At 40.8% G+C, this 57,671-nt stretch carries 46 protein-coding genes (1 of these 46 running past the window's edge); 32 read left to right on the top strand and 14 right to left on the bottom strand.

Features of this window, described 5'->3' with window-relative positions; translation table 11 throughout:
- Together PaeCFBP13512_RS14250 and PaeCFBP13512_RS14245 are read left to right on the top strand one after the other, a co-directional pair.
- On the top strand, window positions 1–1,268 hold the end of the coding sequence (locus tag PaeCFBP13512_RS14250) for an InlB B-repeat-containing protein (protein ID WP_137223912.1). It extends 2,377 nt beyond the left edge of the window; only the last 1,268 of its 3,645 coding nucleotides appear in the window; its start codon lies off the left edge, out of view; its stop codon occupies window positions 1,266–1,268.
- 142 nt (window positions 1,269–1,410) lie between these two features.
- Window positions 1,411–2,013 carry a nitroreductase family protein gene (locus PaeCFBP13512_RS14245; protein WP_069325739.1) on the top strand — a complete coding sequence of 201 codons (603 nt, stop codon included), beginning with the start codon at window positions 1,411–1,413 and terminating at the stop codon, window positions 2,011–2,013.
- 158 nt (window positions 2,014–2,171) lie between these two features.
- Here the strand turns inward: PaeCFBP13512_RS14245 and PaeCFBP13512_RS14240 are convergent, their stop codons facing one another.
- Complete coding sequence (locus PaeCFBP13512_RS14240; RefSeq protein WP_137223910.1) at window positions 2,172–3,251, bottom strand: DNA alkylation repair protein; 1,080 nt, start codon at window positions 3,249–3,251, stop codon at window positions 2,172–2,174.
- 102 nt (window positions 3,252–3,353) lie between these two features.
- Here PaeCFBP13512_RS14240 and PaeCFBP13512_RS14235 point away from each other — a divergent pair, with 102 nt between their 5' ends.
- Window positions 3,354–3,986 carry a nitroreductase family protein gene (locus PaeCFBP13512_RS14235; protein WP_137223908.1) on the top strand — a complete coding sequence of 211 codons (633 nt, stop codon included), beginning with the start codon at window positions 3,354–3,356 and terminating at the stop codon, window positions 3,984–3,986.
- A gap of 111 nt (window positions 3,987–4,097) precedes the next feature.
- On the opposite strand, the gene PaeCFBP13512_RS14230 is transcribed toward PaeCFBP13512_RS14235, so the two are convergent.
- The 3 genes from PaeCFBP13512_RS14230 to PaeCFBP13512_RS14220 all read right to left on the bottom strand — a co-directional run bounded on the left by PaeCFBP13512_RS14230 (window position 4,098) and on the right by PaeCFBP13512_RS14220 (window position 7,112).
- On the bottom strand, window positions 4,098–5,687 hold the full coding sequence (locus PaeCFBP13512_RS14230) for an alpha-amylase (RefSeq protein WP_137223906.1): 1,590 nt from the start codon (window positions 5,685–5,687) through the stop codon (window positions 4,098–4,100).
- A 449-nt stretch (window positions 5,688–6,136) separates the two neighbouring features.
- Entirely contained in the window at window positions 6,137–6,532 is a 396-nt protein-coding gene (locus PaeCFBP13512_RS14225; RefSeq protein WP_137223904.1) for a rhodanese-like domain-containing protein, read from the bottom strand.
- Between the two features lie 85 nt (window positions 6,533–6,617).
- A complete protein-coding gene (locus tag PaeCFBP13512_RS14220; RefSeq protein WP_137223902.1) occupies window positions 6,618–7,112 on the bottom strand; it encodes a glutathione peroxidase in 495 nt (164 codons plus the stop codon).
- A 197-nt stretch (window positions 7,113–7,309) separates the two neighbouring features.
- Between PaeCFBP13512_RS14220 and PaeCFBP13512_RS14215 the strand changes: the two genes are divergently transcribed.
- The gene (locus PaeCFBP13512_RS14215) at window positions 7,310–7,948 is read left to right on the top strand and encodes a pyroglutamyl-peptidase I (protein ID WP_069325735.1); all 639 of its coding nucleotides are present in this window, start codon (window positions 7,310–7,312) and stop codon (window positions 7,946–7,948) included.
- 93 nt (window positions 7,949–8,041) lie between these two features.
- Here the strand turns inward: PaeCFBP13512_RS14215 and PaeCFBP13512_RS14210 are convergent, their stop codons facing one another.
- Complete coding sequence (locus PaeCFBP13512_RS14210; protein WP_137223900.1) at window positions 8,042–8,374, bottom strand: hypothetical protein; 333 nt, start codon at window positions 8,372–8,374, stop codon at window positions 8,042–8,044.
- 20 nt (window positions 8,375–8,394) lie between these two features.
- The gene (locus PaeCFBP13512_RS14205) at window positions 8,395–9,333 is read right to left on the bottom strand and encodes an NADP-dependent oxidoreductase (RefSeq protein ID WP_137223898.1); all 939 of its coding nucleotides are present in this window, start codon (window positions 9,331–9,333) and stop codon (window positions 8,395–8,397) included.
- Window positions 9,334–9,547: 214 nt separating this feature from the next.
- On the opposite strand from PaeCFBP13512_RS14205, the gene PaeCFBP13512_RS14200 reads away from it, so the two are divergent.
- The 3 genes from PaeCFBP13512_RS14200 to PaeCFBP13512_RS14190 are packed head-to-tail and all read left to right on the top strand — an operon-like array spanning window position 9,548 to window position 15,626.
- A complete protein-coding gene (locus PaeCFBP13512_RS14200) occupies window positions 9,548–12,682 on the top strand; it encodes a hybrid sensor histidine kinase/response regulator (protein ID WP_137223896.1) in 3,135 nt (1,044 codons plus the stop codon).
- A complete protein-coding gene (locus PaeCFBP13512_RS14195) occupies window positions 12,679–13,803 on the top strand; it encodes a response regulator (RefSeq protein ID WP_137223894.1) in 1,125 nt (374 codons plus the stop codon). The genes PaeCFBP13512_RS14200 and PaeCFBP13512_RS14195 overlap by 4 nt, the downstream gene beginning before the upstream one ends.
- A 47-nt stretch (window positions 13,804–13,850) precedes the next feature.
- Entirely contained in the window at window positions 13,851–15,626 is a 1,776-nt protein-coding gene (locus PaeCFBP13512_RS14190) for an S-layer homology domain-containing protein (RefSeq protein WP_137223892.1), read from the top strand.
- A 79-nt stretch (window positions 15,627–15,705) separates the two neighbouring features.
- On the opposite strand, the gene PaeCFBP13512_RS14185 is transcribed toward PaeCFBP13512_RS14190, so the two are convergent.
- The 4 genes from PaeCFBP13512_RS14185 to PaeCFBP13512_RS14170 all read right to left on the bottom strand — a co-directional run bounded on the left by PaeCFBP13512_RS14185 (window position 15,706) and on the right by PaeCFBP13512_RS14170 (window position 19,840).
- Entirely contained in the window at window positions 15,706–16,569 is an 864-nt protein-coding gene (locus PaeCFBP13512_RS14185) for an AraC family transcriptional regulator (RefSeq protein WP_137223890.1), read from the bottom strand.
- 64 nt (window positions 16,570–16,633) lie between these two features.
- A complete protein-coding gene (locus PaeCFBP13512_RS14180; RefSeq protein WP_137223888.1) occupies window positions 16,634–17,767 on the bottom strand; it encodes a Gfo/Idh/MocA family protein in 1,134 nt (377 codons plus the stop codon).
- A gap of 34 nt (window positions 17,768–17,801) precedes the next feature.
- The gene (locus PaeCFBP13512_RS14175) at window positions 17,802–18,986 is read right to left on the bottom strand and encodes a Gfo/Idh/MocA family protein (protein WP_137223886.1); all 1,185 of its coding nucleotides are present in this window, start codon (window positions 18,984–18,986) and stop codon (window positions 17,802–17,804) included.
- Window positions 18,986–19,840: a sugar phosphate isomerase/epimerase family protein gene (locus tag PaeCFBP13512_RS14170; RefSeq protein ID WP_069325726.1), complete on the bottom strand. Its 855-nt coding sequence runs from the start codon at window positions 19,838–19,840 to the stop codon at window positions 18,986–18,988. The genes PaeCFBP13512_RS14175 and PaeCFBP13512_RS14170 overlap by 1 nt, the downstream gene beginning before the upstream one ends.
- A gap of 195 nt (window positions 19,841–20,035) precedes the next feature.
- On the opposite strand from PaeCFBP13512_RS14170, the gene PaeCFBP13512_RS14165 reads away from it, so the two are divergent.
- Genes PaeCFBP13512_RS14165 through PaeCFBP13512_RS14155 form a run of 3 tightly spaced genes read left to right on the top strand, consistent with a single transcriptional unit; the run spans window position 20,036 to window position 23,056 of the window.
- Window positions 20,036–21,067: a zinc-binding alcohol dehydrogenase family protein gene (locus PaeCFBP13512_RS14165; RefSeq protein WP_137223884.1), complete on the top strand. Its 1,032-nt coding sequence runs from the start codon at window positions 20,036–20,038 to the stop codon at window positions 21,065–21,067.
- A gap of 31 nt (window positions 21,068–21,098) precedes the next feature.
- On the top strand, window positions 21,099–22,151 hold the full coding sequence (locus PaeCFBP13512_RS14160; RefSeq protein ID WP_137223882.1) for a YcjF family protein: 1,053 nt from the start codon (window positions 21,099–21,101) through the stop codon (window positions 22,149–22,151).
- 29 nt (window positions 22,152–22,180) lie between these two features.
- On the top strand, window positions 22,181–23,056 hold the full coding sequence (locus PaeCFBP13512_RS14155; RefSeq protein WP_137223880.1) for a serine/threonine protein kinase: 876 nt from the start codon (window positions 22,181–22,183) through the stop codon (window positions 23,054–23,056).
- Between the two features lie 104 nt (window positions 23,057–23,160).
- On the opposite strand, the gene PaeCFBP13512_RS23235 is transcribed toward PaeCFBP13512_RS14155, so the two are convergent.
- Entirely contained in the window at window positions 23,161–23,325 is a 165-nt protein-coding gene (locus PaeCFBP13512_RS23235) for a hypothetical protein (RefSeq protein ID WP_161594272.1), read from the bottom strand.
- Between the two features lie 556 nt (window positions 23,326–23,881).
- Between PaeCFBP13512_RS23235 and PaeCFBP13512_RS14150 the strand changes: the two genes are divergently transcribed.
- A complete protein-coding gene (locus tag PaeCFBP13512_RS14150; protein ID WP_241669383.1) occupies window positions 23,882–25,933 on the top strand; it encodes a methyl-accepting chemotaxis protein in 2,052 nt (683 codons plus the stop codon).
- Here PaeCFBP13512_RS14150 and PaeCFBP13512_RS14145 read toward each other — a convergent pair whose 3' ends face one another.
- Entirely contained in the window at window positions 25,934–26,446 is a 513-nt protein-coding gene (locus PaeCFBP13512_RS14145; protein ID WP_137223878.1) for a cupin domain-containing protein, read from the bottom strand.
- A 134-nt stretch (window positions 26,447–26,580) separates the two neighbouring features.
- Between PaeCFBP13512_RS14145 and PaeCFBP13512_RS14140 the strand changes: the two genes are divergently transcribed.
- The 3 genes from PaeCFBP13512_RS14140 to hmpA all read left to right on the top strand — a co-directional run bounded on the left by PaeCFBP13512_RS14140 (window position 26,581) and on the right by hmpA (window position 29,573).
- A complete protein-coding gene (locus PaeCFBP13512_RS14140; RefSeq protein WP_137223876.1) occupies window positions 26,581–26,991 on the top strand; it encodes a FlxA-like family protein in 411 nt (136 codons plus the stop codon).
- Window positions 26,992–27,205: 214 nt separating this feature from the next.
- On the top strand, window positions 27,206–28,222 hold the full coding sequence (locus tag PaeCFBP13512_RS14135; RefSeq protein WP_069327994.1) for a PTS transporter subunit IIC: 1,017 nt from the start codon (window positions 27,206–27,208) through the stop codon (window positions 28,220–28,222).
- A 121-nt stretch (window positions 28,223–28,343) separates the two neighbouring features.
- On the top strand, window positions 28,344–29,573 hold the full coding sequence (hmpA, locus tag PaeCFBP13512_RS14130) for an NO-inducible flavohemoprotein (RefSeq protein ID WP_137223874.1): 1,230 nt from the start codon (window positions 28,344–28,346) through the stop codon (window positions 29,571–29,573).
- Window positions 29,574–29,595: 22 nt separating this feature from the next.
- On the opposite strand, the gene PaeCFBP13512_RS14125 is transcribed toward hmpA, so the two are convergent.
- Entirely contained in the window at window positions 29,596–30,102 is a 507-nt protein-coding gene (locus tag PaeCFBP13512_RS14125; protein ID WP_137223872.1) for a Crp/Fnr family transcriptional regulator, read from the bottom strand.
- A gap of 189 nt (window positions 30,103–30,291) precedes the next feature.
- On the opposite strand from PaeCFBP13512_RS14125, the gene PaeCFBP13512_RS14120 reads away from it, so the two are divergent.
- The 16 genes from PaeCFBP13512_RS14120 to PaeCFBP13512_RS14045 all read left to right on the top strand — a co-directional run bounded on the left by PaeCFBP13512_RS14120 (window position 30,292) and on the right by PaeCFBP13512_RS14045 (window position 53,475).
- Window positions 30,292–31,524 carry an ROK family transcriptional regulator gene (locus tag PaeCFBP13512_RS14120; RefSeq protein ID WP_137223870.1) on the top strand — a complete coding sequence of 411 codons (1,233 nt, stop codon included), beginning with the start codon at window positions 30,292–30,294 and terminating at the stop codon, window positions 31,522–31,524.
- Window positions 31,521–32,516: an ROK family protein gene (locus PaeCFBP13512_RS14115; protein ID WP_137223868.1), complete on the top strand. Its 996-nt coding sequence runs from the start codon at window positions 31,521–31,523 to the stop codon at window positions 32,514–32,516. The genes PaeCFBP13512_RS14120 and PaeCFBP13512_RS14115 overlap by 4 nt, the downstream gene beginning before the upstream one ends.
- A 20-nt stretch (window positions 32,517–32,536) precedes the next feature.
- Window positions 32,537–33,787: an MFS transporter gene (locus PaeCFBP13512_RS14110; RefSeq protein WP_137223866.1), complete on the top strand. Its 1,251-nt coding sequence runs from the start codon at window positions 32,537–32,539 to the stop codon at window positions 33,785–33,787.
- A 188-nt stretch (window positions 33,788–33,975) separates the two neighbouring features.
- Window positions 33,976–36,246, top strand: a complete 2,271-nt coding sequence (locus tag PaeCFBP13512_RS14105; protein ID WP_137223864.1) for a helix-turn-helix domain-containing protein — start codon at window positions 33,976–33,978, stop codon at window positions 36,244–36,246.
- Between the two features lie 169 nt (window positions 36,247–36,415).
- Window positions 36,416–37,498: a Gfo/Idh/MocA family protein gene (locus PaeCFBP13512_RS14100; protein ID WP_069328000.1), complete on the top strand. Its 1,083-nt coding sequence runs from the start codon at window positions 36,416–36,418 to the stop codon at window positions 37,496–37,498.
- A gap of 219 nt (window positions 37,499–37,717) precedes the next feature.
- A complete protein-coding gene (locus PaeCFBP13512_RS14095) occupies window positions 37,718–38,689 on the top strand; it encodes a Gfo/Idh/MocA family protein (RefSeq protein ID WP_137223862.1) in 972 nt (323 codons plus the stop codon).
- A gap of 52 nt (window positions 38,690–38,741) precedes the next feature.
- Window positions 38,742–39,737, top strand: a complete 996-nt coding sequence (locus PaeCFBP13512_RS14090; RefSeq protein ID WP_069328002.1) for an AraC family transcriptional regulator — start codon at window positions 38,742–38,744, stop codon at window positions 39,735–39,737.
- 37 nt (window positions 39,738–39,774) lie between these two features.
- The gene (locus PaeCFBP13512_RS14085) at window positions 39,775–40,854 is read left to right on the top strand and encodes a Gfo/Idh/MocA family protein (protein ID WP_137223860.1); all 1,080 of its coding nucleotides are present in this window, start codon (window positions 39,775–39,777) and stop codon (window positions 40,852–40,854) included.
- A gap of 379 nt (window positions 40,855–41,233) precedes the next feature.
- Complete coding sequence (locus PaeCFBP13512_RS14080) at window positions 41,234–42,847, top strand: extracellular solute-binding protein (protein ID WP_137223858.1); 1,614 nt, start codon at window positions 41,234–41,236, stop codon at window positions 42,845–42,847.
- A gap of 429 nt (window positions 42,848–43,276) precedes the next feature.
- Complete coding sequence (locus PaeCFBP13512_RS14075) at window positions 43,277–44,173, top strand: ABC transporter permease (protein WP_371748239.1); 897 nt, start codon at window positions 43,277–43,279, stop codon at window positions 44,171–44,173.
- Window positions 44,173–45,093 (top strand): carbohydrate ABC transporter permease, encoded by a 921-nt coding sequence (locus tag PaeCFBP13512_RS14070; RefSeq protein WP_137223856.1) that lies wholly within the window; start codon window positions 44,173–44,175, stop codon window positions 45,091–45,093. Before PaeCFBP13512_RS14075 ends, PaeCFBP13512_RS14070 begins: the two co-directional genes overlap by 1 nt.
- A gap of 39 nt (window positions 45,094–45,132) precedes the next feature.
- Window positions 45,133–46,086, top strand: coding sequence for a sugar phosphate isomerase/epimerase family protein (locus tag PaeCFBP13512_RS14065; protein WP_137223854.1), 954 nt, complete (start codon window positions 45,133–45,135; stop codon window positions 46,084–46,086).
- A 76-nt stretch (window positions 46,087–46,162) separates the two neighbouring features.
- On the top strand, window positions 46,163–47,926 hold the full coding sequence (locus PaeCFBP13512_RS14060; RefSeq protein ID WP_137223852.1) for a hypothetical protein: 1,764 nt from the start codon (window positions 46,163–46,165) through the stop codon (window positions 47,924–47,926).
- A gap of 24 nt (window positions 47,927–47,950) precedes the next feature.
- Window positions 47,951–51,274 (top strand): glycoside hydrolase family 2 TIM barrel-domain containing protein, encoded by a 3,324-nt coding sequence (locus PaeCFBP13512_RS14055; RefSeq protein ID WP_137223850.1) that lies wholly within the window; start codon window positions 47,951–47,953, stop codon window positions 51,272–51,274.
- Between the two features lie 180 nt (window positions 51,275–51,454).
- A complete protein-coding gene (locus tag PaeCFBP13512_RS14050) occupies window positions 51,455–52,600 on the top strand; it encodes a DNA cytosine methyltransferase (protein ID WP_137223848.1) in 1,146 nt (381 codons plus the stop codon).
- An 83-nt stretch (window positions 52,601–52,683) separates the two neighbouring features.
- Window positions 52,684–53,475 carry a TdeIII family type II restriction endonuclease gene (locus PaeCFBP13512_RS14045; RefSeq protein ID WP_137223846.1) on the top strand — a complete coding sequence of 264 codons (792 nt, stop codon included), beginning with the start codon at window positions 52,684–52,686 and terminating at the stop codon, window positions 53,473–53,475.
- Between the two features lie 81 nt (window positions 53,476–53,556).
- Here PaeCFBP13512_RS14045 and PaeCFBP13512_RS14040 read toward each other — a convergent pair whose 3' ends face one another.
- On the bottom strand, window positions 53,557–54,219 hold the full coding sequence (locus PaeCFBP13512_RS14040; RefSeq protein ID WP_137223844.1) for an MOSC domain-containing protein: 663 nt from the start codon (window positions 54,217–54,219) through the stop codon (window positions 53,557–53,559).
- A gap of 147 nt (window positions 54,220–54,366) precedes the next feature.
- Here PaeCFBP13512_RS14040 and PaeCFBP13512_RS14035 point away from each other — a divergent pair, with 147 nt between their 5' ends.
- Window positions 54,367–56,763: a TPM domain-containing protein gene (locus tag PaeCFBP13512_RS14035; RefSeq protein WP_137223842.1), complete on the top strand. Its 2,397-nt coding sequence runs from the start codon at window positions 54,367–54,369 to the stop codon at window positions 56,761–56,763.
- A 123-nt stretch (window positions 56,764–56,886) separates the two neighbouring features.
- The gene (locus PaeCFBP13512_RS14030) at window positions 56,887–57,456 is read left to right on the top strand and encodes an acyl-CoA thioesterase (protein ID WP_069328010.1); all 570 of its coding nucleotides are present in this window, start codon (window positions 56,887–56,889) and stop codon (window positions 57,454–57,456) included.
- The last annotated feature ends 215 nt before the right edge of the window (window positions 57,457–57,671 follow it).

Below are 57,671 nucleotides of genomic sequence, written 5' to 3'. Positions count from 1 at the left end.
TCTATACAGTTAGTTTCAATACCTATGGTGGATCTACGATCGATGATATTTTTGTCAATCACGGAGGTAAAATCACAGCTCCTACATCGCCGACTCGTTCAGGATACACCTTTGTGAATTGGTATCTGGATAATGCTTTGACGATCCCGTTCGATTTTGATACAACAGCGATCAATTCCAATATCATGTTACAAGCGAAATGGAAAAAGAAAGAAGATTCGACTTCTAATAGCACAGGTTCAGGTGGAACTTCAGTACCGGACAAAGAAGTGTCTACCAATGGGCTATTACTCTTAACTAAAGATCAAGCAGGTGAAGTAAGCTTAGATAACGATATTTCTATTCGTATTCCAGTAGGCTCGATTAATCAACCATTGAATCTTTCGATTGTTCCGATTGCAGAGCCTGCTAATTTAATGACCAATCTGAATACATTAGTCAGTCGTGTTTATGAACTTAATAAAAATTTCACTCAAAATTTCAGCATACCGATTACATTAACATTCGCCTTTAATTCAGCGATGGTACAGCCTAATCAGCAAGTCGGAGTATTCTATTTTGATGAAAATCAGAAAATCTGGATATCGACAGGCAACTCTCAAGTAAATGGTAATCAAATCAGTACACAGGTGGATCATTTTACGAAATATGCAGTATTTGTTTCTAACGTATCCGAATCTGTAACGCCTGTTGTACCCCCGGTGACTGAGCCTGTGGCAGTACCTACAGCGACTGCATTAACAGATATCCAAGGTCATTGGGCAGAAATGATGATTCAACAAGCAGTCAGTGAAGGGCTTGTGAAAGGCTATACTGATGGTACATTTAAGCCGGGTGCACCGGTTACGCGTGCTGAATTTATGGTGATGATCATGAATGGATTGTCTACTAGTCAAGAAGAGGCAGTATTATCATTTAGCGATCAGAACTCTATAGGTTCGTGGGCAAAATCAGCGATTGCACGTGCGGTACAAGCTGGATTTATTCAAGGGGATGCTAAAGGCACATTCCGTCCAAATGCTCCGGTAACACGTGCAGAAATGGCTGTGATCGTATCAAAAGTATTGCAGTTGAATATCAATAGTCAGGCTACACCTTCTTTTGCTGATGGAGCGAAGATTCCGAAGTGGGCTCAAGCTGCTGTTGTAGCTATGCAACAATCTCAATTGTTATCCGGTAAAGGCAATAATACATTTGCAGCAACAGATGCAACTACAAGAGCAGAAGCTGTCAAAGTATTGCTAAGTATGCGTCAATATCAAAAATAAGCACAGATCAGAAACAGCGAGTTCTCTCGCTGTTTCTTTATTTTTGTAGGTTACTGATAGTTTTTCATCACAATGGGTAAATAACATAGGAGCACAACAATTCACATTCCGTACTCAATTTGATTGAAGGAGGATGATTGTAATGACGAATCCAGATATACTTAGTGCAATGAAGAACAGAAGAAGTATTTACGGTATCAGCAAAGAAGCGGTGACTTCAGACGAACGTATTCAAGAGATTGTAGAAGAGGTGGTATTACATACACCATCCGCGTTTAACTCTCAAAGTGCTCGCGTGATTGTTTTACTTGGTGAAAAGCATGATCAATTATGGCAGTTTACGACAGATATTCTAAAAGAAATCGTACCTGCTGATAAATTTGCACCTACACAAGAAAAAATGGATAGTTTCCAAGCAGGATATGGTACGATTCTATTTTTCGAAGATGAGTCTGTTATTCGTGGTATGCAAGAGCAGTTCCAAGCATATCAAGATAACTTCCCGGTATGGTCGCAACAATCTTCCGGTATGCATCAATACCTGATCTGGACATTGCTTGAAGCTGAAGGTTATGGCGCTTCACTACAGCATTATAATCCATTGATTGATGAGAAGATCAAAGCAGAATGGGATATTCCAGAATCATGGAAATTAGTTGCGCAAATGCCATTCGGTAAGCCAACAGCACCAGCAGGTGACAAAGAGTTCAAACCGCTTGAAGAACGCATTCGCGTTTTAAAATAATTAGCTGATCATCAGCTAACAGCATAATATAAAAAGCAGGCAACCGATGGATCAGCTCCACGGGTTGCCTGCTTTTTATGTTTACGATCTACTTTTATAATAAGAAAGAAAGTAGGGGACAGAGAGAATAGACAGCCTACTAAGCCAACTCTTTGCAGTTAAAGTTGTAGTTGAAATGAAGCTTTATCTTGCTCCACACCGTTGATATAGATCGATACATAATGAATACCTGCATAATACTTACGTGTTGTAATTTCTTTGAAGAGATGTTTTTTAGTTAGAAAATGACTACCCGGTGTAAAAGATTTGGCTGTCCATTTGAATCGTTTGGGTACATTTTTACCATTGGCTTTCATATGATGAATTTCGTAATCGATGCGTAGCAATTGATCGGTAGAAGATTCATTCATCAATAAAAAAGAAAACTCTACATAGTCGCCCATCATAACTGCTGTAGGCTGAATATGAAAATTGGCAATATGTACGTCTTCACTGGCTACATAACCGAATAACTCCAAAATAGCAGGATGATCTCGCTTGAGCAGTGTCCGGCAACCATGACGTACAATCCAATCGGTATGTGTATCGTGACCGTACCATTCTTTGGCTAGATTAGCGATTCGTTCAGGATGATCTTTAGCCATATCGTTGAGATGATTCGCTACACTTTTACGTACATAGAGCGAAGAATCGGTTTTGAGCTGTGTTAAGCGTTCAAGTGTTGGAGATGGGTCTTGAATAAACAAAGGTAACTGAGTCGCCCATGGCAAGCGTGGACGGAATCCTTCACTAGCTAGTCGGCGTAGATGTTCATTATCGCTTACGATCCAACGATCCATCTGGGCTAACATTTGCTCAGGATACCTTATAATAAATGGACGAACTGCAAATTCAGCACTAGAGTATACTGTAAATATTTCTAGCGCACGTATAGAGATATCCAGATACTCTAACCCATTCAACTCTACATAATCAGGGAAAAATAAATACTCCACTCCACGGCAACTGGGAGCGACTTGGATCAAGATATCTATCGCTTGCTCATAAGGAAGAGGGAGCGCTACAGTGATGGCTTGAGCAATATGTCGTATCCGCTGCTTAAAAGCCAGTTCTTGCCACTGATCATCATAAATCTGCTTGAAAAATACATCGGCATCAAAGGCAGCAGAATGGCTCTGTATACTCTCGACAAAATGTTGTAAAAAAGATTCACTAAAGCGATCTTTAAAGTTTTCCATGGTCTCACTCCATTATTTTTTATTTAGCTATACATATTTAAGGTAACTAACCGATAAAATAATATATACTATAATTTAGTTATAAGAAAGAAGGAGAAACCATTGGGAGAATTTTTGGATGTATACAAAGAAAGAAGATCCGCCTCTAAGTTTTTGCCAGATGTTCAAATAACCGAAAAAGAATTAGAGGAAATCTTCAACCTTGTTAAGCTTGCACCTTCTGCTTTTAATTTGCAACATGTTCATTATGTAGTGATCAATGATACTGAAGGTAAACATAAAATGTACGAAGCTTCAGGTAAACAATATAAAGTACTTACGTCATCGGCTGTGATTGTAGTCTTAGGAAATACTAAGGCCCATGAGCATACCGCTGAAATCTACGAAGGTATGTTCAATCTCGGAATACTTAGCAAACAAGAATATGATCAGACTGTAGCATCCACAATTCAATTTTATAATGATCGAGGCGATGTTTTTCAAAAAGAAGAAGCGATTCGCAATGCAAGCCTATCAGCAATGGCTTTGATGTTGATCGCCAAAGAAAAAGGCTGGGATACCTGTCCGATGATCGGCTTCGATCCTGTACAAGTAGCGACTGAACTTCATGTGCCTGATACGTATGTACCGGTTATGATGATGACAATCGGCAAAGAAGACACCGCTAGTCAACGCCCACGAGGTTACCGCAAGCCTGTAGCTGAATTTGTAAGTTATCATTCTTTTCAATCTTAATCATATAACGTATGCATAATATATAAATATATAAAAAAAGCGGAATATACTTTCTTCTGAATAAGAAGAGTATATTCCGCTTTTAGGTGATACATCATATTGTCTTAAAAATTAGTGAGTCGGTGTAGGTTCGTTATCATTGGAATCTTCAGAACCACGATCTACCACTACAGTTCCTTCTAGTTCTTCGCCTTCCGGTACAGCGACACAATGTTCTTCTTCAGCATCGTTTTCATGATCGATATCCAGTTCAGGCAATGCCCATACCGATACACTACCACCATTGACAAAGAAAGTTGCCCAACCATCTTCTTCAATCGTAATATGGTCTTCACGAGCATTGGTCATGTCTACCCAGATCTCACCAGCATGTTCTTCACCGATAAACATCCGTTTTTCGCCACCATCGCTATTAGACATCACGACTGCACAGCCGGAACGTTCGATTTCTTCGATACCTTTACGTACCCAACCGATAATATTGGCATCATCGAAATAATCATCTTGTTCACCATAGGCTTTGTTATAACGAGAATATAACAAGCAATCCAGCATATCTTTTTTACCTTCTACTGGGTGTTCGCCACCGATTCCGAAATAATCACCATAGAATACACAAGGATATCCATCTTTACGTAACAAGATTAATGAATACGCTAATGGCTTGAACCAATCTTCAATCCAAGATTCCAACGCTTCATTCGGCTGAGAATCATGATTATCGACAAAAGTTACAGCATGAGTAGGGTGAGTCTGTACTAATGTATCGTTGAAAATCGTCGAAAGATCAAAAGCCGCTCCAGATTGAGAAGCTTCATGTAATTTGTAATGTAGCGATACATCAAATAGATCAATCTGATAATCAACTGTATCCAAGAACTCCTGACAAGCGGCTAATTCAGGATTCCAGAACTCGCCTACAATATAGAAATCTTGTCCACGTTTGTTGATCATTTCACCTACAAATTCACGTAAAAATTCATAGTTAATATGTTTAATTGCATCCAGACGGAAGCCATCACAACGGGTGGTGTCGATCATCCATTTACCCCAATTGATCATTTCTTCACGTACTTCTGGAACATTATAATCTATATTGGCAAACATCAAATAATCGTAGTTACCAAACTCATTATCTACATTTTCATTCCATTGCTTGCCTTCATTGGCAATACGGAAAATACCGGTACGTTCTTCGCGAGCATCGTAATCGGTACCATTGAAATGATGGTAGTTCCATTTGAAAGCAGAGTACTCTTCGCCACGACCAGGGAATGTAAATTTCGTCCAACCTTCAATTTCAAAAGGTTCCGAAATTTCTTCTGTACGGTTATTGGGATCAACTTCAATCACATGGAATGCTTCCGTTTCGTCTGCACCTGCTTTGTGATTCATGACTAGATCCGTATATACATTGATTCCAAGACGGTGACAGGTAGCAATCGCATCCAGTAATTCTTTTTTTGTACCATATTTAGTACGTACCGATTCTTTTTGATCAAATTCGCCTAGATCGTACAGATCATAGACACCATATCCTGTATCTTGCGGTGTATGTCCTTTGGTAACCGGTGGAATCCATACTGTACCGATACCCGCTTTTTTAAGGTCTTTTGCTGTCTCTTGTAATCTTTTCCAGTGTGAACCATCAGCCTCGACATGCCATTCAAAAAATTGCATCATTGTTACATTGCGACTCATCTATTATTACCCCCTTGATCTTTTCAAGCGAACGACCTGCCACCGGAGGAAGAAGAGAGACCATAACTCTCAAAGATACCAATCTCGGCGTAGACTGCGTACGGCTGTGAAAAACATTACCCATTTAGTTACAGATGTTAAACGTAGTAAAGTGAAGGTTATCGCTATAATGTAGAAGACTCAGTTGTTATAATAGATCATTAAGGCTGTATATGCAGAAATATCGCTATATTTCGCTTTTTTTAGAAAAATAATCTTTTATAGACATCAATATATCTTTTATAAAAATCCGAAAATGATAACGATTACAATGTGGACTACTAAAGATTTACCCTTATCGTCAATCTATGATGATCTATATACAACGAATAAGATATACAAAAAGCCTTGAAATAAATCTTCAAGGCTTTCTTATTATTGCTATATTCACCAGAAATCTGTGTGATTAATTATGCTTCTTCAACTTCAAAGCCAGCTTGTTTCCATGCTGCTGTTCCGCCGTCGATATAAGCTACATCTGTGAAGCCCATTTCTTTAAGAAGATAAGCACCAAGAGCAGCTTGTCCACCTGCACCACAAGTAACTAGAATAGGACGTGAACGATCTGACAAACGACCATCGCGCATTTCTTCTGGCAATTGTAGATCAGCACGAATTGGTAACATACCCAAAGTGATATTCGCGCTACTTGGAATTAGACCACAAGCTCCAGCGTCTTTAGCATCTTGCACATCAATAATAAATGTATCCGGTTGTGCGTTAATTTTTTTGCGTGCTTCTTCAGAAGATACACCAGGTACATTATTTCTTGCTCTCGTTACCAAATCCATAAATGTTAATGCCATTGTTCATCGACCTCCAGTTAGATAGTGTGAAAACAGTGCTTCATCCTTATGTTACCACAATTTAACAATTGTATTCAGCATACAATTAGTTTAATTTTTCACCAGCAAGTACTTTTTTAATATCACTTTCAACTTCTGCTGGATCAAGACGTGATGGATATTGTTTAACCACATTTCCCTTTTGATCAACCAAAAACTTAGCAAAATTCCATTCGATCTCTCCCGTACGAGAAGGTGCAGGAGCTTCATTCACTAGATATTGGAACAATGGATGAGCTGTCTCACCGATCACATCTACTTTGGAGAACAATGGGAAGCTAACATTGTAGTTGACCTGACAAAATGATTTGATATCTTCTTCTGTTCCTGGCTCTTGTCCTTTGAATTGGTTACAAGGGAAACCAAGCACTTTGAATCCTTGTTCATTATAAGTATCGTATAATTTTTGCAGACCTTCATATTGAGGAGTTAGACCGCAACCACTTGCTGTGTTTACGATAAGGAGTACATCCCCATTGTAATCGGCAAGAGACTTTTCTTCTTTATCAATCGTTGTTGCTGAATAATCGTATACTGACATTCTATTCCATCTCCTTTAAAAATGATTTTGCAAAATTTAATTTTTAAAAATGTATACTTTAATTGTAACGGATTCATTTTAAATGTCAATGTCCAACTTGGTCATCTTCATGTAAACTGTAGAGAAACAAAAGGTCTGATATCTTCCTAATAACCATGTTTTCTACACATACCATAAGCGAAAAGGGGCTGTAAATAATGAAACTGTTATTGTCTGGATTTGAGCCGTTTGGCGGTCATACGATTAATCCTACGCAATCTTTAGTACAAGCGATGGAAGATCATTCGTTTACCGATATTTCGTTAGAACTGCATACGATATTGTTACCTGTACATTATGATGAGTGTGTAGAGTTACTGCTTGCTGAAGTGGAACGTTTTCAGCCGGATATTATTATCGCTTGCGGACTTGCAGCTGGACGTACCGCAGTCAATCTGGAGCGTATTGCTGTTAATATCAAAGATATTGAAGCTTCGAGCTATGGAGATAATCGCAATGAACGTCCACAAGATGTACCGATTCGAGCCAATGGACCGGACGGATTATTTTCAACGTTACCGATTCGTCAAATAACAGATCGATTGATTGAAAATGGCATTCCAGCTGTGATCTCCAATACCGCAGGGACGTTTATCTGCAACAACGTGATGTATGGTGTTCTCGATTATGTGAAGCAATCCAGTCCGGGTGTACTCGCAGGATTTGTGCATTTTCCCGCGTCTACCGAAATGGCACTTCACAAGCCAAGCTTACCAACACTACCTATCAATCTTATGTCACGTGCTCTTCAGTTAATTATACGTACCACTGTAGAGCAATTGCAAAAAGACAACTAAAGTCTGGTGCTTTTGGTCATGACTTTGAAAATAGAGTACACCAAAGACCTCTTACTTTGGCGAGTTGCCGATATAAGAGGTTTTTGGTTTAAATTAGGTCTGTGTAACTCGTGAACGTTGACGGATACGCCAGCGATAGATCCAAATGATGATCGCCCATAAAACACTGACCAGCATAATAGGAAACATCAGTAACAATGGAATATCGATCAATGCACCGACACGATCAGGATTTGTTAATTGATAAATGTAACCGGGGAGAAGTGCGCTTAACCCCAAGACCAACAGAATCGTTGTGCCGATCCAGCTTTTACGAGAAAAGCGTGAACCTGTCAAAATCACAAATAACAATATCAGTAATTCAATGAACCAGACCAAGCGAAATAAAGGGTCAGAAAATACGGTTGCTGGATTTAACCATCCCATAGATTATTGCACCACCGTTTCTATTCGAACGTGATTACAATTTTGCCTTTAGCATGATGAGTTGCACTTAATTCATGAGCTTCTTGTAGTCCTTTTTCAGAGAAAGGAATTTCAGTGCCTACGATTGCTTTAAGCTTGCCTTCAGCCATCAATAAACCTAGCTTTTGCAATTGCTCGCCATTAGGTTCTAACCAGATCGACTTAGCAGTCACATCGTATTGTGCTTTTAACTTCTCATCCGGTTCACCTACGATAGAAATTAAGCGTCCAGTGCCCGGTTTGAGTACTTTGAAGCTATCTGCTTGAATCTTATCGCCCATGGTATCAAATACCAAATCAATATCGGACAAGACTTCGGAAAAGTCTGTCGATTTGTAATCAATCACTTCATCTGCACCTAGAGATGTGGCGAACTCTTTGTTTTTCTCACTAGCTGTAGTGATGACATGTGCACCTGCATTTTTGGCAAGTTGAATCGCTAGACTTCCTACGCCACCTGCACCTGCATGAATCAATACTTTTTCACCAGCTTGCAATTGTCCATGATCGAACAGTGCTTGCCATGCAGTAAGTCCAGCGAGTGGAATAGAAGCGGCTTCTTGGAAAGTCACACTCACAGGCAACGCTGCTAATAAATGATCATCCACAAGCGTATATTCTGCATAGGTTCCAAAACGTGTTGTTTCCGGACGAGCAAATACTTCGTCTCCTATTTTCCACTCCGTTACCGCAGAACCGACTTCTGTAATTACACCAGCAGCATCCCATCCCAAAATAATCGGGAACTCCCAATCCATCATCTGTTTTAAATAACCTGCACGTAATTTCCAATCGATCGGGTTGATCGAAGTTGCTTTTAATTTGACGACGACTTGATGTTCTCCGGGTACAGGATCAGGAACATTCATTTCTTTCAGTTCTTCTTTTTCACCGTATTGTTCGATAACAACTGCTTTCATAAGTATTCCTCCTCGTAGGCTATGTCTCTATAGTTAACATACACCAAATCAAACATATTGAATAATTAGCAAAAATACTGAATTTTTTTGTTTCAAAACCAACATTTCTGGATCCTTTCAACCGTTATATAGAGTAGGACATGCATAAAATTTGCACAAAGATGCAATATCCGCTTTACATAGACACAAGATATTAGAAGACGAAGGAGCCGTTATGAAAAAACAATGGCTAGTGCCCTTAATCGTACTATTGCTAATCGCTGCGCCTGTATACGGATTTATCCGGCAATATCTTGTCGATAAAATAGATCATCCTGTCGCACAACATGGAGTTATAGATTTACGCCAATGGGATTATAGTACCAACGGTACTGTGTCGCTAAATGGCGAATGGGATATCTATCCCTCTGTATTTCTGAACCCTCAAGATTTTCAAAATGGAGCATCAGCGAAAATAAATATTCCCGCGCAACCGATTCAAGTCCCTCAATCGTGGAACAAAGTCATGCAAAAAAACGGTAGCTCTGCTTTTGGATATGCTACTTACCATTTACGTATTCTGGTAGGAGATCAGCAACAAGCAGAACGTTTATACGGGATTCATGTCAAAAATATTCGTACTGCTCATCGCATTTTTATTAATGGACAACGGGTAGGTTCCAGTGGAACACCTGGTACAACAGCGGCAACAACAGTCCCTAACAATGTGCCTTATAACACATGGGTTCCTATCGATGGCAATACTGTTGATCTGGTTGTACAAGTATCGAATTATAGTTATTCCTCTGGTGGTATCGCTTATCCGATTAACTTTGGCGATATGACTGCTATTACAAAAGAACGTGAAATTTCTATTATTAGCGATATCGCTGTCATGGGGGGCTTTTTACTTCCGGGTCTGTATGTATTGATTCTGTATCAGATGCGACGCAAAGATCAGACCTTACTTTATCTTGGATTTTTCTGTATTGCTGCTTTTCTACATGTATTAACTCACGGAGAAAAGTTATTCAGTATGATATCGCCAGAACTGTCGTATGAACTGGTGTTACGTGTTCAACTGGGTTGTTCGGTGATTTTCTATTATTGTTTGCTGTTTTATGTGAGTAAATCTTTGCCCAATGTAGCGCATGTGCTTGTATTACGTAGTTATCGGATCATGAGCATTGTTTTACTAGCGATGAGTGTGTTTACACCGACTTCCTTTTTCACGCAAATAGATCAAATCTGGTTCCTCTGTAATCTACTAACGATTGCGTATGTAATCTATATCGTAGTCAGAGCAGTGATCAGGAAGCAACCGCATAGTCAGTCGATGCTTCTAAGTGTGCATAGTCTGGCGGTTGTCGCTATTATCAGTATCATTAGCTTGCGCGGAATTATAGATAATACAGCTATTATTCCTATCGAAGTACTATTTTTTGTGATTACACAGTGTCTGATGATCGGTCGACAATTTGCCCTTTCTTTTCAGCAAATTGAAAATCTATCTCAGCAATTACTGACATTAGATGAATTGAAAAATGAATTTATTGCAAATACTTCGCATGCGCTTCGTACACCGCTGCATGGCATGATTAATATGACCGAATCACTGATCGAAGGAGCCGCAGGGCCTCTGGAAGATAAGCAAGTCGAGCAATTAATAGTGGTATCGTCGACAGGGCATAAGCTTGCCGCATTGATCAATGATATTTTGGATTATTCCAAGTTGAAAAATGGTGATCTTTTATTGGATCGCAAAGCAGTTAATCTACGAACTATTGCTGAATCGGTGCTGGAGATTGTTAGTTATACGGCCGCAGGACGGCAGATTGTATTTATCCAAGAATGGCCTGAATATGTGCCTCCTTTATATACCGATGAAGATCGGTTAAGTCAGATTCTTTATAATTTGCTCGGCAATGCTGTGAAATTTACAGAGCAAGGTGAGATACGTTTTATTGTTGAAGTCGGTGCAGGGTATGTTACGTTTGCTGTAGTCGATACAGGAATAGGAATTGAAGCAGATCGGTATGAAGATATTTTCAAATCGTTCGAACAAGGCTTAGGGCTATCCGAGCAAAGTTACGCAGGCACAGGGCTTGGACTTAGTATTACCAAAAAGTTAGTGGAATTAAATGATGGACAGATCACGGTAGAATCGATTCTTGGTCAAGGATCTACATTTACAGTTACATTGCCTACTGCCGATGTACCGGTGACCAAAGAAATGATAACTACTGTTCAACCGATGACCCCTCCACCTGAAGTGAAACAGTCTATTTCGAAAAGCAAACCCGTACTCCAACGTGAGAAAGAGCCATTGATCAATAAAGAGGATGAGCTATCTCATTCACACCATACTCAAGTGATCTTGATCGTAGATGATGATCCGGTGAACTTACGGGTGTTGAATAACATTTTATCGTTACAACAATATGTAGTAATCGAAGCGCAAAGTGGGAAAGCGGCACTAGATAAATTACGATATCATCCGAAGATTGATCTGATGATTACCGATTGGATGATGCCCGGGATGTCTGGATTGGAACTGTGTCGTCAAGTTCGTCAACGATACTCCTTATCCGAACTACCGATATTGATGTTAACCGCACGTAGTCGTCCTGAAGATATTCAGAATGGATTTGCCGCAGGGGTGAATGATTTTCTAGGTAAGCCTGTTCATGCGATTGAACTAAGAGCACGTGTAAATACTTTATTAGAACTGAAGTCTTCGGTGCAGACCGTATTGCGTACCGAAATGGCATTTTTGCAAGCACAGATCAAGCCACATTTCTTATATAATGCGCTGAATACGATTATTGCGATGTGTTCGATCGATCCGGATCAAGCCTCAGAGTTGTTAATTGAGCTTAGTCAATATTTACGGCGAAGTTTTGATTTTCAGAATCGAGATCAATTAACGACTTTAAATAAAGAAATTGAATTGATTCAGTCTTATCTATCGCTTGAAAAAGCACGGTTTGATGAACGTTTGCAGATTGTATGGGATGTGGATCGTGAACTGGGACAGATGATTCCACCACTTAGTATCCAACCCCTTGTTGAAAATGCAGTACGTCATGGACTGATGAACAGAGCAGTAGGAGGAATATTAACTATCTCTATTCAAGAACAACAGAATAATCTACTTGTCCGCATTCAAGATGACGGTATAGGGATGGCACCTGAGAAAATTCCTGCTTTATTAGCAGGAGAATCTACATCAGCCAATAGCGGTGTCGGGGTGATCAATATTCACAAACGACTACTAGCGATGTATGGTCAAGGGCTTCATATTGAAAGCACAGTCGGCAAAGGAACAACGATAAGCTTTACGATTCCGGGAGGTGAAGTAAGCGCATGAGAGCCATTTTGATTGATGATGAGAAGCCGGCGTTGTTACATTTGGAAAAACTATTAAACAAAGATGGAAATATTGAAGTGGTCGGCAAATACACATTTGCTCAAGCTGGTATTGATCACCTGAAGAAAGATAAAACAGATATTGTTTTTCTTGATATCGGTATGCCTGAGATTAACGGTCTAGAAGCGGCTGAATATATTCAACAGATCGATCAGGAGATCAAAATTATTTATATTACAGCGTATTCGGAATATGCTTTAGAAGCTTTTGAATTGAATGCACTGGATTATATTTTGAAGCCGATTGTACCGGTTCGTTTCCAGAAAACACTAGAACGTATTCGTCATTCTATTCCTGTACCCCAAGCACAGGAACCTCAGCAAGTTGAAGATGTTGTCAAAGTATTATGCTTTAAGCGACTTACTTTACAAGATGGACAACATGATGGCAAAAAGCTGAAATGGCGCACGATGAAAGCACAAGAACTGTTTGCATTTTTGCTACATCATAAAGGCGAATGGGTCTCCAAAGAAAAAATCATCGATGCGTTATGGCCGGAATATACAGAGGAAAAAGCGACCACTCATTTGCATACATCGGTCTATCAGATTCGCAAGTTGCTCAAAGAATGGGGCATTACGACCAAGTTAGAATATGCGCAAGAAGGGTACCGTTTGAATCAAGAAGGCATTATGAATGATGTAGATCGCTTTGAAGCAGGTATTCAAGCAGACAAAGATTATGCAGAAGATTGTTATCATCAAAATGATCACTTGTTATCGTTATATCGAGGGGATTATTTAGAAGAACATGATTATCCATGGGCAAGTATTCGCCGTCAAAATCTACTGCATGCGTATATGAATTTGCTGTTTACTACCGCTCAATATGAGATTACTCATCACCGGGAACAGCAAGCGATTCAGCGTTTATTAGGAGCGTGGCAGAAAGATCCGTACTCTGAAGAAATCTGCCGCTTATTGATGACAGCTTATGCAAGTATTGGTCATCACGCATTATTAGCGAGTTGTTATCGAGGGTTTGTGAATTTGCTTCGAGAAGACTTGGGTATTGAACCTGAAAAAGAAACTGTCCAGTTATACCAACGACTTCATCAATAGAATGATTCAAGAAATACGGATGTACAGAAAAGAGTAGGGGGTTAGCGATGGATCGGTATAAAGGACGTTATGCAGTTCGCTATTCGGTGTACGCCTGTTGTGTCAGTCTGTTGATGATCATGGCATGGGGATGGGGCGGAGTGAAATCGGCTAAAGCAGAAGATACCTTAGGATGGGATAGCTTGTTATCACCTGTTGTACTTGCAGGATCGTCTGTAGATCTACAGAGTGTTGATGTTAATGTACTTGCAGGTTGGTTAACAGGAACGACTCCTTTGATCGAATACAGTCTAGATTCTACAGATGGCATCAATGGTCACTGGATTCAAGCTGATGATACAGTGACGCCTATACGGTGGCAACCGGGCTACCTCTATATTCGAGAGCAAGCCGATCCGACAAATAACCGCTTATTGGCTGTGATTCAGTTAGGTAGAGAGGGTACGTATCTATTTGCTGATCCCACAGCAAGCTTGATGATCCCTACGACTCATCCATCCATCTCAGATAGTGTAGTCGGGTCAGCTGATCCTATAATAAATTCTAAGACCACTCCGCTTGATGATTCCGATACTGACCCAACAGCTATTCATCCGCTGACAACGATCCAATCAGACCTATCAGGTACCACTTCTATCCAAATCAATAACGATGTAGCGATTGAGCAACTCACCGCTAATAGCGAGCATACATTGACGATTCCAGTGACAAGTAATCATTCATCGATACAGATACCGATCGAAGGTTCGTTACTACAAGCATTATACGATCAAAAAGGAACGATCATGATTGTCTGTCCGCAAGTCACCTATACATTACCAATCGCTATGTTAGAACCGCAAAAGGTAATACAGTCTTTTGCAAAGCCACCTGTATCGATGACCTCAATCACGTTGACGATTCAGATAAAGACACCATCCAATAATGATATAGCATCTCTGCAATCACTATTGAATCTACAACAAATCAATATCGTCGGTTCGCCTGTAAGTGTACAATTACAAGCTTCATATGATGGACAGACCGTACCTATTTCTCCGCAAGGCACCGATCAAAGTCTAGAACTTACGATGCCAGTGCCGGTAACAACATCGACAGATTCAATATCGTCCAAACCTACTACAGCAATAGTATATCAAGCCGATCATTCCATGCATCCTGTACCTACATTGATCTCATCACCGAATGATAGTAGTGCTACAGCACATATTCATGGATGGACTAATGGCATCTATGCACTGGTATCTCATCATCCATCTTTGATAGATACTCGTTCTCATTGGAGCTCAGCAGATGTGAATGATATGGCTTCTCGACTGATAGTCACAGGTGAAAAAGGGGGAGTATTTGCGCCTGATCGACTGGTGACACGAGCAGAATTTGCGGCGATGATCGTAAGAGCACTAGGATTATCTGCGGAGCCAAGTAAGACCCCTTTCTCGGATGTACATGATTCCGATTGGTATGCAGGTGTGATTGGTAGTGCAAGTAATCATGGGCTGATTGAAGGATACAATGATACGACTTTCCGTCCGAATCAGCAGATTACCCGTGAAGAAGCCAGTGAGATCTTAAGTCATGCGATGCAATTAACAGGATTGAGCACAGCGATCACGACCCGTGAAGCGAATGCACAGATAAACCCATTTGCCGATCGGAAGCAAGTATCCAACTGGGCAGTACCTGCACTAGCGCTATCGGTTAAATATCATATTCTTGAAGGTGTTCAAGGCGCGATTCAGCCGCAAAGCGACGTATCCCGCGCACAAGCGACAGTGATGATTCGTCGGTTGTTACAGCAATCCGGTTGGATACAATCTTAAGGTCACACATGTAATAGTAAACATACAAAAAGCCTGATTACTGTAGATATAACTTACAGCGATCAGGCTTTGCTACTTATTACGAATCGACTATAGTATTGACCCACTTGGCTCGGTACACTTCAGGTGAGCAACCGACCATTTGCTTGAATAGTCGGCTAAAATGAGTTAATTGCTTGAATCCAACCAATCGACTTGCTTCTGTAATCGATAGATCGGCTTGATATTGAAATAACAATGTAGCCTGTGTAATCCGCCGATTGTATAGATATTTGAACACGGTTGTCCCTGTCGATTGCTTGAATACGCTTGCAATATAAGGCTTAGAGAGATGCAGATGATCGGCAATATGATCCAGTGTGATATCGTGCATATAATGAGCTTCGATATAATCAAGGATCGCCTGTGCATATCCTGATTTACCGATACGCTCATAGGTAATATGTTCTTGCTTGCATCGTTCGGCAAGTAAAGACAGTAGATCACACATACGCATCATAAATCGCAGCGATACTTTTTCATTTGCCTGAGGAGCGATCTGTTGAAGAGAAGCCAAAGATTGCTCCCATTCCGCTTGTTGCTCTGGATTCAATGAAAGACGACAATTACCAATTTGTTCAAAAGGATACAGCAATTCCGTGATATGTTCTGCTTGAATATAATTGTGTAACACCGCCGGATCAAAATGCAAAATTGTACGAATATAAGGCTGATCTGGAGCAGGATGAGGACGGTGTAATGTCATACCATGCATCAATAACACATCGCCTGGGCGTAGATCATAACTGCGATCTCCAATAATATACGTACATACACCTGCATGAAAATAATAAATCTCATAATGCAGATGAGAATGAAATCCATCGACGGTTGGTGGTTGAAAAGGCATTTCCGAGCGATATCCATAAGTGACAGACTGGTCTAAACGCAATGTATTTGGCATCTGCCAGTGTACCTCCTGCAATGGGTCTATAATCTCGACTCCATTGTAACACTGACAGAGAATGCTAGGACAGTCGATTCACTACAGGCGAAGAAGTAAATCCTTGCAAAGGCTCTTTTTGGTTCCACGCTTGTTGTTGTGAAAGTAGACATAATTCAGCGGCTTTGAATGCATGCTCTTGTGTCATCGCATGCTCTGTTCGTTCCAATACATCCAATATCAGTTGACCGAAAAAGGGATAACCCACTTTACCTTTCACGTCAAAATGATATTCGCCTTCGTGATTAACCAGATACACATGATCTCCTGTAGAATCCCGAGCGATATCTACATATTTACGCAGTTCGATATAACCGTCTGTGCCTAGAATAGTCGTTCGTCCATCTCCCCATGTACTAAGCCCTTCCGGTGTAAACCAATCGACACGCATATACCCTGAGGCTCCGCTATCTCCTAGCAATGAAATTTCTCCAAAGTCTTCTAATTCTGGATATTGAGGATGATGAAAGTTTGCAACACGACTGTGCTGAATCGATGCATCTGTAGAACCTGTAAAGGTTAAAAATTGTTCAATCTGATGACTTCCAATATCGCACAAAATACCGCCATACCGTTCACGCTGAAAAAACCAGTCCGGTCGCTTGGAAGCTTGTAAGCGATGAGGCCCTGTGCCGATCACCTGTATGACACGTCCGATTACACCTTGCCCAATCAATTGCTCTGCATAGACAGCACTTTCTACATGCAGACGTTCACTATAATAGACCATATATTTACGTCCGCTACGTTCTGCTTCTAGCCTAGCTTGGGTCAGTTGATCCAGTGTAGTAAATGGCGCTTTATCTGTAAAATAATCTTTGCCTGCTTGCATAATCTTTATCCCCAAAGGCCCTCGATCTGCTGGAATAGCCGCAGCAGCCACCAACACAATATCGTCATCTTGTAAAATATGCTCTAATGTCGGAGCGATAGTTACTTCAGGGAATTTCTTGCGAAATTGTTCGACTTTGAGTGGATCAGGATCATACACCCATTTGACCGAAGCTCCCGCTTGTACCAGTCCTTCGCACATTCCATAGATATGCCCGTGATCCAGTGCAGCAACAGCGATCTGAAATTGACCAGGAGCACAGACGATTTGAGATTGATATTCACTTGTTGGTGCATAGAACATGCCGTCTTTGTGGCTCTGACTCATCTCTAAACCTCCTAAATACATAGCTTATACAAAATTATTTATACGTAGCACTTAGATCTGTAGGCAGTTGGTCGGTTACCGCATTACTTTTGGAGATCGAGGAATGTTGTTTACGTTGTTCTAATTCATGTTCAAATTGTTCTTCACTGACAGGCAGTTCTACCCAATCATCGATCCATGTAGATAAATACATCGCATTCGATAGGCTCAATCCACGAATCCCTTCTTCCCCGGGAGCAATCAGAGCTGTACCATGCTGAATACTATCGATCCAATTTTGTATAATGCCTGGATGACCGGTCTCCATTCCTTCGATCGGGATCTCACATTTCCAACATTCAGGATGCCCGAACTTGCCTTCATAATGCTTATTAAATTGAGTCTCTGATTCACGTAAGCGCCAAAATGTCAGTGTGTCGTTTTCGATTACGATTTTGCCTTGATCGCCTGTTATTTCAAACCGATTGCTACCCGGATATTCACCTGTGGTAGTAATAAATACAGCGGTTGCGCCATTCTCGTATTCGGCATAAGCAGTCACATCATCTTCTACTTCAATATTGCGATACTTACCAAACTGGCAAAATGCTCGAATACGTGTAGGCATCATCCCTGTTGTCCATTGCAATAGATCCAGTTGATGCGGACATTGATTGATCAACACCCCACCGCCTTCACCACTCCACGTCGCACGCCAACCGCCGGAATCGTAATAACTTTGTGACCGATACCAGTTAGTAATAATCCAATTCAGCCGCCTAATCTCGCCCAGTTCACCGGAAGAGATCAAGTCTTTTAATTTGATATAAAGGGGATTGGTACGTTGATTGTACATGATCGAAAAGACACTACCACTTTGAGCAGCGGCTTCATTCATTTCTCGTACTTGTCTTGTGTATACGCCAGCAGGCTTTTCAACTAAGACATGAATGCCTGCGCCAAAAGCAAGTGCCGCTTGTCTTGCATGATCATAATGAGGAGTCGCTAGAATGACAGCATCCACCGTACCTGAAGACAACATCTCTTCTGCATTTGTCCAAAAAGCCAGTGTCGGTGATAACTGTTCACTCACCCAATCACGCATCATTTCTCGAATATCGCAGACAGCGACAAGTTCTGCACCCTTGATCGTCCCTGATAATAAAGTGCGGGCATGAGCACTACCCATATTGCCGACTCCAATAATACCTACACGTATGCTAGAATCTGACTGTGTCATTACTGTCCCTCCTTGATATACTGTCCGGCAAGTTCACGGAATGATCCGGCAAAATACTGCAACATCTCGAAGGAATCCATTTGTCCGCTAAAGTCTTCGACACCCAGATAACCGTCGTATCCTACACTTTGCAGATCACTAATAATCTGTTGCCACGGAACGATACCTTCAAGCATCGGAGCCCACTGACAATGCCACTGCTGATCTTGTTGTATCCATGCTGCATTTTTAACATGAACATGAGCCAGATAAGGCCCGAGTAATTGAAGTCCCATCCGATAATTCTCATATCCTTCATGCACCATATTGCCCGGATCGTAGAGAACGCCTATATGTTCTGGATCAAGATGTTCAACCAGACGTAAAGCGGCAGAAGCACTGGCAGCTATCGTCTGATGATGCGTTTCGATCAATGCTTGGATCCCGTATTGTTGAGCGAGTTCTTGCACACTGGAAAGGTACCGGGTCGCTTCTGCATCCAGATCACGATAATGACGGGTGCGATCATACATTGGCACACCAACACGCATCATCGAAGCTCCCAGTTGCTGAGCAGTGGCAAAAGCATGATGGGTGCTGTCTAGATCACCACATTTTAGATAAGGCACAAGAGCAATCGATTCCAATTGATGTTGCTGTACAGATTGCTTAATGATCGAGACGCTCGGTTCGGTATGTTCTGGATCAATCGAACAACGATTATGTCGCCAGAACGAAGGTTCTTCTGCTAAAGCTTCTTTAGGAATAGACGCAAACCGCCACTCAATCCCGTCTATCCCTGCTTGAGTTGCTGCTGTAATCAATTGTTCAGGTGTTAGATCAGGAGTACATACGGTAAACACAGAAAGTTTCATACGTAGATCGTCAGCTCCTTCGTCACATACATCCATTGATTTGCCCAATGTACCATGTATTTGTATCCAATAAGGTGATCTGAACGTAGAAGTAGAATAAGGGATAAATAAAAGAGCGAAGCGGTTAGTGTGAGATAAATGAATAACGGGTAAATATATACCAAAGAAGTACATAGATACCGGAGGGATGAAATAATGAATACAATGAAAGCTGTAGGGGTGACCCATTACTTACCTATCGATCAAGCAGACAGTCTATTAGATGTAGAAATACCGAAACCATCGGCTAGTGGACATGATCTATTGGTTCAAGTCCAAGCGATTTCTGTGAATCCTGTAGATACCAAGATTAGAGCACCCAAAGATCAAGTGGAGGAGAATCCACGTATTCTAGGCTGGGATGTAGCGGGTATTGTGGTTGAAGTAGGAAATCAAGTCACTCATTTTCAGGTAGGAGATGAAGTCTTCTATGCAGGGAGTGTTACACGAGCAGGGGGTAACAGTGAATACCATCTTGTCGATGAACGGATTGTAGGGCATAAGCCCAAGTCACTTGATTTTGCCGCTGCGGCTGCTCTGCCTTTGACTGCACTTACAGCATGGGAAGCGATTCATGAGCGTCTGGGCATTTCGGAAGATGCGGTATCCAATGCTGGGCACACGATACTGATTATTAATGCCGCAGGTGGAGTCGGTTCTATCGCTACCCAGATGGCACATCTGGCAGGATTGACGGTTATTGGTACAGCTTCACGTCCAGAAACGTCAGATTGGGCGAAAGCACACGGAGCCGATCATGTGATTAATCATCATGACGCATTTGTACCTCAGTTGAAAAAGATAGGTTTCTCTGATGTAGATTATATTTTATGCTTAAATCATACCGACCAACACTGGCAACATATGGCGGATGCGATAGCACCACAAGGTAAAATATGTTCGATTGTAGAAACCGAACAACCGATCGATCTGGAAGCGCTCAAAAACAAAAGTGCTACGTTTGTCTGGGAATTTATGTTCACCCGTTCAATGTATGAAACAGACGATATGAGCGAGCAAGGTGTAATTTTGAATCGGATTGCTAGTCAGATTGACGAAGGCAAGCTTCGCACAACAGAAACCAAGCGTCTACGTCCAATTAATGCGACTCAATTACGAGAAGCCCATCGATTGTTAGAAGCAGGCGATATGATTGGCAAATTAGTATTAGAAGATTTTGAATTGTAAACGATATTTTGATCTATATAGGGGGCATACGATGAGTACGAATAATGACCAGCTCAAAGCGACGATTCGCAAAACAGCAGATGAAGCTTTTGATAAAGAAATGGATGAGATTAATCGCCAGATGAAAGATGAAGTATTGATCGCTTTAATCGGTGATGTGAATGCAGGGAAGTCATCGACAATTAATCGGATTGTAGGCGAAGAGGTAGCTGGTGTCGGTGCAGAGCCGGGAGAGACGACCGAGATTAAGCCTTATGCTTATCGGGAAAAGATTATTTTTATCGATACACCGGGCTTGAATGATGTGAATCTTAGCAACTCAGCTGTGACACGCGAATATTATCGCAAAACGGATGTGGTTCTTTTTTTCTTAAATGCCGCAGGAACCGTATATTCAGAAGCTGAAAAAAATTCATTACAAGCGTTAGAGAAAATCAATAACAATATCATTATTGTATTGAACAAAATTGATGCAGCAGATGAGATTGATCGTCTGGTTCGTCGTATTCAACAAGAAACAGGGCATAAATATCAAGTGATTCCCGTATCTTCACGTACCGGACAAAATATTGATACATTACGTGATAGCATTTTGGATCTATTGAAAAAAAAAAGTAAGGACATTCTATTCGCCCGTACGATCAAAGAAAAGTCGTCAACCGCCAACAAATGGATTGTGGGCGCGGCTACTTCGGCGGGGGCGATAGGAGCAGCGCCTATTCCGGGAGCTGATATTATTCCGATCACCGCGATTCAGATCGGATTACTGACACGCTTAGCTGCGCTGTATAACAAGCCGATCAGTCGTGAAACCGCGAAAGAAATAGTGATTACAGCTATTATTGGTAATCTAGGCAAAAGTCTATTTGCTCAAGTGCTCAAAATCTTCCCTGGAGCAGGTTCTGTAGCTGGAGCAGGCGTGGCGGGAGCGATTACATTAGCACTAGGTTATTCAGTGAAATATGCATATGAACGTAATATCGAAGTCACTCCTGAAACCGTCGGCAAATTATACAAAAAGTTCCGTGAACGTACCAAAAAACAAGATGTATCTCAGATCACATCATTAGACGATCCTAAATAAGCATGTGAACAGAAAGGCTGGATAAATGATTGAAGGCATTACAACGGCTACAAGGTCATCTGATGCGCTGGGCTCAAGAGCGACACTTTGCAGAAGGACAGCTTATTCATGAGCGTTATCGGATTAGTAGACGCTTAGGCACAGGAAGTTATGGTGTCACTTATCTATGCGAAGATATCCAGACCTTACAGACCTGTGTATTGAAAAGAGTCTACCCTTTGCGTGGTGGTCATAGACGTGCACAATTGATCTATGAACGTGAATGTAAAGCGATGGCGGCAATAGATCATCCGCGCATTCCCGCATTGATCGATACATTTCTATATCATCATTATCATTGTCTGGTGATGACATATATGGAAGGGCATAATGTAGGAGAGCTTATTTTCGAACAAGGGATACGCTTGAATGAACGTGAAGCTCTGCAATGGATGAAGCCATTAGTAGAGATTGTGACTGCTATTCATCATCAAGGATGGGTACACAGAGATATTAGCCTTTCAAATGTAATCTATGATCACGATCAAGTCTATTTGATCGATCTAGGGCTGATGTGGCAACAAGGGGAAGGAACAAGAAGTGTAGCGCTACTTGATGAACTGGTTAGTGGTGATCAGGAAGAGAAGCGGATTAGACGAGCTTTGCATGTAACGAGCGACTTTTACGGGTTGGGGCATTTGTTGTTATTCCTTCTGTATAGTCATGAAGAGCAGAGCGAAGAAGCTTCTCTCGCTACAGAACAACCACAGGGTAGCTGGGAAGATGAATTATCTCTTCATCCACGTACACATCAGATGATTCGTCGTATGCTCCTCGTGGAGCCAACACAGCCTTACGATCAGATCGATGAGATTGCTCAAGAAATCGATCAGATTATTGCTGAGATTGAAATGATTTCAAATTAGAAGAATGATCATAAAAATATCCCGACAGAATAACATCGTATCTCTTAACGATATTCTGCACGGGATATTTGTTTTTGTGTTGATAGAAATACATCATCCTCGGATTAGCTACTGCTATACGAGCTGGATGAACGCTTTCCTCGATAATGTCCACGCCCATGTTGATTATGAAAACCTCCACGACGATAACGATCACTGCTACTATACGAACGCCTACGCTTTTTCTTCGAAGAGATCAGATGTTTGATCAGACTTTTAATCATACCCATAATAAATAGCTCCTTTTTTGTTCATTTTGAAGTACATTTGTGGTTTTATTTGAAATAATGAAGCAGAATAGGTCTTAATACATAGGAAACGGTTGACATGTGTTTGCATTTACTAAGTACATTTCCTATTCCTTTCTACTTTCTACGGGCAGGAGGGGATAAGGTTTCTAAATAAAGAATCATTTTGAATCTTATCTATGTGCATACGGATTGAGGTCAAAATAGAGATATATAACCTTTTTTTATAAAAAACCTTTTAAATCATGTTGTTCATACCGATAATAACTATAATGAATTGCGTAAAATTAAATTTTATAAATTAAATTTTTGTAAAAATATAAAGAATGGTGATTCAAATGTCGAATAAAAGTATATATTAAAATATAGGCAAAAAGAACTGATTCAAATAGATTACTAATTGTCGAAAAAAGTAATATTATAAGTCGATTATTCTAAAAAAGTATAAATTAGTATATTATTTGATGATTTAAGAACCCGTCGTTAGTCATAGCATGTCCATCACTTAGATTTTAAATAAGAGGAGTTAATTACTACTATGAAATTATTTCGAAATATGACCGGGAGCTTGTTTTCGCGGATATTATCTATTGCTGCTTTGTGTATTGTTTTGGCTATGGCTGTTTCTATTACAGCTGTTGGCGTAATGACGACTCGTTCGTATGAGTCTATGAATACGAACTCACTAACTCGTGTAGCGAATGAGAAAGTCACAGAACTTCAAATGGCAGTTGCGGCTCAACAAACATTAGCTAGTTCCATTTCTAAAGAAATCTACAATGTTGACTTTTTTCAAAATCTTATCACAACAGGCGTAACCAATACGGCTAGCTTCAATCGTATTCAAAACAACTTTAATGATAAATTACAAAACTCGAATGGATTGTATGAAAATATATTCTTCTCTTATCAAGACAAAGTATTTTTGGATGGTCTTGCAGGAAAATCGCAAGGAACAGACTTAATCTCCACATCTCCTTGGTACAAACAAGTAATGAATAGTGGTAATCCTATGGTGTCTGAAATGCAGATTTCACCTGTAACCGGCAATCCTGTTATTGTAGTCGTTGAACCTGTCAAAAACCCGACGACTAATAAAGTATTAAATGTATTTGCACTTCCTATGAATATCAATACTCTATTGGATGGCATCACTCAAAAAGAAAAAGAGCAAACGATTAACACCATTGTGACTAATGAAAAAGGTATCGTTATTGCTTCACAAGATGCGAATCAAGTGCTTAAAACTGATTTTACCCAATTGAATAACGAAGATGGACTTAAAACGATAGGTACTGCTGAAAATGGTACAGGTTATGTAACTATTGGTGGCGAACGTTATCTTGCTTCTTTTGTGAAAGATGATTCTTTGAAAATGAGCGTAGTTACATTTCTTCCTGTAAGTAGTTATATGAACGATCTATATAGTATTTTAACAACTATTGTTGTGATCACGATTATCGTTCTGATCATTGCTCTAATTATTCTTTTCCTAGTCGTACGTAGTATTGTCAAACCAATCCGTCTGGCTTCTGAGCAATTAGAAATTATGTCCAAAGGTGATTTCTCTAAACTATTGCCTACGCAATATGAAAATAGTGTGGGTGAAACGGGCGTATTGATTCGTTCGATGAACCGGATGCATGAATTTACAAGACAAGTTGTTCAATCAGTGAGTGAAGAATCCAGAAATCTTAAAGAAGCTAGCAATACAGCACACACGATGTTTATAGATATGGATAAAGAATTACAAGACGTATCGGCAACTACGCAAAATATGTCAGCAGGTATGGAAGAAACAGCCGCTTCTGCACAACAAATCAATGCTTCTACCGATGAATTTGAAAAAGCGATTGAATCTATCGCTAAAGGCGCTCAAGAAGGTGCAGAAGAAGCGAATATCATTAGTAAACGCGCTACTGATTTCAAAGTAGCTCTAGAAAAATCAGTTGCAGAAACGACTGTAGTCTATGAAGAAGTAAAAGTGGGCTTAGATGAAGCTCTTGAACAATCCAAATCAGTAGATACGATCAAAGAGTTAAGCGAATCTATTCTACAAATTACAAAACAAACCAACTTACTTGCACTAAATGCTTCTATTGAAGCGGCAAGAGCAGGTGAAGCAGGTCGAGGATTCGCTGTGGTTGCAGAAGAGATCCGCAAATTAGCAGATGCTTCCAAAGACACAGTTGGTCAGATTCAAGTGATCACAAGCAATGTTACAGATTCTGTAGGCAATCTACAGCACTTTACACAACGTCTGATCGATCTACTAACAGGTAATATTTCTAAAGATTATGCAATGATGAACAAAACGAGCGAATCGTACTTGAATGACGCTACTTATATTGACCGTATGGTTTCTGAATTTAGCGCAACCAGCGAAGAATTAAGTGCTTCAGTACAGAATCTAGCTCAAGCGATCAATGAAATCTCTATTTCTAACAATGAATCAGCTGAAGGTACAGAAGAGATTGCAGATAAAACAACGATCGTTGTAAACAAAGCGAATGAAATTGCAGAAGAAGCAAAGAAAACGAATGATAGTGCAGATCGTCTGAACCAAATGATTCAACGCTTCAAAGTATAATTAAACCGAATGCCAGTGTTGCAATAAGGGCCCATTAGGTCCATAAATAGGGTCCATTTTCGGAAGAGGAACATGCGAGATTTCAGCCAAAGCTGTCGCATGTTCTTTTTCTTTGTCTGCTGGAGTACGTGTATTGTAAGACATGCCATCAGGATAGGCGCCTACAATTCGAAAATCAGGGCTGGCGGATAACCGCTTATGCCCTGTGCCCGCAGGTAAAACGACTACATCGCCTGTCTGCAAAGTGAATATTTTTCCTTCTTCACCGCCTAGTTGTACTGTCACATGACCACTGATTACGCCTAAGACTTCATGTGCATTACTGTGATAATGATGATAATCAAATACACCATTTGTCCAACTATTCAGCCACTGGTGTTGATTGAATATAGATTCAGTCTGTGCCGGATTGTTGTGAAATGCTTGCGGATACAGCAATACAGGTAAATGAGGATTATTAGGAATGCCTTGATTAGATTGAAAGTGAAAAGCTTGAACAGTATGAGTGCTCATATGAATAAAACCTCCTTAAAGAAATGCATAAATATACAATATTGCTATACACAAAATGACATAACCTACCGATAATACAGGCAGGGAATAATGAACAAGAAAGGGGTAATCTATCGGACAAAGGGGCAATACCTATGAATATTTCTTCCGTTACATCAAGTGCATACCAAGCAGCTTCTGCTGCAACTACAACCGACACCAGTGCATTGGAAAAACAAAAAACAGCGTTACAATCTCAATTAACCAAATTACAAAGTAGCACAGACCAAAAAGATAGCGAACAACAGATCAAACAAGTGCAACAACAGATTCAACAAGTACAGCGTCAAATCGCTCAAGCTAGTGCCAAATCCAGTAATAGTGATTCTTCAGATACCAGTACAGTATCGACAGATTCGACAAGCAGTACAGGTTCTACTGCCAAAGCAGCGATTCAATCGATTAAAGATGTACAAGAAGCTGTTCGACAAACGCAGGAAGATGAAAAAGCCAAACGCAGTACAGCTGATATGGGTGTAGGCGGATTACTAGATATCACTGTTTAATACACATATCGTGGAATATTGAAAAGCTATCTTTCCTTGGAGATGGCTTTTTTTGCTATACATACGATTGAAATGAATTGCAAAATGATGATGATTTTCAAGAATAATATGTATTTCTGAAAATATATGATTTACAGTATCAAAATGATAGTGTTAGGATAACTAATAAACGTTTGGATCATTATACGCATACAGCACAAAGGAGTATACAGAAATGAAAGAATATGTAGTTAGTCGGATGTACAAAGCTTCAGCAGGAATGGCAAATGCTGTTCTAGTCACACTGGGAATAGGATTGCTTTTCGAAACATTTGGTAAATTTCTTGGATGGGATACACTGATCGCTATCGGATCGGTTGCCAAAATATTGCTTGCGCCTGCGTTAGGAGCAGGGATTGCTTTTCAGTTGGGTGGCAATACGCTTGTTCTTTTTAGTGCGATGATCGCAAGTACAATCGGTGGAGCTGCTCTTCATCTCAATGTAGAAGGCGGAATGACGCTTGTACCCGGACAGCCCATCAGTGCTGTGCTTGCAGCGATCGTAGCCACATATGTAGGAAAACGAATTACAGGGCGTACCAAGCTTGATATGATGGCGATTCCGTTAGGGGCTGTTTTTGTCGGCGGATTAGTGGGTGCAGGACTTGCCGCTGTCGTGACACCGTTATTGATTACGATTAGCGCAGGCATTACAGAATCAGTACAAGGTTCTCCCATTTTAGCTTCGATGGCGATCTCATTAGTATGGAGTATATTATTAATGTCTCCAGCATCGTCAGCGGCGATTGCGATTGCACTCAAATTAGATCCGGTATCCAGTGCAGCCGCATTGATTGGATGTACCGTTCAATTTGTAGGATTTACATTAATGTCTGCTCGACAGAACGATGCAGGCGGAATTATAGCGCAGATTCTAGTCACTCCCAAAGTACAATTTCCCAACTTGGTCAAAAATCCAAGATTGGTCTTACCTACGTTTATCGCAGCGATTATTTGTGCTCCGATTGCTACACTGGTATTCCATTTCCAAGCTTCATATGAATTAGCAGGTTTAGGATTGAACTCGATGATTGCACCGTTGAATATTTTGGCGACTCAAGGAGCAAGTGCATTTATTGTATATCTAATGATCGGTGTTCTTTTACCTGCAATCATTACATTGGTTCTCTATTATGGACTCAAAAAAATAGGCTGGGCGAAAACAGGCGATCTGCATATGGAAGTACAATAGATGTGAACAGATAATTAGAATTTAGTGTGATTGTAATCACTTGATCACTACACAGATAAAGTTATAATTTGAACTATTCAAATTGTAACTTTATTTTTGTTTAGAAATGAGGGATTATGTCATGTTGGATCAAGACACGATTGATATTATTAAGTCGACTGTACCTGTGTTGGAAACAGAAGGAGTTAAGATTACCAGCCGTTTTTACCAGACGATGTTCGAAGATCATCCCGAATTATTGAATATTTTTAATCATGCTAATCAAAAGCAAGGCAAACAGCAGGCGGCGCTTGCGAATGCCGTCTATCTCGCTGCACAACATATTGATCAATTAGAACGTATTTTGCCTATGGTCAAACAAGTGGCTCATAAACATCGCAGTCTCGGTGTATTGCCAGAGCATTATCCGATTGTTGGAAAGTATTTATTGCAAGCGATTCAAGAGGTATTAGGAACAGCAGCAACACCAGAGATACTGGAAGCATGGGGCAAAGCCTATGGAGTGATTGCAGATGCTTTTATCGGAATAGAAGAACAGATGTATCAAGAGACTGCTGAGCAGCAAGGGGGTTGGAGCGATTTTAGAGCATTTACTGTGCAGCGCAAAGAACCGGAGAGTGAGATTATCACTTCTTTTTACCTTGTTCCGCAAGATGGAGAAGCTTTAGCTTCTTTTGAGCCAGGTCAATATATTAGCGTACGTGTTCAGATTCCGGGTGAGACTTACACACAGATTCGTCAGTATAGTCTATCGGATGCTCCTTCCCAACCATACTATCGCATCTCAGTCAAACGAGAAGATGCGGTAGGGGAACGTCCTGCGGGTCAGATTTCTAATTATTTGCATCAACATATCCAAGTAGGTGATACGTTATGGGTATCGGCTCCGGCAGGAGATTTTCAGCTGACTCCTCATTCAGATCGTCCAGTTGTATTGCTCAGTGCAGGCGTAGGGCTGACACCGTTAATCAGTATGCTCGAATCGTTAGCCAAAGATTCATCGCAACGTCCAGTCACGTTTATCCATGCCACAGATAACAGTAATGTTCATGCGATGCAGTCGTATATTGATAAGGTAGTCAGCGATTATCCGCAGATCTCGGCATATTATTGTTACACATCACCGACACTCAAAGATCAGGAAAATCGCTTATATCATCATGAAGGCTATATGGATGTCGATTGGTTACAGCAGATTATTCCTTCTATAGATGCAGAATTTTATTTCTGTGGTCCGTTACCTTTTATGCAAAGTATACAAAGTATATTGGATCAGTGGCATATCCCTGTTGAGCAACGTCATTATGAGTTTTTTGGACCGGCAGAAGATTTGAAGAAAAGTCCGCTATAATTTAAGATCTACCCGTTCATCTTTATATATGCTTCATCTGTGCTCGAAGCAAGCGGTTGACCGTTTCCCGCCGTACACCGATCAATTGTCCAATCTCATCTTGCGTCAGAATATCAGTTATGGGGATATCGCTGAGATAGTTCTGGAACCAACTCTGTAAATGAGTTAATTTGTCAGCAGGAGCAATCTGGGTCAGTTGGTCGATCCGCTGTTGCATCATCCGCAATTTATCTTGTAATTGGATCGCGATATCACGGTAGCGAAGCGGTTCACGTTCCAATTGCGCATACCATTCGGTGGCAGAGATCGGTTCAACTTCACTGGTTATTAAAGCAATCGCTGTTCCATGATATGCCATCGGGCTGATGAGCGAATGATGTGGAATCGTTTCTCCAGGCACAATAATATTAAATAAAATAGGATTACCATCTTCATGCAGACGTACAATTTTAAAAAGACCACTGGTGATATGGTATAGCCCACCATGTTCTCCTTGTCGGAACAAAAATTCACCTTTATGCAAAATCATCATCTAACCTCTTTTCGCTAATTTGCTCAAGCTATTTTACTGTGTATGCAGTGAGATAGCTTTTTTTATTTCTCTATTTTATGAATGGTCATTATACACTAGACAGTATCATCAAGCCGACGTATACTATTCTCAACTACTTAGTAAAGATCATTTACTAATTACAAAAAAAGTTCAAAGGAGCATGTCATGTTAATGTCTATCGGCAATCCGCAAATGATCCGCAATCTGAATGAGTATTTGATTTTGGAAGTGATTGTGCAACACGATAGCTTATCGCGAGCAGAGATTAGCCGGCGCACTGGATTGAGTAAACCTACCGTTTCTTCAGCAGTTCAGAATTTAATCCAACATCAATTAATTGCGGAAATAGGACAAGATGATAGCAATCAGCAGGGACGCAAAGGGCAGTTGCTTTCATTTAATCCAGCAGTCTTCTATATTGTAACACTGGATATCGGAGCAGATTATATTCGTACCGCTTTAACAGATTTGTCAGGCAAGATTATTGAGACAGGGCATTTTGTTCTTGAAGCTTCACATACCGAGCAGAGCATGTTAACACATCTAAAAACACATATGGATCAGCTCATCGCACAGGCAAATGTTACATGGAATCAAGTACGCTTTTTATCAGCAGGGATTCCAGCTGTTGTCCATCCTGACAATGGAACTATTCATACGCTACTTCCTCAATTTGAACCTTACTATTCTGCATTATCCTCTTCTTCATTAGCTTCTTTATTTCCTTGTGAAATCCTTCTCGACAATGATGTCAATCTAGCAACTATCGCTGAAAAAGAATATGGAGCTGCACAATCGGTGCAACATATGGTCTATGTGTCTCTGGGTGAAGGAGTAGGCGCAGGTATTATGATTGATAGCAAATTGTATCGTGGCTTATCCGGGTCCGCAGGTGAAATGGGTCAATGTTTTTCCCGCTCTGTTCATGGAGAGCGCTTAGAAGAACAGATCGGTGGAGCAGGGCTGCGTCGTCTTATTCAACACTACAGTGCTTCTCATACGGATGCGACTGTCTCTGCTTCGATCAGTCAATGGGATATTCCAACCTTGATGAACCAAGCGCGTCAGGAGAATCCAGATGCACAAGCTATCGTGGAACAATACGGACAACAACTTTCATTATCACTAATTAATTTAGCATCCATGTTAGCACCGGAAATGATCGTTTTTGGCGGAGACATAGGAGAGCATGCAGATTTATTTATTCCGACTCTTCAGCAGCAGATGGAACAATATGCTCCAGTGTGCCCTCAATTAACGACAACTATGCTAACCGGCAAAGGTGTGATTCAAGGAGCGGCATGGTCAGGTATTCACCGAGCTTTTCAATATATAAGAGAAGATATGTTAGTAGTGGGCGGTAAAATATTATTTGCAGAGCAGGAGGACAAAGAATGAGTACAGGCTTGATGATCGGCATCGATATTGGAGGAACCAAAACGTTAATGATCGTTACCAATCGTGAAGGTTCTATATTAGCGCAGCACAAGCAACCTACGATTCAAGCAAGGCAACCTTCTGCTTTTTTTGCGGCTTTATTTGAGCAAGTACATCATCTCCTGTCTACTATCGATCGCACGATTGCACACATTGAAGGGATCGGTATAGGCTTGCCTGGAGCAGTCAATGTCGCCACCGGAGTGATTACCCATATTCCAGCACTTCCTTTAGACGGAGTATCGTTGATAAAGCAGATTGAGCCTTTTTATCAAGGAGCTCTGTATTTGGATAATGATGTGAATGTAGCCGCTCTTGGAGAACACTGGAAGGGAGCAGGCATCGGGAAAAAGCATATGATTATGCTCACTGTAGGCACAGGCATCGGTGGCGCAGTTATTTTAAATGATACTTTGTTTCGTGGTGCTGACTATACCGCAGGAGAAGTCTCTTATTTTGTCGTCGATCATCAGCCAGAGCAGAGATCGCTTGAAGTGGTTAACAGTCATGAATTTGGACGATTCGAATCCCATGCATCCGGTACAGGCATAGGCATATACGCTAGACAATGGTTAACCAGTCAACAAGCAGATGCTACTCATCCAATTGTTGTGCACGCAGGAGGAGATATTGAGCATGTACAGGCTGTAGATGTATTGATGCTAGCACAAGCAGGAAATAGTGATGCACAAGAGATTATGAATGTACCAATCGATTATATGGCGGCAGGTATTGCCAATATGATTTCGCTACTCAATCCAGAATGTGTAGTGATTGGTGGCGGTGTAGCAGATTCTAGCTATTATATTGAACAATTAAGCCAACGTATTCAGCAGTTTACTCCGATTCATGCACAACTCGTTCCTGCGGTATTAGGCAATGTGGCTGGAGCGCTTGGAGCAGTCTATGGTGTATTGAATGATCCATTAATGATGAACCCACATAGCCGTTAGGTCAAAAAGGAGTGATGATCATGATCTCCATATGGAGTGCTAAGTTAAAAGGAATACGGGACTCCTCAAAGCGGCTAGCAGATCAATGGACAGAGGAACAGTCACCCAAAGACGTGTTGCTACGTATTCGTAGCTTTTATTTGCTCGCCGGATTAGCAGGTGGAATCTTTAATCCCTATCTATCTTCGATGCTTGTAGGTGGAGGGCTTGGTAGTGGACAAGTAGGTTTGTTGTTATCCATCGGTACGTTTATTTCGATTCTGGTACAACCTGTCTGGGGATTCGTTGTGGACCGTTTTCAGCAAATGAGATTGGTGCTGTTATTGAGTGTAGCGATTCCAGGTTTGTTATCGATTCTTTATCAAAGTCCGTACTTCTTGATTCTGATAATGGTGTATACGATCTCTACCGTCTTTACAGCGACTCAAGCACCAATGGCGGATTCATATGCACTGGTGGCGGCGCAAAAAGCCAATACTACATACGGAGCAATCCGGTTTCTGGGTAGTATAGGTACAGCAATTGGAGGTTACCTCGGTGGATTGTATGTTAGTCGATACGATGTATCTCTAATTTGGATTCCTTTTATGTTGTTCAATGTATTAGCCGCTATATTGGCGTTTACGTTACCTCGCCGTTCTGATGAAAGTCGGATTCTGAATCAATCGCTTAGTGCAGGTATTAAGACGTTATTAACCAATCGCTTATTTTTATTTTTCCTCGGGGGAAGCTTACTAGTTAATCAGACCCTCACTGCGTTCAACTCGTACTTTGTGCTGTCTTTTCAAGATGCAGGCGGTACATTGCAACTGGCAGGAGTCGGTCTGTTGATTGCTTCAGCCGCTAATATTCCGTCGATGTTAATCGCCGCCAAAGTGATTCGCCGTATCGGACATGAGAAAATGTTGCTGTTAGCGGCGTTTGCTTATATTTTGCGCTGGGGCATTCAGTGGTTATTTCCGGTGCCTTCTGTCATGTTAGCGGTGCAATTGTTACATGGTTTATCCTTCGGGTTCTTCTATATTGCGGCGGTAGAATATGTATCACGTATCACATCCAAACATATGCAAGCGACCGGACAGAGTATTTTTAATATGGTGTTTGTCGGTATTGCAGGTATTATTGGTAATCTACTGAATGGCTATTTACTAGAACTGGGTGGTTCGCAAGCGATGAATCTTTCCTGTGTGATCAGTGCGATGCTAGGTTCTCTTTTATTATTATATGTGGCGCTTCAGAGTCGTCATTCTTCTTCGGCTGTTCCTCAATAATATTCGACAATTATTTTATTTTTAAAATAATCCTCAACAAATAACAGCGAAAAGCGTAAACTAATAGTAAATATACTTTCTATAATGAAGTTAATGTATCGGACATTTGGCTAACATCTATTCTTATGTGTAGATCTATACGTAAAACAAGATAGTCTGTGTCGGGAGCATTCAAGGGGGAGGACCATTTGCTATCTCAAAACTGGTATCGCCGTCTGTTGCTATCGTATTTTCCTATTTTTTTATTAACTGTATCGATATTGATCTTTTTATCTTTTCTAGTGATTAATGAGATTTCACGTCAAGAAACCGCCAAAGCCGATCGTATTTCTACAGGATATATGATGGATACGTTAGAGCGATCGGTCAGTGAAGTAGAGCTGGATATATTAAGCGATCTGGAGACTGCAAGTGTCTATCCTTTATTTCTAAATGGGAATAACGTTGACAATACAGCGGTAACTTATCAGACGATTGATCGGCTACGGCTGTTAGAAAATAATAATGAACTGATTGCTTCGATCTATATGTATCGGGATACCGATCAGCAAGTATTGACGCTACACGGGATAAAAGATTTGAACGCTTTTGCTGATCGTGATTTTGTTCAAGCGGCTTTGCAAGCGCCAGAACAACGGGGTTGGTCGAGTGTACGCTCATTTGCTGAAATGAGTAATGACCCCAAGCGTGAAGTGATTACGATGTACAAACGCTTGCCATTACCTTTCGGAGATCAGGGATTAGTTGTTATTAATATTAGTGTCTATGCGATGAAGCAAATGATCGCTTCTATGTTCAATCCGCAGGTATCTTTTCTGGAAGTTCAAGATGCTTCAGGAGTACCGATCTATCCTGCTACCACTACAGACGATGCAGAACATGGCAAAACGCTAACTACGCTTCATTCCGATCGACTGGGATGGACATTTGAAAGCGGGATTCGTGCAGGGCAACTTTTTGCATGGGTATCGGTTATCTCCTATATCTGGATCTTGATCGGTATATTTGTAGTTGGTGTGTCCATTGTCTATATTATCTATATTACACGCAAAAATTATAAACCAATTCAGGTCATGATGGAACGTATTGAGTCCCTGCAATTAGGTGGCGAATCGGCACGTAAAGATGAATTATCGTTAATTGATCATGCCCTCGAAAGCCTGATTGAGCAGACGATCGATTATGAACAACAATATCATGAGAATCTACTGATTCGTCGTCGTCGTTTATTTATGAATTGGATCGAAGGGGAACATCCTGAAAATATGCACCAAGAACTGCAAAATGTACATATTTTCAACGATTACGTTCGTTCTTCTCCTACTGAAGTTTCTACGGAATTGCCGTATTATGCTGTGATCGTTGTCGAGATCAAAGACTATGATGCTTTTCGGGAAAAAGGAAATGTGCAAGAACATAATACGCTCAAATTGGCGTTAACGAATGTTTTTCAAGAACTGGTACAGCAAGAAGGATTGCAAGGCTGGTCAGAATGGATCAGTGTACGTCGTGCCGGAATTATTATTTACGGGATACAGCAAGAAGAACGGCAATGGAATCGTCGCTTGTTTGACTTAGCCGCGAACAGCCGGGAGTGGGTAGAACATAATCTGCATCTGACTATTACGATGGGGACAGGAATCACGGTTCATGATCTACCTCAAGTACAACAATCGTATGAATCTGCGCTACAGTCGTTAGGATACAGTATGACGCTGGGTCGCGATGGGATTGTGATGTATAGTGATCTGCCTCAAGGTCGTGAACAGGAAAGTTATCGCTACTTGCAGAATATTGCTGATCTGGTCAAAGAATTCCGTCTGACTCAAGAAGTATGGCGGGATCATTTGAAGCAGATGTTAGATCGTGCTGAAAATGAACCTTTACGTGATGAAAGTATTCGCTCACTGGTATTATCGCTTTTACAAATGTTAAGTCGTGAACTGGAAGGAATGTCTGAACCACTGGATACGTTGTTAACCGGAGATGCGGCGAATAGAGCGATGGAAGCTATAGCAGAAGCAGAAACGGTGGAAGATGTACATCAAGCTTTACTCCCCTATCTGGATCAGGTCTATACTCATTATGTTGAAGCAGGTGAATCGACCAATTATCATGCGCTCATCGGTGAGATGAAATTGTATATCGAAGATCATTTTGCCAATCCAGACTTATCGTTGAATCATCTGAGTGAACGCTTTAATGTGACTCCCAAGCATGTCAGTCATTTGTTCAAAGCAGAACTCGATATCAAATTTATTGATTTTCTAGTACAGCTTCGACTTCAACGAGCAGAAGAATTACTGTATTCAACCGAAGATACGATTCAGAATATCGCGATTCAAGTAGGCTATGCGAACTCGATTACATTTGGACGGGTATTCAAGCGGATTATCGGCGTGACCCCTGGTGACTATCGTAAGCTCAAAATGAAGCCTGCTTCATATGAATCGAAATGATGTCGCTTTTAGCTAGAAGTGTATGCTCAAGTATTATTGAATAATACGATAAAAGATGTCGCTTTTTTGAAGGTAGCCTGTCGCAATCTTGTTGTATGCTTTGAATACTGACATGTTAAAATGACTTCAAGTTATACTAAACGACTAGCGTATACGGAGGGCTAAGCACATGGAGCAGATCATTAATGTAGGTATTATCGGATGTGGTGGAATCGCACAAGGGAAGCACTTGCCATCACTAGCGAATCTAGATTACGTCAATGTGGTTGCATTTTGCGATATTATTCCTGAAAAAGCACAAGCACTTGCTGAGCAATACGGTACAGCTAATGCACAAGTCTATGAAGATTATCATGAAGTGTTGAAACGTGAAGATATTCAAGTTATTCATGTCTGTACACCGAATGATGCTCACGCTGAAATTGCGATCGCTGCGATGGAAGCAGGCAAGCATGTCATGAGTGAAAAGCCGATGGCGAAAAAAGCAGCAGATGCACGCAAAATGTTAGAAACAGCTAAAGCTACAGGCAAAAAATTGACAGTAGGTTACAATAACCGTTATCGTCCGGATAGCTTAATGCTCAAGCAGTTATGCGAGCGTGGTGATCTAGGTGAAGTCTATCATGCCAAAGCACATGCTGTGCGTCGCCGTGCTGTACCGACATGGGGTGTGTTCTTAGATGGAGATAAGCAAGGCGGGGGCCCATTGATTGATATTGGAACTCATGCGCTTGATCTAACCCTCTGGATGCTAAACAACTATGAAGTCCATTCGGTTACTGGATCGGTCTATCATAAGTTATCGCAGACCCCGAACGCTGCGAATGCATGGGGACCGTGGGACCCTGAGAAATTCAAAGTGGAAGATTCCGCATTTGGATTTATTACGATGAAAAATGGTGCTACCATCTCGATCGATGCGAGTTGGGCGCTGAATGTGCGTCAACCTGATGAAGCGAAATGTACACTTTGCGGAACCAAAGCAGGTGCAGACATGAATGATGGGCTGCATATCAATGGTGAAGATTTGGGCAATTTGTATGTGAAAGAAGTTCAATTGGGTGGCAGTGGCGTTGCTTTTTACAGTTCAGATCATGACGAGAAGCCTGAATTTATGGAGATGCGTCTCTGGATGGAAGCCATTATCAATGATACGGAACCTGTAGTCACACCAGAGCAAGCGTTAGTCGTATCCGAGATTCTAGAAGCGATTTATACGTCTGCTGAGACAGGGCAAACGGTTTATTTCTAATTGGATATCATCTGGTGATGAGTCTATATGAACAAAAAGTGATTCGATTCTAAGAATCACTTTTTATTTTGCCTTTTTTTTAGAGTATTCTCTACATGTCGCTTTTTTATAGTGTGGTTGTCATCTTAATTCATTTCAAATGTTATCTAAAATATGATATTTTGTCGGTAGAGTGTCACTATTTTAAAGTACAATCATTATACAGTGGGAGTGAAGATCATGATCAAAGTAGCAATATTAAGTTATTGGCATGTACACGCACAGGACTACACTAACGATACATTAAATCATCCAGATACAGAAGTAGTAGCGGTATGGGATGAGATTCCAGAGCGAGGTCAGAAAAAAGCCGCAGAACTCGGTGTTTCTTTCTACGAAGATCTGCATGAACTATTTGCGAATCCTGATATTGATGGTGTCGTGATCACCACTCCTACTGTTATGCATCGTGATGTGATGATTCATGCAGCAGAAGCGGGCAAACATATTTTTACCGAAAAAGTAATCGCTTCCACCAATAATGAAGTAGATCAAATTGTAGAAGCAGTCAAAAAAAATAATGTGAAATTAACAGTATCTTTACCACGCTTGAATGCAGGTTATACGCTAGCGATTCAACAATTACTAGCAGATAACGTACTGGGCGACTTAACACTGGTACGTACCCGTCTTTCTCATGATGGAGCGACACAAGGCTGGTTACCGGATCACTTTTTTGGCAAACAAGAATGTGGTGGTGGAGCATTGATCGATCTAGGTTGTCATCCGGTCTATCTTGCTCGCTTATTTATGGGAATGCCTGAAAGTGTGTCTGCTAATTATGGTTATGTGACAGGGAAAGAAGTTGAAGATAATGCAGTCACCACATTCCGTTATAGCCATGGCGGTGTAGGGATTGTAGAAGCGGGATTTGTTAATCGCTTTTCACCATTTGTTATTGAAGTTCACGGTACACTTGGCAGTGTATTGTACAGTACTCATGATGAGAAATTGTGGTTACGTGCAGGGGACGATAAGGCATGGCAAGAAGTGACTATACCCGCAGATCGTGAGACTGCGTACCAGCAATGGGTTGCTCATATTCAGCAGGATACGGAAGCTACAGAAAATATCGGACTCGCAGTAGACTTAACTCGTCTGGTACAAGCTTCTAACCAATCTGCGGCAGAAGATCGTCCAGTTCGATTATAATTGTAAGATATAGATCAATCTCTTATCTCTCATAGAAGAAAGGACGAAGATCATGATCAAAAATGAACGATTCGTCCCGTTACAACCGATGCGTGAAAAGCCATTTTTGCTAGAAAAACTAGATTTGAAGTTCCGCTGGGGCAATTATGGTTTTCGGGTATTACGTTTTCATCTAAATTCGTTTGCACCTGGAGCCAAAATAGGATTTCATAAGCATTCGGAATTTGAATTTCATTTTGTCGCTTCTGGTAAAGGCAGTGTGGTATTGGACGATCAGACTTATTTTTTACAAGAAGGAATGTTTTATCTGACAGGACCTGATGTGTTACATGCGCAGGAAATGGATCAATATGACCCTTTGGAAGAATTATGTCTGCATCTAGAGATCGTTCCGTTAACAACTGATTCGTTCATAGAGCGGATGGACAATGATAAGAGTATAGCTTCTGTAGAACCTGCGGATTGGGGCAAAGAACAAGAAGTCTCTGAAGCAGAACAATGTGTACGTCAATTGTATGATTTGCCTGCACGTCCGATGATGGATCGCAGACAGACGATGTCCTATTTTTATCGTGCTTATGATGCGATTGTGAATCATGAATCTGGAGTGTATGAGACGATTCGGCAATGTATTATTCAGATTATGTTATTGACGACTCATGCATCTAATCAGGAAAAGCAGCCATGGTTAACGTTACCGCATCGGGAAGCGTCAGAAGTGCATTTTCAAATGGCATGTCAGTTTATACGGGATAACTATATGTTTCCGATTGCGCTAGAAGAAGTGGCGACCACAGTAGGTATTAGCAAACGTCAGTTACAGCGTGTTTTTCAAAAATATACATCGGCTACATTTACTGCTTATCTGGAAGAAGTTCGTTTGACGCATATTTGTACAGAACTTCGTATAGGGAACAAAACGGTAGAGCATATCGCTTTAGATAATGGTTTTGAAAATGTAAATTATCTATATCTAGTCTTCAAAAAAAGGTATGGTATGACTCCTCGTTCTTTCAAAGAACAATCTCAACAGATCATCAACGAATAATGGCGTCATAAATACTTGATCAGGAGCTGAATAGCAAATGACCTCTAAAATTCGTATAGGTATTATCGGTAGTGGCGGTATTGCACGTATGCATGTCAATGCGTATCGTCAGATGGAAAATGTAGAGATTGTAGGTGTGGCAGATATTGTGCCTGATCGAGCCAGTCAATTTATAGCGACTCATCATTTGAACCAAGCACACGCTTACGAGGATCATCTGGTATTGCTAGAGCAAGAATTAGATGGAGTCAGTATTTGTACGCCTAATGTATCGCATTATCAGACAACAATGGATGCTCTTGCCGCAGGTAAAAATGTATTGCTGGAAAAGCCGATGTCTGTGACGTTGCAAGAATCTGTTGAAATGGTAGAGATGTCCAAAAAATCTGGAAAAATGTTATCGATCGGCTTCCAACCACGTTATGATCCGAATATGCAATTTATTCGCAATTATATTCAAGATGGCAATCTAGGCAAAATCTATTATGTTGAAGTCGGTGGTGGTCGGCGTAGAGGAATGCCGAAGGGTACATTTATCCGCAAAGAATTAGCAGGTGCAGGTGCACTCGCTGATATCGGTTGTTATTCACTGGATCTAGCTCTTCATACACTGGGTCATCCGAAGCCGTTAACGGTATCTGCCACAGTATCGAACCACTTCGGAACCAATCCCAAGTACCATCCTGAAGCAGACAACTTTAATGTAGAAGATTTTGGCGCTGCATTGATCCGTTTAGAAGGCGGTATTACTCTTCAATTCAAAACAGCTTGGGCGATGCATATGGATACGCTGGGAGCGACTCGTTTCCTCGGAACAGATGCCGGTATGAAAATCACTCCTTATGGCGAAGGCCCATGGTCAGGCGTATGGGATGGTGGTGTCGGTACGATTACCAAGTATCATGATATCGGTGGTCGCTTAACCCATACTCCAATTCCTTGTGTACGTTCTGATCTGAATTTATTTGATGAAAAAGTAAAAGATTTCGTCCATGCTGTAGCGAATGGATTACCTGCTCCTATTTCGGGAGAACAGATTATTTTGAATCAAGCGATTATTGATGGGATTTTCCGTTCTTCAGAACTGGGCAAAGAAGTCGATATTGTATTACCTTAAGCATCTGGTGGTATAAGCGCGACCTAAGTTCAATGATATAAGCTAATCATTCAACAAAGAATCTTTCGATTATTCGATCAAAATCGAGTGCGAAAGGTTCTTTTTTATGCCTTTTTCTAAATTAGATAGGAAGAATAACGTTACGTTAACTCACATATACCTCAATACGGAAAATAGTTCATCATCGGAATATAGTTGATTATTAAAATGATACCGTTTTCATTGGTAAAGTTTATGTTCGGAAAATAGTTGATTGTCTGAATATCGCTGTAAATGCCATACTGAGAACATCCCAAAAGGAGCATATGACAATTATGCTAACTTTTTCGTACAAAGATAAACGTTCTAAGGGAGATAAGCTGACAAAGGGGTTGAGAAGATGAAAAAAGGTCCAAATCAAAAAATGGTTAAAGGTGTCACAAGCTCAATGTTGGCAATTGTATTAGCAGGCATTACCATTTTGACGGGATGTTCTTCCAATGAAAGTAGCAGCGGTGCCACAAGTGCAGATGGAAGTTCTATTTTAAAAGTAGAAGTCTTCGATCGTGGTAATTCTCCATCCGGTTATACCATTAGTGATAACTATATGACCAAGTTAGTTGATGAACGTTTTGGCAAACCAAATAAAATTGATGTGCAATATGTACCGGTTCCTCGTTCCGATGAATTGCAGAAGTTGAACGTCTTGATGGCAAGTGGAGGCGATGTACCTGATATCGTATTTACTTATGATCAAGGAACATTCAATCGTTATGCAGAACAAGGTGGATTGACGGATTTAACAGATCTGCTCAATCAATACGGCCCTAATCTCAAAAAATTCTTAGGTGATGACACACTGGCTTACGGGCAAATAGAAGGTAAACAATTTGCGATTCCGGGCAAGCGGTCTGTTCTTGGGAAATACGCTTCTTATATCCGTCAAGATTGGTTAGATGAACTGAAACTACCGATGCCACAAACAACCGATGAGCTGTATACGACACTCAAAGCTTTTAAAGAAAAAGATCCGGGCAAAGTCGGTAGTGGTCTAATTCCATTCGGTATGACGATTGCACCTGCTCAATATGATCCATTGTTATGGTCTTTTGTCCAACAACCATTAACAGATGAACAAAAATATACATTAACACAAAAGCTAGGTTCCAGCGATTATCCTACATTATTGCCGGGATTCAAAGAAGGTCTGCAATTTATGAACAAACTATATAACGAAAAACTGATCAGTACAGACTTTGGCTTAGATGAAGACAAAAAACAATTATGGCAAGATGTCCAAAACGGTAAAGTCGGCTTTTATACCGAAGATGCCGGTGAATTGTATTTTACCTATAACGGAACCTACAAAAATCTAAAAACCAATGTAAAAGGTGCAGAATTAACACCTACTGATGTCTTTACTAATAATGAAGGCAAACATGCCAAACCTGAATATGCTTCGAACGGTCTGTATATTATGATTCCCAAATCTAGCCCTAGAGCGGTGGAAGCGATCAAATATCTAGACTGGATGGCTTCAGACAAAAATTTATTTGATATGCAAAATGGTGTAGAAGGCGAGAATTATACACTCAAAGACGGCGTGCCTGTTGCCAAAGAAGATGCGACAGAAGAAGCAACCAATCGCTTGTACAATTACGGAGATATGGCGATTATCGCTAACGGTAAAATCGTAGGCACAGAAGAACAAAACAACGACGCTTATATCATGCAGACACCGGAAGAATATCAAGCCGCAATGCGTAAATCTGTGGAAATTTCCAATACAGATACCATCCCACCCGTTAACTTCAGCGTTCCTATCAAAGCCGAAGCTAAATATGGTAGCGGACTACAAGACAAATACAATCAACTGATCGTTAAAGCAACAATGGCTCCAACTGCTCAATTCGATACCGTCTACGATTCACTACTCAAAGACTATATGAGTAGCGGCGGCCAAGCCATCCTAGACGAACGCACCAAAGTATTCCAAGAACAAGGTGCGAAGTAAAAAGATTAGATAACCAAGGTTTTTAAAATTTCTCTACATTAAATCAACCCAATTCACTGCTTCAAAACCAATCATTTAACCAATCGAATCTATACATCAAATCAGCCATACAACCATTTAAAGTAACTCCCTAATCAAAAGCCAAAACCTGCTATACCGCACCCAATGTGTAAAAAACCGCAACGCCATCTTTAAAAGAAAAATGTGCTCCTACCACTAAGCGTAGTGAACAGATTCTTTCTAAAAGTCGCCTTTAAGACTCGGATATCGACCGCTCAGCGGTCAAATCAAGATATCCGATCTTACCAGCGACGCCAAGAAAGAATCCGTTCACGAAGCGCTTTCCCACCAAGAGCACATCACCACTCACAATACCGAGTGAAGGTTTTTCCACAACCATTTTAATGAAAGGGGAGTACCAACGTGAGAATGTCTACTTATCTTCGCAGATACTGGCAGTTGTATTTCCTGCTCATTTTACCGATTGCTTACTTTCTGACTTTCAAATACGGGCCGATGTACGGTATTCAGATTGCTTTTAAAGACTTTAACTTTTTTCAAGGGATCAATGATAGTGAATGGATCGGTTGGGATGCATTTCGTGAAGTTTTTCAAAATCAGGATTTCTACAAAACATTACGCAACACATTAATGCTGAATTTTCTAGATCTGTTGGTTTCTTTTCCAGCGCCTTTACTACTAGCGATCATGCTGTATGAAGTCAAAGCCGTCTGGTTCAAAAAGTTATCACAGACTATTCTGTATATTCCGCATTTTATCTCATGGGTCATTATTGGAGGCATTGTGTATCAAGTATTCGGTACGCAATCAGGATTCGTTAATAATATGTGGATGGCTCTTGGATTTCAGCCGATTCCTTTTCTAACTGATCCGAATTATTGGTTGGTGACATATCTGCTGACCGGTGTATGGCAAAGTGCAGGTTGGGGAACGATTCTCTATCTAGCTGCATTAACAGGTATCAACAAAGAACTATATGAAGCCGCAGATATGGATGGAGCAGGACGACTGAAGCGTATCTGGCATATTACATTGCCCGGTCTGAAAACAACGATTATTACGTTGTTGATTATCAATCTCGGTAATATGGTCACGATCGGATTTGAACGTCCATTTGTGATTGGTAATGTAGCGGTACAAGATTACTCGGATGTACTGAGTACCTTTGTATATCGGATCGGTCTAGAATCAGGGCAATACACATTAGCAACAGTCGTTGGTCTTTTTCAGGCAGTCGTGGGCTTGATATTTGTACTTGGTGCGAACTATGCGTCTAAGAAATCGACAGGAGAGGGGATACTTTAATGGATAAATTAGCGGATATTAGCAAAACAACAGCCGTCAAAGCCAAGCCAGCTAGCAGTAAAGGCGATCGGATTTTCGATATCGTCAATATTACGTTACTGAGTATCGTTGTACTCGTCTGTCTGATTCCTTTTATTCATATTCTGGCGATCTCACTGAGTTCAGCACGTCCGATTATGTCAGGTGAAGTTTCTCTTTTTCCAGTCGAATGGACGGTAGAAGCCTATGTCAAAGTGTTCAGCGATATGTCGATGATTCGGTCGCTTGGATTCACCGTTATGCTGACAGTCATTTTTACTATTTTATGTATGGCAATGACGATTGCAGCAGGGTATCCATTATCCAAGTCTAATCTTAAAGGACGCGGATTCTTTATGGTATTGATTATTATTACGATGTTTTTCAGTGGTGGTATTATTCCAGAGTATATTCTGGTACGTAATCTACATCTGCTGGATACGATGTGGGCATTGATTTTACCCGGATTGATTAGCCCATTTTATCTGATTATTATGATTTCCTTTTTCCGCAATATTCCCGAGAGTCTAGAAGAAGCAGCTGAAATAGATGGAAGCAGTCACTTTTATACATTATGGCGGATCATTTTACCGTTGTCTTTGCCAGTGATCGCAACATTAAGCCTTTTCTATGCAGTCGGACGCTGGAATGGATTTATGGATACGCTCATGTATATTAACAGCCCGGAATTATATCCGTTACAGCTCAAATTATATCAATTGATCCAAAATAATATGGCAAGCGAATTGATGCGTAATGAAGTGGTTGGTTCAGCACAAATGATGCCTGAAAGTCTCAAAGCCGCCAGTGTTATTTTTGCCACACTTCCGATTCTGATCGTGTATCCGTGGTTGCAACGTTACTTTGTCAGTGGAGTGATGTTAGGGGCGGTCAAAGGTTAAAGCTATTGCATATCTAGAAGGGTCATGAAAGGAGTCTATATGCTTACATCCAAAGGAGAATATTCATTTTCAACATGCTGGAATATTAAGCGTCATTCTAGCGGAGCAGAAATGATCGCAGAGATTCAAGAGCTTGGATTTCAGCAAGTGGAACTCAACTATAATGTGACTACTGAGATGCTAAAAACGATTGGACCGATGATTGAACGTGGCATGATCGGTATATCCAGTGTGCATAATACATTTCCTCATACACCTGATCCTGATTATGGCACTGATTCGGTATTGCTAGGCTTTGATGATGAAGTAAAACGGCAAAAGGCGATAGATCTACTGGTGGGTTCAGCTGAGTATGCTCATCGTTATGGAGCCAAAGCTGTGGTCGTTCATCCCGGAGAGATTCCTTTTGCAAACAATATAGATGAGACGTTAAAAGGCATTTATCACGAACAAGGCAAAGACTCACCTGCTTATCAACAGCTATGGTCTGAAATGATCGAGCGTCGGGAAAGTCTATCCGAGCATTATTTAGAGCGTATTCAGCACAGTCTGGAAGAGGTATGTGACCGTGTATTATCCAAAGGATACAATGTGGCTTTTGGTATTGAAACACGTTCACGTTGTTACCAGATGCCTACCTTAGCTGAAGCAAAAAAAGTACGTGAACGGATGAAAGGTGCACCTGTCTATCTCTGGTACGATATCGGTCACGGGATGATGATGGATCGCATGGGCTTGTATCAGAATGCCGAAGAAGCTAACGCTATGAAAGACGATATTATCGGTGTGCATATTCATGAAACGTTAGGATTATCCGATCATTGGTGTCCTTATATCCATAGTAAAGACATGACTTTTTTCGATCGCTTTCTCGATATTATCGATGCAGCGCCTGTCAAAGTATATGAACTAAAAGCCGCTTGTCAGCCTGAAGAGATTGAAGCCAGTCATCAGCTTTTAATCTCCAAAATTCAAGAGCGTCATCATAAATAAAACAGGATACCGCAATACGAAATAGATCATACACAGACAAATCGATATCAAGTAGAAAAGCAAGGAGGGCATTGCTATGGCTGTCAGCAGGCAACTGGTAAGCATCAATGATCAATGGGTAGAAGAAGGTCTGGCAGGACAGATTCTCGATCGGAATCATCGATCTTTTGGAGGCGTGGTGGATCGTGAAAATGGGATCGCTTGGCCTAACCATCATGCAGGAACACCTGTCTGGATGTCGGTATGGGGAGCCGCATTAGTAAATCCTGATTCGGCTTATTACCATCATGAAGAGGTGCTCGAACGGCTAGAATATGCAGCCCAGTATATGCTTTCTTTTCAACATGAAGATGGGTCCATCTCTCCGGGGTGGACTAATTTTCATTCACCTCCAGATACAGCGTTTGTCGTGGTCGGTTATTCGCAGTTGTATCTACTATTAGAACAAGATGATTGGAGTAAAAATGCTCCTGTCGCTAGTCGGATATTGTTATTTCTCAAGCAAACGATTCCGGTAATGTTAACAGGAGGTTGCCATACACCTAATCATCGCTGGGTCTTGTCGGCGGCACTTAGTTATCTGTATCAATTATTCGGTGATTCTCGATTACTTACACGGGCAGAACAATGGTTGGCAGAAGGGATCGATGCGACTCCAGATGGAGAATGGACTGAGCGTAGTAACGGTATTTACAATGCAGTTAGTGATGTGATGTTAATCCATACCGCACGTATATTATCAAAGCCTGAATATCTACAACCTGTGCGTGCTAATCTGAATATGATGATCTATTTGATTCATCCTTCTGGCGAGATTGTCACCGATTATTCAGGTCGGCAAGATTTCGGGCAGACCTTTACATTAGACAATTATCTGCTTGCTTATTATCTGATGACTCCCATCGACTACAATGCTCAATTTGCAACGATGACAGAATTAGCTGAACAAGCATTGTGTACGACCACTGTGCGTCCACCGAGTAGTGCTAACAATCCGCTAGTCGGCATGTTGTTGTATCCATATGAAGGGGAGATAGTCATCGCTACCGCTTTGCCCACCCATTATCGCCAAATGATTAATGGTTCATTTGATCGTCACTCGTATATCCAGCAGATTGCAGAAGTAGGCTATTCGCAGATTCAATACAGTCGACCTCATTTGGATTTTGGCGCGCCTGTCATGCGTATTCGTGAAGAAAACACAAGCGTAACGATGATGGCAGAAACGTCGTCGTTCCTAGCGATTAGACATGGACACGTACGACTATTAGGTGTACAGATTGCTTCTTATTTTGGGCCGGGCTTTGTACCGATGCAGACGTTAACCGAAACGACTGATGGGTTCACCATGACAGCGACGTATGAAAAGGGTTACAATAGTTGTGTACCCGAGCATGAATTACCTGCTTCTGCACAAGCAACAGTGAGTCCATGGTATTTGCTTCCTCATCAACACCGTATTGCTACCCATACGCAGACTTATCAACTGGAAGTGCGTATGACCGAATTGGAAAATGGATATGATCTACATATCATCTCTAATGAGCCTGCCGATGTAATGACACAGCTATCATTTGTTTTTGACCAGCAAGCGATCATTACAGCAGTCGATGGACACTTAGAGCAGATACGCCCTTTTTCCCAATTATGGTCAGCAGGAACAGTCGTTGTACAGCAAGGAAATGACCGAATAGAATTAACAGGTGGTTGTCTGGAACATACGGCTCTAAGTGTGCGAGAAGCGCATTATCCGCAAGATTGTCAGACGCTACTTGTGAATGTAATGACTCCTTTTGAACACAGAATAGGGATTCGTCTCTTATCCGGTACGGATGTATGATTTTAGCGATCTGCATCTACAACTATGTCGAATAAAGAGGTGATTGATTTGCGTAATCAAAAGTATACGTATACCGCTCCACCGAATGGGTTTCCTGAATGGAACCGCAATCCTGGCATTTTCCGTCTGAACCGTCTAGATGCTCATGCTTCTGTGATTCCGTATGATTCGGTAGAGCAGACATTAAATGGAGAGATCGCAGATTCACCATATTACCAATCCTTAAATGGAACATGGCAATTCGCATGGGCTGAAAATCCAGATCAGCGTATTGTTGATTTTTATACAAAAGAGTATGACACCAGTACATGGAAAACGATCCCTGTGCCTGCGCACTGGCAAATGCATGGTTATGATGCTCCTCACTATACCAATGTGCGCTATCCATGGGATGGACATGAAGATATTCAACCACCAGAAGCACCAACCAAATTCAACCCTGTAGGCTCATATGTACGCACGTTTTCTGTGCCTCAAGAGTGGCAGGATAAAGGTTCAGTCTATATTCATTTTGCAGGTGTAGAATCTGCTTTTTATATCTGGGTGAATGGCGATTTAGTTGGTTATAGCGAAGATTCGTTTACACCCGCAGAATTCGATCTAACTCCTTATTTGCAAACCGGCGAAAATAAATTAGCTGTCGAAGTCTATCGCTGGAGTGATGCGAGCTGGTTAGAAGATCAAGATTTCTGGCGCTTGAGCGGTATTTTTAGAGATGTCTATCTGTACGCATTACCGGATACCCATATTCAAGACTTTTTTGTACATACTGATCTGGATGCACAGGTTCAGGACGCACAATTAACGGTCGATCTTACATTACATCATTCCGGTTCAGCACTGGCTCGTCCTGATCCGACAGACAGTCTACGATTTACCGATGTAGCCAAAGAATCCTATAGTGTACATGCTCAATTATACGATGCAGACCGCAATCCTCTTTGGGATCTTCCTTTAAGTAGCCCGGTTTCATTTCCTTTTAATGCAACTGAAGGATTAGAAGGTGGAGATATTCATCGGACACAGATTCAGTTGTCTACCGAGGTGATCAATCCTTTGAAATGGAGTGCAGAAGCACCTCATCTGTATCATCTGGTACTTACGCTGAAAGATGCACAAGGTCATATTATTCAGCATACCGGCTGTCAGGTGGGCTTCCGTACCTTTGCGATTGAAGGCAATCTGATGAAGATCAATGGGAAAACAGTGGTATTCAAAGGGGTCAATCGTCATGAATTCAATGCAGTGACTGGACGCGCAATTACACGCGAAGATATGATCGCAGATATTCAACTGATGAAATCTTACAATATCAATGCAGTACGAACGTCTCATTATCCTAATCATCCACTCTGGTATGAACTATGTAATCAGTATGGATTGTATGTGATTGATGAAGTGAATCTGGAAAGTCATGGTGCATGGACTTATGGTCAAAAAGAATTGCTTAATACCGTTCCGGGTAGCAATCCAGATTGGACATATAATGTGCTAGACCGTACCAATTCGATGTTCCAACGGGACAAAAACCATCCTTCGATTGTGATCTGGTCGCTGGGTAATGAATCGTTCGGTGGCGATAATTTCTTGCATATGGCGGATTTTCTACGTAAAGCGGATCCATCACGGGTCGTGCATTATGAAGGGGTATTCCATTATCGCCCGTCTGAAGCGGCATCTGATATCGAAAGTCAGATGTATACCCATATTCGCGAGATCGAGAAATATGCTCAAAATCATCCAGCGAAGCCCTTTATTCTGTGTGAATACAGTCATGCGATGGGGAACTCTTGTGGTGGTTTAGCCGAATACTGGCAATTGTTCGACCGCTATGAAGTGTTGCAAGGTGGATTTATCTGGGATTGGATTGATCAAGCGATTCAGACGCAGACTGAAGATGGAACCACGTATTTAGCGTACGGGGGCGACTTTGGTGAAAGTCCGCATGATGGCAACTTCTGTGGCGATGGTCTGATCTTTGCCGATCGTACGGTATCTGCGAAGCTGGATGAAGTGAAAAAATGTTATGAACAGGTGAAATTCAACTGGCGATTAGGTAGTGATCACCCTATCGATGAGGGGCTTGAATCGAATGCAGTGATTACGACCAAGCATTTATCTGCGGGTGAATCGGTGATTGAAGTCGAGCTAACGAATCAGTATTTGTTTACTTCGTTAGAAGAATTTGATTTTAAATGGGTATTAACAGCAAATGGTCAACCTGCTGATCATGGTGTACTGAGCAATGTGATCTGTGCACCAGGGCAGACCGTTACAGTCACATTACCAGAGTTGAAGCAGATTCCACGTGCGCCTGGAGTCGAGTATATTTTGACACTTTCTATCGTGCTTCGAACAGATCAATTGTGGGCGCAAGCCGGTCATGAAGTTGCCTTTTCTCAATTTACATTGCCTGTCGTATTGTCTTTCGGTTCTCATCATGATGCCGAATTGCATGAACCTGAGCCGATTAGCGAATCGAGCCTTGTCGCTGTACAACATGCAGGCATGATTATGATCAATGGTGAAGGGTTCTCGATTATTTTTGATTCGACCAATGGCGAAATGTTGTCTTATCAGATCAACAAAGTACAATTGTTAGCTCAAGCACCTGCTCCTCATTTCTGGCGTGCTGTAACAGATAATGATCGCGGGAATCATCTGGATCAGCGTAGTGAAGTATGGCGTAGTGCTTCAGATGAGCGAGAATTGGTTCATTTTGAAGTTGATCTTGCACGAGCACAAGATATCATTATTATCAAAGTGGAGTATCTACTGCCGACAGCAGGATATTCGCAATGTTTTGTCGAGTATCATATTTTTGCAGATGGACGGGTCGAAGTGACACAACGATTGAATCCGGGCAAAGACTTACCTGAGATTCCAGAGATCGGTATGCTATTGATGATGGATGCTTCCTTTGACCAATTGTCTTGGTACGGATTAGGTCCGCATGAGACGTATTGGGATCGAAAGTCTAGTGGTAAAGTCGGTATCTATACAGGAACAGTAGCCGAGCAAATGGCTCCGTACCTCAAACCACAGGAATGTGGAAATAAAGTAGATGTACGCTCAGCTACCATTACCAATAGCGATGGAGTGGGCTTACAGATTACAGGTCTACCTTTGATCGAATTGAATGTTCTTCCATACACACCGGCAGAACTGGAAGCTGCACCACATCATTACCAGTTACCTGTTAGCGGACATACGGTTGTGCGTATCAATGATAAGCAAACAGGTGTTGGCGGCGATGATAGCTGGGGTTCTGAACCGCATCCACAATATCGTCTCTATGCAAATCGTTCCTATACGTATAGTTATGTAATGCAAGGAATTGTGAAATAAAGCTATTAATTGAATAACTAAAGGTTCACTGTATTTTATTCATTATTACTAAAATACAGTGAACCTTTTTAGTGTTTTAAATATTTTTATAAAATATTTAAATGTATAATATTGAAAAGGCTGGACCAATCTGTTTACGAATGTTATAATCATTTCAGAAACAAAAGTGAGGTGATTGACATGGCAACTGCAGTTGCATTTTTTGCTGGTGCAGGAGGATTAGACATGGGAATGAAAAATGCAGGGTTTGATATCAAACTAACTGTAGAATTAGAAAGAACTTATTGTACCACTTTAAAAAATAATCATCCTGATTTAAAGGTTATAGAAGGAGATATTATGCAATATACTCCAGAAAAAATTTACTTAGATGCCGGAATATCTCCAGATACTGATATTGATCTTATTTTTGGTGGGAGTCCATGTCAGTCTTTTAGCACAGCAGGAAAAAGACAAGCTTTTGCAAGTGCAGGAGGTTCGGCAATGTTAAAATTTGCTGAACTTATAAGAACGATTCGACCTAAAATGTTTCTTTTAGAAAATGTAAAAGGGTTATTATCTGCGCCTTTAAAACATAGACCACATAGTCAGCGTGGAAACCAGTTCTCAGAATTACTTTGGGAAGAAATGCCGGGAAGTGCTCTAGAATATTTATTGAATCAATTTGAAGGATATAATATAAATTATAAGTTAATTAATGCAGCAGATTATGGTGTACCACAAACAAGAGAACGGGTTATTTTTGTTGGGGTACGAGAAAACTTAAATATCAAGTATCAATTTCCTAAACCAACACATAATTCAGAAGGAATTGATGGTAAATTGAAATGGATTACAGTAGGAGAGTTGTTTAAAAATACAGATTTTGGTATTCACCATTATGTAGAATATTCTTCTGAGAGATTGCGTTACATGAGAATGATACCTCAAGGTGGTGGTAATTGGAGAAATCTCCCTATGGATATTGTTGAGAAAGCAATGGGAGGAGCATATTTATCTGGAGGTGGAAAAGTAGGATTTTTCCGTAGGTTAAATGTAAAAAAACCAGCACCAACTATGTTGACTTCACCTATTCAGAAAAGTACTAATTTAGGACATCCTTATGAAGATAGACCATTAAGTATTGAAGAGTATTTAGCTATTCAACAATTTCCCATTAATTACAAGATAGCTGGTTCTTTAACACAACAATACGTACAAATTGGTAATGCTGTTCCCGTCAATCTTGCTAAATTACTAGGGGACTCGATTATTGAAACATTAAATAGAGTAAACTTATCAATTGCAAGAAGCACAAATTCGTATCAGCTTACAATGAATTTGTAATTGCACTTTACAAATAAAACATATAGCATAAGTGGCATAGGGATCATAAACCTATGTCATTTTTTTTGGAAAGAAGGCTTTGAATGGATATTATTACAAAGCAAGCCGTAAAAGCTCATTTGAAAAATGTAATGAGAAAAATTATAAAAAGAAAATTAGACGAGCCTTTTGGAGATGAACAGATTTTATTAGCTAATCCTTTTGGTTATAGGCTGGTTCCTATGGAAGTCTGGAAAAGTGCTAAGTTTGAACGTTCCTTTGTTACAACATTAGGACAAGGTATTTTTGAACAACTTGCAAAAATTATTGCAGAAGGAAGTGGTGCAAAAGCTTATAATCAGCATAATGAAAATTTAGAAATTTGTACTTTTCGTCTGGAAAAAATAGATCAAATTTTAAAAGAACAAAGAAATAATAAAAGACCACTAGATTGGTTAGGAGAAATTAAAGAAGTTTCCTCTCTCAATAATGATCGGTATGAGAAATTGACTGTGAAATCTGATCTTTATATTATTAGATCTAATGGAGAAAAAGAATATTATTCTTTTAAAACAGTTAAACCAAATTTAGATCAGACTGAACGTGCCAAACGAGATATGTTACATTTAATTGCTGCGGATCAAAAGAACCAGGCATATTTTGGACTTCCTTTTAATCCTGCTGGAGAAGGAACATCTTATAGAAAATCTGGATTTACCATCCCGCTTAAACTATTAGATTTTGATGATACTACTTGTGTTTTGATAGGAGCAAATTTGTGGAATAAAATAGGGAATGATCCTAACACTTATAGTGATTTATTAGAGATTTTTGAGGAAGTAGGATCTGAATTTATTCCCATCATTAGAAGAGATTATTTAGGACTTATAGATTAGTAATATTCTCTATATAAAATAGTTAGTTTTAATTTCAAGTAATAAATAAAGGAAACATTAATTAATGTTTCCTTTATTTATTCAATTCACCAATCGTTTGCTCAAATGCTTGCGAAGTGATTCTGCCAGAGCCGGTTCTGCTAATAATTGGCGCAGAGCCGGGGTATCACCACGTTCATCATACAGAATCCGATTACATTCCGCGATCGTACTTCCACTTCCTTCACGGCGAAGCATTTCAAATGTATCGCCTGCTTGAACGACTCCATTTTCCAATACGCGAAAATAAAATCCAGAATATCCAGTCTCACGCACACGCATAACCATTTCTTTACGTTCCAGATGAGCCGCTAATTTGAAGCAAGGCTGACGGGGCTGACTAACCTGTACGATAGCAGTTCCGATCCGGTACACATCTCCGATACATACGATATCTTCAGTCAATCCAGTGACGGTAAAGTTTTCGCCAAAAGCACCTGCTTCGAAAGGGCGCTTCATTTCGTCTGTCCACCAACCATAATGATCTTGTGAGTAGACACAAGCGGCTTTGTCTGGTCCACCATGATTTTTGAGATCGCCTTGACCATCTCCCTCGATGCCTTGCGAACTAATGGGTAATGATTCGGTAGAAGGGCGTTTGATAAATCCGGTATAGACCGATTTGTTATTCCATTCCACATTTACAGGTAATGCTGTGTTTAACGAACATAATTTTGGTAACATAGACGTAGTAGAATTTACCATAAGATGAGTTCCTCCAGATATGGGTTTGATTACAGATCGTGTTATGGGTTCTATCATAATATAAGCGAATCAATTAAAACATCTCTTTCAACAAAACATCCTTTTCGTTAAGGTATCCCTCCGTATAGGGAAGAAAGGAAATCGCAGATGAAAATCAATCTAAAAACATTTCAAAAATGGATCCCTCTGTTGCTCATCTGCTGGCTGATCACTCAGAGTATGACAGGTATTGCTTATGGTGCACAGCAAAAAGGATTTGTACTGGACGATGCAGGTCTGTTCAGCAGTAGTGAGATCGACAAGCTCAACACTGAACTGAGCGGACAGGAATACCAGATGTATGTGAATACAGCAACAGGGATGGATGAAGCGCAGGGACTCGCGTATGCGAACCAGATTTATGATGGATCGAATTTGGGCAAAAATGATATCGTGCTTGTGATTACAACCAATCCGAATTATGTCCATCTGGTCTTTCAAAATGCAGTACTCGCTAACAAAATCGCCAATAGCAACGAGCGCACGGTACAAGGAGTAACCGATAACAAATTTGTTCCATCTGCACAAGATGGCGATATTGTAGGCGGTGTACTAGCTGTTAATCGATATATCAATCATGTGCCGTTAACGACCGTCATTTCGCAAAAGTTAGCACAGGTCGGTCTGAACTGGGGTTCGGCGATTGCGTTATTGATCGGTGGGATTGCGCTCATCTGGTTTGTGATCTGGTTGATGATTCGATTGAACAAAGTCAGCAAGCTCAAAGTTCGCCGTCAACAAGTGCAGCTACATCACGATCAGATCGCTACATCACTTAACAGCTTGATTGTGTCTGATTTGTTTAAAGAATTAGAAATGGGCTTTGTGACTGGACAGACCAAAGAAATGATTGAACAGTTACAGTCTCAATTAATGAAAGAACATGCTCGTATTGCCGATTCTCAGCAGAAAATAGATGCTATTCGCCTGTCGATCGGTGCTGTCAAAAAATCTGCTAGCGATCTGACCATCATTGAACAAGAACAGACGCAGTGGGCAACCGATATGGCAAATGTGCAAAAGCATCATCAAGAAATGGATGAGTTATCACGCACCGTACGTGGGATGGTGGAAGCGTCCAAAGCTAATCTGGAGCAAGTGAAAAATACAGTGGCTACGCTTGAAAAGCAATACAACTATCCACTGACAGCGATGAAAGATCGAATCACTACAATTGAGCATATTTTGCAAGAAGCCGATCAATTGGATGAATTTGATTTTATGAAAGCCAAAGAACCAGCCGAACGTGCCAATCAATTGCTTGATGTGCTTGTAGAAGATATCCGTCTGTATGGGGAATGGGTACAACGCAGTCAACGGTATACAGCAGAGATCAATAATACAGAACAGGAGTTGCGTCCAGTCGTTGAGCGAGAACATCTCAAGTTAACGGTAGACGATCCTTTCCGTATATTAGAACATGCACGCACAGAAGAGATTCGATTAGTTCAATTGTTGGCAGGTGGGAATGTAGACTTGATTCGTCAAAGTATGGAAATGATCGAACAAGATATCGCGGCGGCTCGTCAGGTTGTCAGTGATCTCATTAACTTCCGGGATGAATCGAAGAAAACATTAACGATGGCGCAACAACAAATGGCTGATTTCCGCAATATGCCTGAAATGTATAATCAAGAAGTGAGCCGTCTACAAGCAGAATATGCAGGAGTACATCTCAGAGAACAAGGCGCACGTTATCAGGAAATTCAGAAGATGCAAGGTGAGGTTAATCTATTTACTCCACAAATCGTAGATGCTCTGCATGATGAAGTACAACAGTATCGTCAAGCATATACATGGAGTGAGCAAGTCAGAAATGCGTTGTCTCGGATGCAACAATTGCGAACAGAGATTATGAGTTACAAAGACCAATTAGATAATCAGAAGCAAAGCGAAAATCAACGCTTAGACAAGCTACGCGAAGATTATCGCCGTGCCAATGAACAGCAGGCAACGATTAGCGTTAATCCTGACGATACACAGCAAGTGCAAGCACATAGCTATCAAGCACTTGAACAAGCAGAGCAGATTCTAAGCGGTACACTACTCAATATGGTTAACGTCAAAGAAGTTATGGATACAGCGGAAAGAGAGACAGTTGCTTTTGTTCAGCGTGTAGAAGAGTTGACCCAACAACGTCAAGAAGCGATCGAAGCGATCGAAGGATTACTGCAAGAACATCGCAATTTGTCTGCTCGTTACTTTACGACAGCGATCACGACTCATGTGCCTGTTTTGCATCGACTGGTCGAAGAATTGCAACAATTGGTGAATCAGGGATACTTTGTACAAGCACAGCAAAAAGCGCAAGAAGGTGCAGGAATACTGCAATTTATAGCACTGGAATACAAAGCGCTCTATGATCAGGAACAAGAACGCAAGCGTCGTCAGCGTTCATCGGGTGGCGGTTCAGGAGGTTCATCATCAGGTGGAGGCAGTCGCTCTTCGAGTAGTTCTAGTTGGAGTGGGGGAAGTAGCCGTTCATCCGGTTCTTCCAAATGGTGAAAATTCTATTGATTCATTGTATATTTTCTGAAAGCCATATTTGCAAACATGTCATAAGGAAGACTATGATACATGTAGATATTGAACATGTAGGCAAACGTATAAATATAAGGAGGTAGAACAATGGATCAGCAGTCTTCAGATCAAGCGGGACAATCAGCATCATCCAAACCGCTACAAGTCGAAAGTAAATATGTTAGAGAAACACGTTGCTTCAAAACATCCCGTGTATTCCCGACCGATGTCAACAATCACAATACATTATTCGGTGGAAAATTGATGTCGTATATAGATGATATTGCTTCAATTACCGCTTCCAAATTATGTCGTGTCGATACCGTTACCGCTTCTACCGATTCAGTCGATTTTCTGTATCCGATCAACCCAACCGATTCAGTGACATTAGAATCGTTTGTGACATGGACAGGACGTAGTTCGATGGAGATTTTTGTGAAAGTGATACGCGAAGACCTCAAAACAGGTGAGAAACGAATTGCAGCGACTGCCTTTCTTACCTTTGTAGCGATCGGTGAAGATAATCATAAAGTGCAAGTGCCGACAGTCATTCCTGAAACGGAAGAAGAGAAGAAATTGCACGAAACCGCTCCTTCACGAGCAGCCATGCGTCGTCAACGGAGAGAAGAAAGTAAAGAATTTGCTGATTACCTCACCACTGAATATCCGTGGGAATAAAATATAACTTTCTTTTTGTTAAGAAGGAAATATTTTAAATAAGCTTTTTAATATTGTGATATGCGGTTCAATGTGAGGTTATAATTACATATTGAACTATATAAAAAACTGACATCATTATTTTATTGATGTCAGTTTTTTTATATATTAAGAACAAAACTAAAATATATAAATTTGCCCTTTTTTGATGCTAGGTAAATATTCTTTTTTTAGAA

This window comes from Paenibacillus sp. CFBP13512, from assembly GCF_005233705.1.
Taxonomy (GTDB): domain Bacteria; phylum Bacillota; class Bacilli; order Paenibacillales; family Paenibacillaceae; genus Saccharibacillus; species Saccharibacillus nuruki.
Note: the sequence above shows the minus strand (reverse complement) of the source record. Positions and strands in the feature narration are given on the sequence as shown.

Excerpts from the sequence above, each read along its gene's own strand:
- PaeCFBP13512_RS14070 (WP_137223856.1), top strand. The coding sequence starts at position 44,173 with ATGGATAAATTAGCGGATATTAGCAAAACAACAGCCGTCAAAGCCAAG.
- PaeCFBP13512_RS14110 (WP_137223866.1), top strand. The coding sequence starts at position 32,537 with ATGATCTCCATATGGAGTGCTAAGTTAAAAGGAATACGGGACTCCTCA.
- PaeCFBP13512_RS14030 (WP_069328010.1), top strand. The coding sequence starts at position 56,887 with ATGGATCAGCAGTCTTCAGATCAAGCGGGACAATCAGCATCATCCAAA.
- PaeCFBP13512_RS14120 (WP_137223870.1), top strand. The coding sequence starts at position 30,292 with ATGTTAATGTCTATCGGCAATCCGCAAATGATCCGCAATCTGAATGAG.
- PaeCFBP13512_RS14060 (WP_137223852.1), top strand. The coding sequence starts at position 46,163 with ATGGCTGTCAGCAGGCAACTGGTAAGCATCAATGATCAATGGGTAGAA.
- PaeCFBP13512_RS14125 (WP_137223872.1), bottom strand. The coding sequence starts at position 30,102 with ATGATTTTGCATAAAGGTGAATTTTTGTTCCGACAAGGAGAACATGGT.
- PaeCFBP13512_RS14230 (WP_137223906.1), bottom strand. The coding sequence starts at position 5,687 with ATGAGTCGCAATGTAACAATGATGCAATTTTTTGAATGGCATGTCGAG.
- PaeCFBP13512_RS14050 (WP_137223848.1), top strand. The coding sequence starts at position 51,455 with ATGGCAACTGCAGTTGCATTTTTTGCTGGTGCAGGAGGATTAGACATG.
- PaeCFBP13512_RS14245 (WP_069325739.1), top strand. The coding sequence starts at position 1,411 with ATGACGAATCCAGATATACTTAGTGCAATGAAGAACAGAAGAAGTATT.
- PaeCFBP13512_RS14100 (WP_069328000.1), top strand. The coding sequence starts at position 36,416 with ATGGAGCAGATCATTAATGTAGGTATTATCGGATGTGGTGGAATCGCA.
- PaeCFBP13512_RS14080 (WP_137223858.1), top strand. The coding sequence starts at position 41,234 with ATGAAAAAAGGTCCAAATCAAAAAATGGTTAAAGGTGTCACAAGCTCA.
- PaeCFBP13512_RS14205 (WP_137223898.1), bottom strand. The coding sequence starts at position 9,333 with ATGAAAGCAGTTGTTATCGAACAATACGGTGAAAAAGAAGAACTGAAA.
- PaeCFBP13512_RS14185 (WP_137223890.1), bottom strand. The coding sequence starts at position 16,569 with ATGCCAAATACATTGCGTTTAGACCAGTCTGTCACTTATGGATATCGC.
- PaeCFBP13512_RS14215 (WP_069325735.1), top strand. The coding sequence starts at position 7,310 with ATGAAACTGTTATTGTCTGGATTTGAGCCGTTTGGCGGTCATACGATT.
- PaeCFBP13512_RS14180 (WP_137223888.1), bottom strand. The coding sequence starts at position 17,767 with ATGAGTCAGAGCCACAAAGACGGCATGTTCTATGCACCAACAAGTGAA.
- PaeCFBP13512_RS14140 (WP_137223876.1), top strand. The coding sequence starts at position 26,581 with ATGAATATTTCTTCCGTTACATCAAGTGCATACCAAGCAGCTTCTGCT.
- PaeCFBP13512_RS14145 (WP_137223878.1), bottom strand. The coding sequence starts at position 26,446 with ATGAGCACTCATACTGTTCAAGCTTTTCACTTTCAATCTAATCAAGGC.
- PaeCFBP13512_RS14210 (WP_137223900.1), bottom strand. The coding sequence starts at position 8,374 with ATGGGATGGTTAAATCCAGCAACCGTATTTTCTGACCCTTTATTTCGC.
- PaeCFBP13512_RS14160 (WP_137223882.1), top strand. The coding sequence starts at position 21,099 with ATGAGTACGAATAATGACCAGCTCAAAGCGACGATTCGCAAAACAGCA.
- PaeCFBP13512_RS14190 (WP_137223892.1), top strand. The coding sequence starts at position 13,851 with ATGGATCGGTATAAAGGACGTTATGCAGTTCGCTATTCGGTGTACGCC.
- PaeCFBP13512_RS14090 (WP_069328002.1), top strand. The coding sequence starts at position 38,742 with ATGATCAAAAATGAACGATTCGTCCCGTTACAACCGATGCGTGAAAAG.
- PaeCFBP13512_RS14045 (WP_137223846.1), top strand. The coding sequence starts at position 52,684 with ATGGATATTATTACAAAGCAAGCCGTAAAAGCTCATTTGAAAAATGTA.
- PaeCFBP13512_RS14035 (WP_137223842.1), top strand. The coding sequence starts at position 54,367 with ATGAAAATCAATCTAAAAACATTTCAAAAATGGATCCCTCTGTTGCTC.
- PaeCFBP13512_RS14135 (WP_069327994.1), top strand. The coding sequence starts at position 27,206 with ATGAAAGAATATGTAGTTAGTCGGATGTACAAAGCTTCAGCAGGAATG.
- PaeCFBP13512_RS14115 (WP_137223868.1), top strand. The coding sequence starts at position 31,521 with ATGAGTACAGGCTTGATGATCGGCATCGATATTGGAGGAACCAAAACG.
- PaeCFBP13512_RS14075 (WP_371748239.1), top strand. The coding sequence starts at position 43,277 with ATGTCTACTTATCTTCGCAGATACTGGCAGTTGTATTTCCTGCTCATT.
- PaeCFBP13512_RS14225 (WP_137223904.1), bottom strand. The coding sequence starts at position 6,532 with ATGGCATTAACATTTATGGATTTGGTAACGAGAGCAAGAAATAATGTA.
- PaeCFBP13512_RS14150 (WP_241669383.1), top strand. The coding sequence starts at position 23,882 with ATGAAATTATTTCGAAATATGACCGGGAGCTTGTTTTCGCGGATATTA.
- PaeCFBP13512_RS14195 (WP_137223894.1), top strand. The coding sequence starts at position 12,679 with ATGAGAGCCATTTTGATTGATGATGAGAAGCCGGCGTTGTTACATTTG.
- PaeCFBP13512_RS14055 (WP_137223850.1), top strand. The coding sequence starts at position 47,951 with ATGTCGAATAAAGAGGTGATTGATTTGCGTAATCAAAAGTATACGTAT.
- PaeCFBP13512_RS14170 (WP_069325726.1), bottom strand. The coding sequence starts at position 19,840 with ATGAAACTTTCTGTGTTTACCGTATGTACTCCTGATCTAACACCTGAA.
- PaeCFBP13512_RS14095 (WP_137223862.1), top strand. The coding sequence starts at position 37,718 with ATGATCAAAGTAGCAATATTAAGTTATTGGCATGTACACGCACAGGAC.
- PaeCFBP13512_RS23235 (WP_161594272.1), bottom strand. The coding sequence starts at position 23,325 with ATGGGTATGATTAAAAGTCTGATCAAACATCTGATCTCTTCGAAGAAA.
- PaeCFBP13512_RS14200 (WP_137223896.1), top strand. The coding sequence starts at position 9,548 with ATGAAAAAACAATGGCTAGTGCCCTTAATCGTACTATTGCTAATCGCT.
- PaeCFBP13512_RS14220 (WP_137223902.1), bottom strand. The coding sequence starts at position 7,112 with ATGTCAGTATACGATTATTCAGCAACAACGATTGATAAAGAAGAAAAG.
- PaeCFBP13512_RS14165 (WP_137223884.1), top strand. The coding sequence starts at position 20,036 with ATGAATACAATGAAAGCTGTAGGGGTGACCCATTACTTACCTATCGAT.
- PaeCFBP13512_RS14085 (WP_137223860.1), top strand. The coding sequence starts at position 39,775 with ATGACCTCTAAAATTCGTATAGGTATTATCGGTAGTGGCGGTATTGCA.
- PaeCFBP13512_RS14175 (WP_137223886.1), bottom strand. The coding sequence starts at position 18,986 with ATGACACAGTCAGATTCTAGCATACGTGTAGGTATTATTGGAGTCGGC.
- PaeCFBP13512_RS14065 (WP_137223854.1), top strand. The coding sequence starts at position 45,133 with ATGCTTACATCCAAAGGAGAATATTCATTTTCAACATGCTGGAATATT.
- PaeCFBP13512_RS14240 (WP_137223910.1), bottom strand. The coding sequence starts at position 3,251 with ATGGAAAACTTTAAAGATCGCTTTAGTGAATCTTTTTTACAACATTTT.
- hmpA (WP_137223874.1), top strand. The coding sequence starts at position 28,344 with ATGTTGGATCAAGACACGATTGATATTATTAAGTCGACTGTACCTGTG.
- PaeCFBP13512_RS14040 (WP_137223844.1), bottom strand. The coding sequence starts at position 54,219 with ATGGTAAATTCTACTACGTCTATGTTACCAAAATTATGTTCGTTAAAC.